The sequence below is a fragment of the Clostridium sp. 1001271st1 H5 genome, assembly GCF_005845215.1.
Lineage (GTDB): Bacteria > Bacillota > Clostridia > Lachnospirales > Lachnospiraceae > Enterocloster.
On the sequence record NZ_SPHO01000021.1, the window covers coordinates 57,672 to 109,917 of the forward strand.

Consider the following 52,246-nt stretch of genomic DNA (forward strand, 5'->3'; position numbering starts at 1 on the left):
ATGGCAGCAATGCTGGCAGCAGCTGCACTGGCCGGCTGCTCTGGCGGGGCAAAGGAAACAACGGCAGCCGCCACGGAAACGGAGACAACGGCAGCAGAAACTACTGCGGCAAAGAAAGATGCAGAGACAGCTGACGGGGAAACCACAGCGGCCCAGGCAGGCGAATCCACGGAGATACTGGTTGCAGCGGCAGCCAGCCTTAAGAACGCCTATGAGGATGAGCTGATTCCCATGTTCCAGGAGCAGTATCCGGGCGTGGTTGTAAAGGGCACCTATGACAGCTCAGGAAAGCTTCAGACACAGATTGAGGAAGGTCTGGAGGCAGACGTGTTCATGTCGGCCGCAACCAAGCAGATGACAGCCCTGGACGAGGAAGGCATGATTGATTCCGGCACCGTCACCAACCTGCTGGAGAACAAGATTGTGCTTATCGTTCCCACCGGCAGCAGCGCGGGCATTGAGAAGTTTGAGGATATTGAGAAGGCGGAGAGCATTGCCCTTGGCGACCCTGCCAGCGTACCGGCCGGACAGTATGCACAAGAGGCCCTTACCAGCCTGGGCATCTGGGATAAGATTCAGGACAAGGTAAGCTTTGGAACCAACGTGACAGAGGTGCTTAACCAGGTTGCCGCATCCAGTGCTGACGCAGGTATCGTATATGCAACCGATGCAGCCAGCATGGCTGACCAGGTGGAAGTGGTAGCCGAGGCTCCTGAGGGAAGCCTTGCCAAGAAGGTCATCTATCCTGTGGCAGTGGTGAAGAACACGGCTCACGGGGAAGAGGCCGGGAACTTTGTGGAATTTCTTAAGACAGACGAAGCCATGAAGGTATTTGAGGCATACGGATTCACAAAAGGCGAGTAAGGAAAAGGGGAGGAACCATCCATGGACTGGTCACCAATACTGATATCAATGAAGACAGCCGGCCTGTCGATTCTCATCACGTTTTTTCTGGGAATCTTTGCGGCGTGGGCTGTGGTGAGCATGAAAAATGAGACATGGAAGCTGATATGGGACGGCGTGCTTACGCTGCCCCTTGTCCTTCCCCCCACGGTGGCCGGTTTTTTCCTTCTCTACATTTTTGGGGTTAAACGGCCGGTAGGGCAGTTTTTTATTGAGTATTTCAGCGTTAAGATAGCATTTTCATGGACAGCTACGGTGATTGCGGCCGTGGTCATGTCCTTTCCTTTAATGTACCGCTCTGCCAGGGGAGCATTTGAACAGGTGGACCAGAACCTGGTGGCGGCAGCCAGGACCCTGGGCATGAGTGAGTGGAGCATCTTCTGGAAGGTGCTTATGACCGGAGGCCTGCCCGGAGTAGTCAGCGGCGGCGTGCTGGCCTTTGCCAGGGGCCTGGGAGAATTTGGGGCCACTGCCATGATAGCGGGAAACATAGCGGGCAGGACAAGGACCCTTCCCATGGCAGTCTATTCAGAGGTGGCCGCAGGCAATATGGATACGGCGTACCGTTATGTGGCGGTTATTGTGGTCATTGCATTCCTGTCCATCCTATTGATGAACTGGGCAGCGTTAAGGCCCGTGAACCGGAAGGGATGAAAGGGGAACAGCCGTGAACTCAGAATACAATCTTCATTTGGAAGTTAATATAAGAAAAAAATTAAAGGATTTCAGTCTGGACATAAACTTTGAAGCGGGCCGGGGATGTCTGGGTATCCTGGGACCATCGGGCTGCGGGAAGAGTATGACCCTGAAATCCATTGCAGGCATCATCCGGCCGGACGGGGGAAGGATTGCCCTGCGATATGCCCAGGGGGAGGCGGCGGGAGGCCGGGTCCTCTATGATTCCGCCCTGAAGGTCAATGAGAGGCCCCAGGTAAGGCGGGTGGGCTATCTGTTCCAGAACTACGCCCTGTTTCCCGGCATGACCGTGGAACAGAACATCATGGTGGGGTTAAAGGGAGGCCGGGGAAACGTGGGGCTTAGAAAACGCCGGCCCATGTCCCAGGAGGCCAGGGAACAGAAGGTGGCTGAGATGGTGGAGCGGTTCAGGCTCCATGGGCTGGAAAAACGTTATCCCGGCCAGCTGTCAGGCGGCCAGCAGCAAAGAGTGGCCCTGGCCAGGAGCCTGGCCTATGAGCCGGAGGCGCTGCTGCTGGACGAGCCTTTTTCCGCCATGGATACATATCTGAGGGAGGGATTGCGCCTGGAGCTGGCGGATGCCCTTAAGGATTATGACGGGGTGACCATTATGGTGACCCATGACAGGGATGAGGCATACCAGCTTTGCGGCAATCTTCTGCTTATGGACAGAGGATGTGTGCTGGCGGCGGGCAGGACAAGGGATATTTTCCAGAATCCCATTACATGCCAGGCAGCCAGGCTTACGGGATGTAAGAACATTTCCAGGATTGAGCGGCTGGGAGAACGCAGGATACGGGCAGTGGACTGGAACGGCCTGGAGCTGGTCACGGACCGCCCTGTGGATGACACCATAACATCGGTGGGAATCAGGGCCCATGATTTCGAACCTCTGTCAGACAGCGGTGCACAGGCCTATATGGAGAGGGAGGATGCAAATCTTATAAAAGTATATGCTCCATCTATTTCCGAAATGCCGTTTGAGTGGTATATTACATTACAGAACGGTCTGTGGTGGAAGAAGGGGAAGGATATCCACACACACGAAACCGCGGGCCTGGTGCCGGATTGGCTCAGGGTGGAGCCGTCCGCTCTCTTGCTTTTGACCGGAGAGCTTTAAGGGGCGGATATCAGGCTATCATATTACAGAGAAAGGCGGAACAGACCTATGAGGACAGGGGCTGTTATTATCGCAGCAGGTCACAAGAGCACAATCAGCCGTTTCCAGCCCATGCTTCCCATTGGGGACAGCACGGTCATACGGAGAATTATCATTACCCTTAAGCGGGCGGGCATTGAGCCCGTGGTAGTGGTTACCGGGCAGAAGGCGGACGAGGTGGAAAAACACATTGCAGGACTCCGGGTCATCTGTCTGCGCAATCAGGATTATGAGCAGATCCAGATGTATTACAGTATCTGTATGGGGTTAAATTATATAGAGGATTTATGCGACAGGGTATTTATCCTGCCGGCCAAATTCCCTATGTTCCTTCCGGATACCATACAGAGGATGATGGGGTCCCGGGCCATGGCTGCCTGTCCTGTGTTTGACGGAAGGCGGGGCCATCCGGTCCTGGTATCCAAGGCAGCCATTGGCCCCCTTTTAAACTATGAGGGGGGAAAAGGATTGAGAGGCGCCCTGCGCCAGCCGGAAATCGATGCCTATCTGGAGGAGATACCGGTGGAGGACGAGGGAATCATCATGGCAGTGGAATCGGACGAGGACTGCGCCCGGGGCAGTCTTGGACGGGAAAAGCTGGCTGTGTATCCCCAGGTGCAGCTGACACTGGAGCGCAATGAAGGATTTTTTGGTCCCCAGGCAGCCCAGTTCCTGAGCCTGATTGACCATACAGGCTCTATGCAGACAGCCTGCAGGCAGATGCATATGTCCTATACCAAGGGATGGAAGATTTTAAAGGAGGCAGAGCGGCAGCTGGGCTATCCTCTCCTGATTACGCAGTCAGGAGGGGCGGAAGGCGGTTTTTCCCAGCTCACACCCAAGTCCAAGGAGTTTCTGGACCGTTATCTGCGGATGGAGAAGGAATTGCGCATGGAAGGCGAACGGCTTTATAAAAAATATTTTTCTGCGGAGGAAGAGGCGGGGTCATGAAAGCATTATTTACAGAGTTAAGACAATTATTGGAGCAGGGGGAGGAGGCTGTTCTGGTGACTATTATTGCCAGTTCCGGTTCCACCCCCAGGGGAACCGGTTCCCGGATGCTGGTGAGGAAGGACGGGTCCATAGAAGGGACCGTGGGCGGCGGCGCTGTGGAGTACCAGGCCATCCAGGCAGCCATCCAGGCTATGAAGGACAAGGCTTCCTTTGCCAGGGGATTCACCCTCACCAGAAACCAGGTGGCTGATATCGGCATGGTGTGCGGGGGAAATGTGGTGGTATATTTCCAGTACATTTGTCCGGGGGACCAGGCGCTGTATGGTTTCTGCGGCCGGGTTCTGGAGGCCTTGGCAAAGGATGAGGACAGCTGGCTCATTCTGGATATCACCGACGAGACATGCTGGCAGATGGGCCTGTACAGCCACAGCCTGGGTCTGGCCGGTATGAAAGGGCTGGGGCAGTCTTGTCTGGGGCCGGGAGAGACTGGGGAAATCAGCGGCGCCGGCTCATGGAGCGGGCTGGAAAAAGAACTCTTTGGCAGCAAGGCCCGGCAGAAATCAGTGGACGGCCGGAATTATTATATAGAGCCTCTGGTACAGGCCGGGACCGTCTATATATTCGGAGGCGGCCATGTGGCCCAGGAGCTGGTTCCTGTGCTGGCCCATGTGGGATTCCGCTGCGTGGTCATGGACGACAGGGAGGTATTTGCCAATCCCCGGGTATTTCCCCAGGCAGACAGGACTGTGGTGGGAGACATGGAACACATCAGCGAGTATGTGGATATCAGTTCCAGGGACTATGTGTGCGTCATGACCAGGGGGCACCAGTTTGATTATTATGTGCAGAAGCAGGCCATGGCCCTGCATCCTTATTATATCGGCATCATGGGCAGCAGGAACAAGATACGGGTGGTGACGGATAAGCTGCTGGCAGACGGCTTCACATTGGAGGAAATCCAGAAATGCCACATGCCCATCGGCACGGACATTGGAGCCGAGACACCGGCGGAGATTGCCATCAGCATTACGGGAGAACTGATAGCGCAGAGAGCAGCCAGGACGGATGCCCGGCAGTGATGCCGCCGGGATATACAAAAAATTTTAGGTTATCTAAAATATTTTGCATTCATGCACAAAAAACAGAGAGGTGTTCACCAAAAGATTAGATATAATGCGGATTGCTAAACAGGTATGCCTGACATATAATGAATCTATCACAGTGATGGAAAACATATTAGAAGGAAGGAATCGATAATGGCAGTCATCGGAGTTATACTAGTGTTTGGTATCCTGAGTTTTGATTTGTATGGTGTAATCAGGAATAATATCCAGAAATAGGGACGCAACAGGATAAGATAGTCAGCTGAGACAAAACACTGAAATAGAACAGCAGCCGGAAGCAGAGGGGATTCCCCTTGTTTCCGGCTGTTTTTAACTGCCCTTAAAGGGCAGAAAATTATCTTTCCCTATCTTCTGTTTTATGATAGAATAGTCAGAGTATCACAGTAAAGTGCTGCATTAATCTATGTCAACTATAAAATGGAGATTATGCCATGAAGGTCTATTTTTACGAGTGCGGCATATGGACCGGAACCAACAGCCTGTGGCACGGCCTGGGGCTTGAGGGACGGATGAAGCAGGCACGGTCAGAGAAAGGACCGGGCCCTTTTGTGGTGTCTCTTGCAGGCGCGGGTGGCAAGACATCCGCCATACGCAGACTGGCCTGGGAGGCCCTGGACCGGGGGCTTAAAGTTTTGGTGGCAACCACCACCCATATGGCTTGTCCGGATGCATTCGGATGCCTTGAGGGCAATGTGGAAGAAATCAGGGCTGGTCTGGAACAGCGCGGCCTGGCAGTGGCCGGAAGGCCGGCGGAGAATGGGAAGATTGCATTTACAGGCCGGGAGTTGTATGAGGAAGCCTGTTCCCTGGCGGATTTGGTGCTGGTGGAGGCTGACGGTTCCAGACGCCTGCCTTTGAAGGTGCCAAGGGCCGGGGAGCCGGTGATTCCGGAGAATACAGATATGATTCTGTGCCTCAATGGCCTGACATCCCTTGGGAAACAGGCCGGGGAATGCTGCCTGAGACTGGAGGAAGCCCTGGACCTGATGAGCCGCCACGGCCGGAAATTGTATGGGCATGAGTGTGTTTTTTCCGGCAAAGAACCGGATGGACCGGACCGGAATAGGGAATATAAGAGCGACTGGGTCATACAAAAGGAAGACATGATGACGCTGATGAAGCATGGATACCTGGTCCCCCTGCGGGAAGCCCATCCGTATATGGAGGTGCTGCCTGTATTCAACCAGGCCGACACTGCGCAGAAAGCAGCGCTGGCCAAGGAAATGCTGGACGGAATGGGTGAGACAGCAGGGATTGCAAGCGGACAGCTGGACCAGGATGGGTCCGCCCGGTTATTTTAAAGGATGGTTATGAGGGATGAAGATATCATTTATCTATATGGCTTCCGGATTTGGAAGCCGTTTTGGCTCTAATAAGCTGCTGGTGCCCTTTAAGGGAAAGGAGCTTTACCGCCATGGGCTTGACTGCATCTGCCGGGCGGCAGGGGAGCTGGAGAAAGATGGGCACCAGACAGAGATTCTGGTGGTCAGCCAGTATGAGGAGATTTTAGAGCAGGCCGTAAGCCAGGGGCTTGCGGCAGTCCACAACGGATTCAGCGGGGAGGGAATCACTGCGTCCCTCAGGCTGGGAACTGCTTCGGCTGCTCCTGGGACAGAGGCTCTTTTGTTCTCAGTGGCAGACCAGCCCTATATGAGTCCCTTCACCCTGAAGAGGTTTATTGAGGGGTACTGGCTGTCCAAAAAGGGGATGGGCTGTGTGTGCCATCAGGGAAAGCGGGGGAATCCCGCCATATTCAGCCGCACCTACAGGCAGGAGCTTATGGGGCTTCGCGGGGACAGGGGGGGAAGCGTAATCATGAAGGCCCACCCTGAGGATGTGTGGACCATGGAGGTGCCGGAGGAGGAGCTTAGGGATATAGACAGGGCAGAGGATTTGTAAGGAAAAGTGGTGGAAACATGAAACAGTCGGATACTCAGTTGGCTAAACAGCCGGATACTCAATTGGATAATCAGAAGAAAAACGATTTTTCCAAAGGCAGCGTGGTGGGCAATATCATGAAGCTGGCGGTCCCCATGACCCTGGCACAGCTCATCAATGTGCTGTATAATATTGTGGACCGCATTTACATAGGAATGATACCGGAGAATGCCACCCTGTCCCTTACGGGGCTGGGGCTTTGCCTGCCCATCATATCCATTGTCATTGCCTTTGCCAACCTCTTCGGCATGGGTGGCGCTCCCCTGTGTTCCATTGAACGGGGCAGGGGGAATGAGAAGGAGGCAGAGGCCATCATGGGCAATTCCTTTGTGATGATGGTGGCGGTGGGAATCCTGCTGACGGTCCTGGGCCTGATTTTTAAGCGGCCCATGCTGTACCTTTTCGGCGCCAGCGACGCCACCATTTCCTACGCAGACGCCTATGTGACCATCTATCTCCTGGGCAATATTTTTGTGATGACAGGCCTGGGCATGAACAGCTTCATCAACTCCCAGGGCTTTGGGACCGTGGGCATGATGACCGTGCTGCTGGGGGCGGTTGCCAATATTGTCCTGGACCCCATTTTCATCTTTGTATTCCACATGGGGGTACGGGGCGCGGCCCTGGCCACCATTCTTTCGCAGATGCTGTCAGCCATATGGATTCTGGCCTTCCTGACCGGCAGGCGGACCATCCTGAAGCTGCGGCCCGCGGCCATGAGGCCGGACGGCGGCAGGCTGCTCCGCATTGTGGGCCTGGGCATGTCCGGGTTTACCATGTCCATCACCAACAGTCTTGTACAAATCATGTATAATTCCATGCTCCAGAAATTCGGCGGCGACCTGTATGTGGGAATCATGACCGTCATCAACTCAGTCAGGGAGGTCATTTCCATGCCTGTAAACGGTCTGACCAACAGTGCCCAGCCTGTACTGGGATTTAACTACGGGGCCAGGGAGTATAAACGGGTACAGAAGGCCATTGTATTCATGTCAGTGGTCTGTATCCTGTATACAGTGGTGGCCTGGGGATTCGTGGACTGGTTTCCGGAGTTCTTCATCCGTATTTTCAACCGGGAGGGGGACATGGTGGAGGCGGGAATTCCGGCTATACGCATGTATTTCTTCGGGTTTTTCATGATGTCCCTCCAGTTCGCGGGCCAGTCCGTGTTCGTAGGCCTGGGAAAATCCAGGAATGCGGTATTTTTTTCCATTTTCAGGAAGGTTATCATCGTTATACCGCTTATTATCATACTGCCCACTGTATTTGGATTGGGGACCCAGGGCATACTGATGGCGGAGCCCATATCCAATTTCATCGGAGGAGCCGCCTGTTTCGGGACCATGCTGCTGACAGTATGGCCTGAGCTAAAGCGGGGCGGGGAAAAGAACCAGCGCTAAAGGAGAAAAACCAATGAAAAGACCTTATATAAAGGCCGCAATGATACTGGGGGCGGCAGCGTTCCTGTTCACAACCGGGTTTGCCAGGGCAGAGGAACATGCTGCGGGAACAGCAGGCTGCCTTAAATCAGCCACCTACTATTCCGATGACTGGGTCATCAATTTCTGGAACAGTGAGAGCCGCCATATGGACCAGGAGCTGGCCCGCATTGCGGAGGATGGATTTAACAATATTATCCTGGTGGTTCCGTGGAGGGAATTCCAGCCCGGTATGTCGCCCTGTACATACAGCCAATATGCCTGGGACAAGCTGGACCGCGTCATGGATGCCGCTGGGGCCCAAGGACTGAGCGTGATGCTGCGTGTGGGATATACCTGGGATTACTGCGGGGCAGGCAATGTGATGGACCGGTACCAGGGGCTGATGCAGAAGGGGACGGAACGGTCTGCCTGGATGGAATATGTGGGCCGCCTCTATAAGGCGGCATCCTCCCATGAAAACTTCTGCGGAGGATTCCTGACCTGGGAGGATTTCTGGAACTTCACGGATTCCAGTGCGTCCCTGGGAAACGGGGTAAAGGGACGCAGTATGGCCAAGGCCTGCGGATATGTGGATTATGCCAGGGAGAATTATGAGCTGGAAGAGCTGGAGGAAATGTATGGTCACAAGCTGTCCGGGTATGATGATTTGTATTTTCCTGCAAAGGATTCACAGGCCAGAAGCGTGTTTTACGGATTTTACGACCATTTTTTAAATGAACTCCTGGCCGACAGCCAGACCGTGTTTCCGGGCCTGTCCATGGAAGTGCGCCTGGATGTGGACCCGGTGGAGCACCAGGACGGAAGCCAGGAGGGCTTTATGCATTCCTCCACCTTCCCCAGCGGAAGCGCTGCCTATACCAGCGCAATGTACGGCATTCCCATGGGCTTTATGAATGAACATGAACGCGTAACAGCCCAGGAGGCGCTGGAAAAGGTGCCTGTGTTCCTGAACCGTCTTCACGTGTACAGCGGAGGCAAGCCGGTGTACCTGGACCAGTTCCTGTTTACGGACAATACGGTTGGATACGAGCATAACGCCCAGCTGCGGGACGATGAAAAGGCGCTGTATCTGGAAGGCGTTGCGCCCATCCTTAAAAATTCCACCATGGGATATGGTATTTGGACCTACCGGGATTACGGGGACAATAAGCTGTTCAATGCCCAGTTTGCCCTGGGCATGGACGGATGGCGTTTTTCAGGAGGAAGCTATATTGCGGAGGATGCAACCGGAAAATCAGCCATGCTTCCCTCCGGCGGAACTATTTACCAGAACCTGGGCAACCGGATGACAGGCAATACAGGAAAGGATACCTATGTAAAGCTGCGCACCGGGGCAGAGGAAGCATGCAGGCTGACCATACGCATGGGTTCCCAGACAAGGACCGTGGACGTGAAGGAGGAACGGAAGGTGGAGCTTAAATTCAGCAACTGCCAGCCGTCGGATTTCACCATCAGCGTAAGCGGCGGCAAAGGCGCTTTTGTGGACGACATCCAGGTATATACCTTTGTGACCCAGGGCGAGCTTTACAATATGGACGGCAGCGAAGGAAAATGCATTGAAGCCCTGCGCCTCATGAATCAAAAATTATAATCCGTACATACTATCCTTGTCATTGGTAAGAATGGTACCGCACATAAGAAACCGGGCTTCGGCTTCTTATGTGCTCATAACAAGGAGGTAGGGATGATGACCAAGCTGGAATGTAGTGTAAAGAACTGTGTGCACAACGCTGACAACTGCTGCTGTAAGGCTGCTATTGCAGTGGATGGGAACAAGGCCGGGACTGCGGAGCAGACCTGCTGCGCAAGCTTTGACGAGAACAAGGGCGGTAAGTTCACCAACCTGTTCAAGACCCCTGAGACAAGGCTGGAGATTGCCTGCGACGCGGTAAAATGCGTCTACAATGAAGAACACCGCTGCTCCGCGGAACGTATTGACATAAGCGGTGACGGAGCCTGTGAATGTACGGAGACAAGGTGCAGTACCTTTAAGGCCAGATAAATTCAGAATCAGGACAGGATGGGTGCAGGGACGTCTTCCGGGAACCGGGAGGCGTTCCTGCTGTATTTGGATGAATCATATCGAGGAAACGTATCCGGAAGAAAAGTTTGAAATTATGGTTGACAAATACGTTCAAATGTAGTAGATTAATATAAGTTGTGAGAACGACTGACAGGAAAGCAGGTATCCGCCTCACCCTGGCACAAGTAAGTGACCCGGGTTCATAGATGAAACAATGTGCTGTAGTATCTCCTTGGATTTCCGGTGAGACAGGGCAGCAGATGGTTTTATGTGAGGAAGTGGATAGCCAGGCTGTCCGCTTTATTTTTTGCCCTACAGGGAAAGAACGGGGCATGCTGATTCCAGAACAACATGACTTATTTGGAGGTGTACGACTATTAGCGAATTAATGATTAACGAGCAAATCAGAGACAAGGAAGTACGGCTGATTGGCGAGGACGGGGAGCAGTTAGGCATCGTGCCGGGGAAAGAGGCACTGAGAATGGCTCAGGAAGCAGAGCTTGACCTGGTGAAGATTGCACCTACGGCAAAGCCGCCGGTATGTAAGATTATCGACTATGGCAAGTACCGTTATGAACTGGCACGCAAGGAAAAAGAAGCCAAGAAGAAACAGAAGGTAATCGAGATAAAGGAAGTTCGTTTGTCACCCAACATTGACACCAACGACCTGAACACCAAGGTGGGAGCAGCCAGAAAATTTTTGGAGAAGGGCGATAAGGTGAAGGTGACACTTCGTTTCCGCGGTCGCGAGATGGCCCATATGTTCAAGTCCAAATACATCCTGGATGATTTCGCTGAGAGTTTAAAGGATATCGCAGTTATCGATAAGCCCTCCAAGGTTGAAGGAAGAAGCATGGTTATGTTTTTAACTGCAAAACGTTAAAATAGAAAGTTTTAAGGAGGAAATTTACAATGCCAAAGTTAAAAACCAGCAGAGCAGCAGCAAAGCGCTTTAAAAAGACAGGAACCGGTAAGTTAGTTCGCAATAAAGCTTACAAGTCTCACATCTTAACTAAGAAGTCCACTAAGAGGAAGAGAAATCTTAGAAAAGATATTGTTACCGATGCAACTAACGCACAGGTAATGAAGAAGATTTTACCATATCTGTAAGTTTGAATTGTAGAAGGAGGAATTACCGATGGCAAGAATAAAAGGCGGTTTAAATGCTAAGAAGAAGCACAATAGAGTATTAAAGATGGCTAAGGGCTACAGAGGCGCCCGTTCCAAGCAGTACAGGATTGCAAAGCAGTCCGTAATGCGCGCCCTGACAAGCTCCTATGCAGGCAGAAAAGAGAGAAAGAGACAGTTCAGACAGCTGTGGATTGCACGTATCAACGCTGCAGCACGTATCAACGGCCTGTCCTACAGCAAGTTCATGTACGGCTTAAAGTTAGCTGAGGTTGACTTAAACCGTAAGGTTCTGTCCGAAATGGCTATCAATGACGCAGAGGGATTCGCAAAATTAGCTGAACTGGCTAAGTCCAAAATTGCTTAATTGAGAATTGATATAAGATTACCAGAGGGTATTGCAGGACAAGCTGCAGTGCCCTCTTTTTGAGACAGCCGGTAAAGGCCTGAGGAAGAGAGGGGGCGGATGAATTGAAAAAAGCGCTTATATACGGGATTCTAGCATCCTTTTTCTTTGCATTTACCTTTATCCTGAACAGGAGCATGAATCTGGCCGGAGGATACTGGATGTGGTCGGCCAGCCTCAGGTACCTGTTCACATTTCCTGTATTGTGGCTTATGCTGGCACGAAGCCGTTCGGCAGGTAAGGTGTGGAAGGCTGTAAAGGAAGCGCCTGTTCCCTGGCTGGTATGGAGCACGGTGGGATTCGGGCTGTTTTACGCGCCTCTCACCTTCGGCTCCGTATTGGGTGAATCATGGCTGGCCGCAGCAACCTGGCAGCTGACCATAGCGGCGGGCGTGCTTCTGACGCCTCTGTTTGGAAAACAGATACCAATCAGAAACCTGGGATGGTCTATTCTCATACTGGCAGGCATATTCATGATGCAGGTGCCTCATCTGGAACGGATGGAAGTGAGGACCGTGGTCCTGACGCTGGTGCCTATATTGGCGGCGGCATTTTCCTATCCCCTGGGGAACCGTAAGATGATGGCCCTTTGTGCGGAGACCATGACCACCCTTGAACGGGTATACGGCATGACACTGTGCAGCATGCCGTTCTGGATTGTTATGTCGGTATGGGCCTGGGTAAAGTCCGGACCGGCGCAAGGCGGACAGATATTCCAGTCTCTGTGCGTGGCGCTGTTTTCAGGCGTTATTGCCACGGTCCTGTTTTTTAAGGCCACAGACATGGTAAAGGACAATCCGCGCCATCTGGCCGTCATAGAGGCCACCCAGTGCGGCGAGGTGCTGTTTACCCTGCTGGGAGGCATCCTGCTGCTGAAGGACAGGATTCCGGAGCCGGTGGGACTGGCCGGTATCGCTGTGATTGTGGCCGGTATGGTGGGAAACAGCCTGTCGGCAGGAGAGTAGCCCGGAGTCCCCGGGGCTGGTCCGCCGGATTGCAGGAAGGAAATAAGGGAAAAAGCAGCCTCCAAACGTTATAATAACCAAAGGAGGTTGTGGGCAATGATTAAGGATGCATATGTACAATACCAGTCGCCAAAAGCGGCAAAGGACCTGTTTGATGCAATGGAACTGCTGCCGGGGCGGGTGAAGATGGAGCAGGATGTCCACTATATTGACGATGAGACGGCTGCCATGAATCTGCATCTGGCTCTGATGATGGCGGCCCTGGAGGACGGGCTGTGGCAGTAAGGCTGTTTAGGTGACGGTATATGAGGCAGGTTACCGGAATGAAAGGAAGAATGAGAGGGACCATGAATAAGGCGGACAACAGGGATAAGAACCGGAATGAAAATCTTTTATGGAAAGTACTGGATGAAACCACTGTCATCAAGGATGCATGGATTGATATGCGCGCCAGCACCTGCAGGCTGCCGGGCGGCATGGTCATTGCCCCCTTTTATGTCAATCATCTGCCGGATTTTGCGGTGGTGGTGGCTGTAACGCCGGAACACAAGGTGATTTTGGTGCGCCAGTACCGCCACGGTGTGGAGAAGGTGCTTCTGGAGCTGCCCGCAGGATGTATCGAGCCGGGGGAGGACCCGGAGGCAGGGGCTGCCAGGGAGCTTTTGGAGGAAACGGGATACAAGGCGGGGAGTATGGAATTTCTCTTTAAAATTGCCCCCAATGCCAGCAACTGCACCAGCTACGCCCAGTGCTACCTGGCCAGGGATGTATTTTCGGCTGCGGCCCAGCAGCTGGATGATACAGAGGCACTGGAAGTGGTGGAGATGGAGGGGGAGGAAGTAAAACGGTTCCTGAGAGAGGGAAGGTTTGAACAGGCCGTGCATGTGGCGGCCCTGTACAGGGCCGCGGAGTTAGGGGCACTGGGATAAATGGATGACTGTAAATGTGATGTGTGATGCCCTTCCTGGGTGAGCGTCCCATCAATTGTTTGCGGTCATTTTTTGTTTGTACGCCATTACAGGGACAATCAGTGAAAAATCTCTACGGTTTCAATTATCACCGGTTTTGTAATCATCCCTTGCCCAGTTGGGCGCATTGACGGGACCGGCTTTGGCGTTGCCGTTTTTGGCGGCTCCCTGGATTTCGGGAACCTGGGCCTGCTCATTTTTGGGATGGTTCATTTTATGGTGATTTTCAGTTCCATGATTATCTGCGCCGTAAGGGCTGGGTCTTCTCATTCCTGCTTTTGCCATTATCATACCTCCTTTCCATAGTAGTTTTTGAACCATTGGCTGAAAATATTCGGAAAAGTAGAAGGAAAATATCAACTGAACCTATAGGTATTTTTGGTAATCACTGGACATTGATAGTTTCATATTGATAGTTAGTATTTTTTCGTGTATCCTATTTTTAGTAAATCGGTATCTGTAAAGGAGTGTTTAATATTGGATTATAAGAAAAAAGCAATTGATTGTGTTAAGGACACGGTTTTACCCATTCAACGTGCCCAATTTGAAGAATGTGGATGCAGCTTAGATGAGCAGTATAAAAAATACGGCAACACAGAAATGCTTATAGCGAGAATAATTGACCCGGGGCATATCTATGAAATAGGCTATCCTAAATGCGTTTGTGATGAGGTGCTGTCTGGCAAAGTAACAGAAGTGTCCCATTGCGAATGCTCAAGGAACAGCATTTTATATATTTTACAAGATTTATTACCGGACAAGGATATACAAGTTGAAATAATACATACGGTATTAGGTGGAGCTAATGATTGCCGATTTAAGGTAACTATTTGCTGAAACAGATTATATTAGTAATGGTCAATTTGGAGCCGCTAACCATCGAAATGTTGGCAGCCAAAAACAAGTCTCCCCTTAAGGCTGAAATACCTAAAGGGGAGAATGACAATGAGCTATGATGGATGATAAGGAACTCCATTCGCCGCATAAGGTGTGCCCTGCCAATTAAATGCGATAATTGCTTGCCAGGTAGGGGGAACAGCGGCGAGCGCTGCGGTGAGAGCCGCATCACCGGCAGTCTTATAAAAATCTTCCTGGGTACGGCTATTTCCATCAGCATAACTTCATGCTATATTCTACCTATATATATTACTCTATCAGACATGGTAAAGTCACAAACATGCAAAAAAACAACGTAAAAACGTACTTTTTGACCCCGCAATATTAAGGAATCGTTAATAATTATTATTTTGCATTCCCACCCAATATATGGTACACTGAGTCCTGTATCATAGATTGTTTTACAGGAGTGGTTGCAGGAATGCTGGAAATATCAGGAATTTATAAATCCTTTCACAGACAGAGTATTTTAGCGGGAGTGGACCTGACGGTGGCTCCGGGAGAATGTGTGGGTATAGTGGGGTATAACGGCTGCGGCAAGACCACTCTTTTATCGATTCTGGCAGGCGCCCAGAAAGCGGACAAGGGCAGTATCCTCTACAACGGCAGGCAGGCGTCAGGCCATCCCCGGGTATTTGCGGAGGAGGCAGCTTATGTGCCCCAGGAGAATCCGCTTATGGAGGAACTGACCGTAAGGGATAACCTGCTTTTGTGGTACAGGGGAAGCAGGAAGCAGATGGAATCGGATTTAAAGGGCGGAGCAGCTTCCATGCTGGGCGTGGACCAAATGCTTGAACGCACAGTGGGAAAGATTTCCGGGGGTATGAAGAAGCGGCTCAGCATAGCCTGTGCCCTGTCCAACCACGCACCGGTCCTTATCATGGATGAGCCTGGGGCGGCACTGGATTTGGAGTGTAAGGAAATCATCCGGCACTACCTCAGGGAATATATGGCTTCAGGCGGGGCTGTCATACTGACATCCCATGAACTGGCAGAGCTGGCGCTGTGTACGAAGATGTGCATATTAAAAGGCGGAGTTTTAAGTGAAATCGATTGTGGTCTGTCAGCGAATGAGCTGATTGGCCAGTTTCGATAGATACATAATAAAGGGCAGCCGGTGCGGTATGATGCAGGGCAGCGGAAAGGTCCTTTTACAAGGGAGGAGAGAGAAATATGAAATGCACCAAGTGTGGAGCAGAGCAGGAAGCAGATGTAAAATTCTGTACCCAGTGCGGAGCTCCGATGGAACATGACAATCAGGCGCCGGAAGACGGCGGCTCTGAGCCGTTAAAAGAAGAGGCGGCAGCTGAGTCCGGGTCTGCAAAAGAAGAGGCGCCGGCAGCTGTCTGTGCGCCGGAAGAGCCTCAGCCGAATAAGAAGTTCGTCAAGGTACTGGCTGCTGTGGTGGCCATTGCGGCTGTCATTGCCATCGCGGCCCTGGCTTATATGAAGATGAACACAAAGGACCCCAAGCAGGTGGTTATTGATGCCTTTGAAAATGTGTTTCCGGAAGGCCAGGTATATCCTTCTGAGGAGCTGTTCGGGCTGAAGGATTTTGCTGAGACAGTGAAGACAGCCGACAGCCAGGGCGGGCTGACCCTCAAGATGGACAGCTGTTCGGATGAGACAGTCAATACCTATGCGGGAAGCGGCCTTCGCTTTGAGACAAAGGATGACAAGACCAATGGAAAAAGCTTCTTTAACATGGGCGTAATCTATAACGGCATGGACCTTGCCAATCTGAATGCATATTATGGGGACGATACCCTGATGCTTGCGGTTCCGGAGCTTTCCGGCAAGGTGTTTACCGTGGACCTGGGAGAAGGACTGGCGGACCGCATTAAGAATTCGCCTACCGTAGGTCCGCTGCTGGAGCAGAACGGCGTGGATGTAGAAGGCATGGCGGCTTATTTCACGGAGCTGGTAGATGAGGCTGAAAAAGCCCAGTCAGAAGGCAAGCAGCCCTTTGATGTGGAAGCGCTGATTACCCGTTACAAAGAGGGATGTAAGGCCCAGGAGAATTTCAAGGCAGCCCTGACCGTTGAAAAAGCCGGTAAGGGAACCTATACCATGGACGGCGCACAGGTGAGCTGTCAGGGATACAATGTAACTGTCAGCAAGGATTCCATGATTGAATTCCTTCGCCTTTCCACTGATTTCTTCCTGCAGGATGAGACTCTGAAAGCAGATTTCATGCGCCAGCTGGAGACTACTGTGAAGATGAGTGAGCTTATGGGCGGAACCATGTCAGGCACAGGAAACCTGTCCGCGGAGGAGATGCAGCAGCAGTCCTACGAGGAGGCCAAGGAAATGGCGGACCAGATGATAGAATATCTGGATAAGGCGCTGACCGATGTGAATATGACGGTTTATGTGGATAAAAAGGGACGTCTGGCAGCAGTGGAGGGCTCTACCAATCTCCATGTGGATGATTCGGATGTTTCCGAAGAGGGCTTTGTGGCAGTGACCTTTAGCTGCCAGCTTCAGGGCGGTTCTTACCTGACACAGAATGCACTGGCCAACATTACCCTGGAAGATGCCACGGATACAGTGAGCATTGATATGGTAAAGCAGGGAACCTATGACGGAAGCGTACTGACCAGTGACCTTTCACTGGACCTGGCTGTGCCGGATGATGAGGCTTATAATTTTACATATACAAGCACCTATGATTCCAAGGACGGAAGCTACCACCTGTCCGGCGAGGTAGGCGGAAACGGTTCGCAGCTTGTGAAGATATCCGCAACCGGCGCAGTGGACCAGCTGGAAAAGGGCAAATCTGTGCATGTGAACATTGATTCCCTGGAGACATCGGTTCTGGATGATTCCGTGAATGTGGTTCTCAGCGGCGAATACTATTACCAGCCTCTGTCAGGAGAAATCACTCCTTTAGAGGGCGAGGCCATGGATATGCTGTCTGCCACGGAAGAGGATTGGACCAATGTGGGAATGGAAATGCTGTTTGGCGTCATGGGATTAGGCAGCCAGCTGGGAGTATCCATGTATTAATAAGATAAAAAGGAATGGGAAGATATGTCTGCACGTCTGGTTTATCTCAGGCTTGAGTTAAAACGAGCATGTAAAAAGCTTCCCCACATCTTTGCAGGGGCAATCGTGCTGTTACTTTTAGCGGGTACGATTGCCCTTTTGTCAGCCAGGATGCTGTATGGGGAAAAGTCAGCAGGAAGGATTGCCGTAGGGGTAGTGCTTCCGGAAGGCGATGCCGTTGCGAAGAAGGCACTGGCCATGGTCAGTTCGCTGGAAAGCGTCAAGAGCATCTGCGATTTTGAATATATGAATAAAGAGGAATGCCTGGATAAGCTGAAAGCAGGGAAATTGTATGCGGTGATGGAAGTGCCGGAGGGATTTGTGCAGGACATCATGAACGGAACCAATACGCCGGTGAAAATTCTGCTGCCCAGGGGGGCGGGCCTGGAAAGCCGCATCTTCAAGGAATTGACAGATGCAGGCGCCTCGACCCTGGGAGCAAGCCAGGCGGGTATCTATGCAGGGGATGAACTGCTGTACCTTTATGGCATGGCGGATTCCGTAAGCAGCCTGGAGGCGGACCTGAACCGGATATACATGGGCTACAGCCTGCCCCGAATGGATTATTTTAAGAATGTCAAGGTCAGTGCAACAGGAGATGTGGATACGATTCATTTTTACGGTATCAGCACAGCGGTGCTGTTTCTGCTGCTCTGCGCCATTCCGGTGTCCGCCTATCTGGCTTCAGGCTCTGTGTCCATGAAGCGGAAGCTGGCGCTTATGGGAGTGGGAAAGGGGACCCTGATGGCAGCCAGGATATTGGGAGTGGGAATGCTGTTTCTGGCAGTGGCTCTGTGTACGGCCCTGGGAGCCTCCTTCATGGGACTCATAAAGCTAAGCCTGCCCGGACTGGCAGCCCTTGTGATGGTCTGCCTGGGGGCGGCGTCCATGGTGGTATTCCTTTATCAGGCAGCCGGAAGCCTTATGGGCGGCGTTATGCTGCTGTTTCTGGCAGTGACTGCCATGCACTTTTTGGCAGGCGGATTCCTTCCTCTGGTATTCCTCCCCACCACGTTCCGGGCTGCGGCCCCGTTTCTTCCCTCCTACGTGCTGATGGAGGGGATGAAGCTTGTGGTCACATCGTCCTTTAGTCTGGCGGTATTCATAAAGCTGGCAGTACTGGCCCTGGCCGGTTTCCTGTTCAGCGTGGGAGTGGAGGTGGTCAGGGAATGAAACGGGTTGCTATGTGGTTTTTGCTGTCGTGCAAACGATATATGAGAAAATGGTCCTTTCTGTTCATCCTGCTGCTCCTTCCTGCCGGGGTTCTGGCAGCGGGCCAGGCCCAGAAACAGGGCAGCCAGGAAGTGAACATCGCCATCAGTGTGGAGGAGAGCGGTGAGAATGCGCTGGGAGACGCCCTGGCGGACAGTCTTCTGAACCGGCCGAGGGGAGAGGAGGCAGGCATGTTCCGCTTCTATCTGTGCAGTGACGAGGAGGAGGTCAGGGCGGAGGTGGCATCCAGGCGGGCTGAATGCGGTTACGTGGTCTACGGCGGACTGAGAGAGAAGCTGGATTCCAAATCCTATAAGCGCTCCATTGGCGTTTATTCGGCGCCGTCCACAGTGGCAGCCGCCCTTTCCACGGAAACTGTGTTTGCAGCCCTCATGAAAATATATGACGGGGAACTGCTGGCGGATTACGTGGCTGAAAATGAGCTGTTCGGCCCGGTGGGAGCCGCAGGCAGCGAAGCCAGGGAAGCCGCTGCCGCACAGGCCGGAGAGCTATACACAAAATGGCTGGACAATGGCTCCACATTCCGGTTTCAGTACCAGTTCCAGGGGCAGGAAGGGGAGGCGGCGGCCTTTGGGGACAGCCGGACAGATGTATTTCCTGTCAGGGGTCTGGTGGCTGTGTACGTGTTCATCACAGGTCTGTACGGGGCTGTGGTTATGTGCAGCGATGAGGAACGCGGCTTGTTTCTGCCCCTTTCATACGGATACAGGATTCCCTGCCGTCTGGCCTCCATGGCGGCGCCTGCCGTGATGGTCTCTGTATCGGGTCTGCTGGCCCTGAAGGCAGGAGGCGTGATGACATCCCTGCCAGGGGAAACACTGGCCATGGCAGGTTACTGCTGCGCTGTCATAGCGTCAGCCTGGGTCCTGCGCCTGGTATGCCGCAGGCCCCAGGTCCTCTGCTGCATCATTCCATTCCTGGTTATTGGGAGTCTTGTGTTCTGCCCGGTTTTTGTGGATGCAGGAAGATTTTTCCCCGGGCTGGACCAGGTGGGGAGGCTGTTTCCGCCGTGGTATTATTTGCAGGTGTTCAGGTAAAAGAATGGGATAAGAAGAGGGATGAGAAAGCTGATATTGTTTTCTCGTCCTTTTTTCATGACCCATTTTATATTTTACCTATATATAAAGTGCGGAGAATGGTGTTATGCTTTTAATAAACTAAAATGATTTTGTGATAATTGCACAAATAGCAGATGGAAATGTGTTTATAATTGACAAAAAGAAGAAAAGCTGCAATATCTGATTGCTTTTTTGTTTAAAAGCGGCTATACTCTTCAATAAGAGGTAGGACCAGTTTTAAAGACTAATAAAATAAATCTTTTTTTTAGATAAAGTGGTCCTACCAATCAGAGAGGAGGGAGGAAAAATTGAAGTTTTCAAAGTTTATTGAGACCATTGATACCCATACATTTGGCGAGCCCACCAGAAGCATCATTGCAGGTGTACCAAGGTTAAAGGGTGATACAATGACACGTAAACAGGAGTACTTTAAAGAACACTGCGATTGGATACGCACCATGACTATGCTGGAACCCCGGGGCGGGAATGTAATGTCAGGCGCGGTAATCACGGAGCCCTGTATGGAAGAAGCGGATGTGGGCGTTATTTTCATTGATTCCGGCGGATATTTTCCCATGTGCGGTCACAGTACCATCGGTGTGACAACCATGCTGGTGGAAACAGGAATGGTTCCGGTAATAGAACCATGTACGACTGTAAAACTGGAAACACCGGCAGGTTTAGTTACGGCTGTGGCCCAGGTGGAAGGAGGACGCGTCAAAAGTGTAACATTTGAAAACATTCCTTGTTTCCTTTATGAAAGTAAAACACTTTTCTTTGAGGGAGCCGGAGCTGTTTCCGTTGATGTGGCCTATGGAGGCGGAAGTTTTGCCCTGGTACCGGCGCAGGCATTTGGGATAAAGCTGGTGGCTGGGAATCTTCCGGAGATTCTGCGCTGGTCAAAAATCATACAGGACAGAGTCAATGAGGATATAGGGTTCCGACACCCTGAAAAGCCGGAGATTTGCGGTGTTTCCCAGGTTCATTGGTATTCTCCGCCTGTGGAGCGGGAGGATGTGGATGCCCGCAGCGTGAATGTTTTTCTTCCGGGGGTAGACCGTTCTCCCTGTGGTACAGGGACATCTGCCCGGGCAGTGACATTATTTGTCCAGGGAAAACTGGGACTGGGCGAAGAATTTTCCCAGGAGAGTCTGACCGGAGGAAAATTTACCGCAAAAATCAAGCAGTCAGTAAGTGTAGGCGGATATCCCGGAGCTGTGCCCACATTAACCGGTGCGGCGCATATTACCGGATTCCATAAATTCGTAGTTGATTCAGAGGATTCTCTTGCATTTGGATTTCCTTTCTGAATCCATTAACGCCATCATAACAAAATATAGGAAGGGAGGTGAAACATATGATAGAGAGATACGGAGGAAACGGAAGATACCATAATGCAGTCATTTGTAATGGCGTTCTCTATTTGTCAGGTCAGACAGCCACGGAAGCCGGTGATGACATTGCATTGCAATCGGAAGGGACCTTAAAAAAAATCAGCAGAATTCTGGAAGAGTATGGTTCAGATAAAGACCATATTCTTCATGCAGATGTCTATGTCCGCAATCAGACAGATGTGCAGGCATTCAATGCTGCCTGGGATGCCTGGATTAATCCGGATACTGCACCGTCGCGGGCTTGCATGGTGACGGCCCTGGGACGTCCGCCGATTCTGGTAGAGGTGGTAGTTACCGCATCCGTTAAGTAAAACACGGGGTAACAAATTCTGGTTGCATTTTTCTCATGAATCATTATAATCAAGAGATAGAAGTAAGTTGATTAGGAGAGAACGATGCAGAGTCAGAACAGTGTGATATTCAAAGAAAATAAGAATGTTCAGAAATTGATGGCCTTTATCACGGACAAGGGATTCTGCCTGGATGAACGGCTGCCGTCAGAAAGGGAGATGGTTTCGCTCCTGGGAATCGGGCGCAATTCATTGCGGGAGGCACTGAAGGTTTTGGAAGCAATGGGGGTCGTGGAGATTAAGCATGGAAGCGGTATTTTTCTGCGCAAGACGGATGTGTCCCCCAATGGAGACTCGGCTGTGTGGCTTCTGATACATAAAAATGAGATATTCAATATGATTACGGTCCGTGAGGCTCTGGATTTAAAGGCTATTGATTTGATTCCCGAGGACAATTATTCAGGGATACGCGACCAGCTGAAGGCCTGTATCACTGCTGTGAGAAAGACAGGTCTGAGCAATGGAGAGCTTCTGCAGCACGATTTAGAGTTTCACAATATCATCCGCAGGGCATCCGGCAATGACATTCTGCTAAATATCTGCGTAGCGCTGACGGGCAATATTTATGACGAGCGCAAGGTACTGTTCAGCCAAAACCAGCGTATAGAACAGTCGCTGTGGGAGCACAACCAGATTGCCAATGCTTTTGGCTCCAATGATATCAATCAGATTAAACAGGCATATGTAGCCCATATGGCCAGTACAAGGGCCAGTATCGAAAACGCACAGCCTACCAATATATAGGCACGGCTGTTTAGAAGGCGGAGAACTTGGTATTGTGCCTAAAGTCATCCTACCAATTTTTGAAAAAACTAAAAAAGAAACTATGTCATCCTGCCAATTTTGCCGGAAATAGTGTGCCGGCTAAATTCAGCACAACCAAAACAAAGTCGTAAAGGAGAACGTATATGCAGGAAATAACCAATTTACAACGCGAAATGTTAAAAAAGTATGAACTGGATGCAATGGTCACCATGACGCCGGAGAATATCACCTATGTTACCGGAGCTTATATCCCGACGCAGGTAACGGTCAGAAGCCGTAAGGTCATCCACATTATCACGGCCCAGCATAATCCGGTTGTCATTGTGGTGAATATTGAGGAACCCATTATGCGCATGCAGAGCTGGATGCCTGGAGATAAAATCATCAGCTATAATGAATTTACTGAAAATCCCGTACTCATAGCCATTGAGAAGCTGAAGGAATTTGGTATGGAGAATAAAAGGATTGGCATGGAATTGTCCTATCTGTCCGCCATAGACAGCGATTTGGTTCGCCGGGAGCTGCCTCATGCGATGATTGTGAATGCCGACCCTGCCTTTGAGGAGATGCGATTCCTTAAGCTTCAGTTTGAGATTGACCGTATTGTGGAGTTCGGTTCCCACATTGAGGATGTGATTTACAATGCATTTGCCAATGTGTCTGCCGGCATGACGGAAAAAGACATCTATCGTTTTATTGCCAATGGGTTTAACGATATCGCCAAGGGCGACAAGATGTCCATGCCCATGGTTGGCTCCGGTGTCAGAAGCTGCCTCTTAAACGGTGAGCCTACGGATAAGGTATTGGAAAAGGGCGATATAGTGCGGGTGGACGTGATGGGAACCAAGCAGAATTATTACTGCGACTGCTGCCGTACAGCGGTGGTTGGGCAGCCGGAGGCACGTCATGTAAATATCTGGGAAAAGATGGTCAAGGCCCATGATGATGCCATTGCCCAGATTAAGCCTGGCGTGAGCACTAAGACAATATATGACAATTTTGCAAAGCAGTTTAGCGGATGGGGATTTGAGCCTGTTGCATTCATTGGCCATGGACTGGGGCTGACCCTGCATGAGGAGCCTTATATCAATACATATAAGGATACTATACTGCAGAAGAATATGGTGCTTTGTGTAGAGCCTATCCATGTAATTGACGGCCAGTGCGGGTACCAGCTGGAGAACGAGGTGCTGGTGACAGCAGATGGACACCAGATGATTACCGGCACCAGACATCCATATCAGCAGCTCCCTGTCATCAAGGCGGATTAAGGAGGAAGGTATGAAAGTAGCGGTACTGGGCGGTGGACACGGAGGATATGCAGCAGCAGCAGATTTAACCATAAGGGGGTTTGATGTGAGCCTGTTTACTTTTTCAGCGGACAGAGCCGCAGCATTCCGCAAGCAGGACAACCAGCTTATGTATGAGGGCGTCTGGGGAAATGGACAATGCCGTATCGGATGTGTCACCAACCACATAGGGGAGGCGGTAGACGGAGCAGACCTGGTGGTCATGAATGTTCCGGGAACCGGTCACGAAACATATCTTGAGGCGTTGCAGCCGTATCTGAATGAGGATACGGTCCTGTACATGAATCCGGGCCACAGCGGAGGCGCACTTCGGGCAGCCGGAATATTGAGGAGAGGAAGGATTGCAGAATCCAACACCCTTAGCTATATTGCAAGAAAAACCAGCGAAACAAGCGTTCGTGTCAGCAGCAGCGATAAACCGGTTACGGTAGGTGTCTTTCCGGCAGACCAGACAGAGGATGTGCTGTCGGTAATCCGCAGGGCGTATCCTCATGTTGTGGCTGCCAGAAATGTGCTGGAGTCATCTCTCTGTAATGTCAATGCCATGTTCCATCCCCCGGGAATGCTGCTGAATGCCGGCTGGATTGAGCACACCAAGGGGAATTTCCGGTTCTACTACGATGGCATTACGCCTGCTGTGGGAAACGTCATACGGAAGCTGGATGAGGAACGGCTGTCAGTTTCCAATGCCTTTGGCCTGGGTCTGGATGATTTCTGCACGGTTTTATACCATGCCGGTTCCACGACCAGGGAAGCAGCAGAGAGCGGGGACCCCTACCGGGCATGCCAGGAGAGCAGAGCGAACCAGTTCATATTGGCTCCTCCGGGTCTGGACCATCGCTATATGCATGAGGATATTGGCTCCGGTCTGGTTCCTATTTCAGAACTGGGACGGCTGGCAGAGGTTGGGACGCCTCTGACCGATGCGCTGATATCTGCGGCAGAAGCGCTGATGGGTAGGAATTATCGCAGGGAAGGTGTTAATCTGGAGAAGATGGGAATAGAAGGAATGTCTGTACAGGAAGCTATTAACTATGTAAAAAGGGGAATGGAGTTCTAACTATGGAAGAAAAAAAGATTACCGCACAGGAGGAAAACGTCCTGGCAGCTAGTGAATATGCATATGAAGCAATTCCCGACGGGGCGAAGAAGAGCGCATGGAGTATGGTTATTGTTCTGGCAGGTTATCTGATTGCAATGTCAAATTTTGTTACCGGCGCAGCCGTCGGATACAAAATGACCTTTGGAGACGCTGTGAAGGCGCTCTGTGTATCTGATATTTATCTGGTATTCATCTGTATCGCCATGGGGCTGATTGCTTTTAAGTTCGGCATCACCACCACTGTAATGTCCAGAAAGGTCCTGGGGAAGAAGGGCTCTCTGGTGTTGTCTGTAATTTTGTCGCTGTCTGTTGTCTGCTGGCTGGGAACCAATGGGGATACGTTTGCTAAAATGATTGTTGCAGCCTTTCCCATATGGCCCATACCCGTTGGCATTACTGCCGTGATTCTGATGTTTGTATGGCTGCAGTCTGCCTCCCGGGGATACAAAGGACTGGAGGTGGTAAGTATGCTGGGGGTACCTGCTGCAATCCTGCTCTGTATCTGGGTTGTCATGGCGGCATATAAGGCAACCAATAATTTTGAATCCGTCCTCGCCTATGTGCCGGAGGGAAATTATTCCTTTACGCAGGCCACCACAGCCGGTGTGGGGTCATGGATTTTCGGCGCTATCTCATCCATGGATGTAATCCGGTTTGCCAAGAAAAAGTCTCATTTTGTGGTTGGAGGCATTGTTTCTTTCTTTATTTGCCTGCTGGCCCTGCAGCTGACCGGGGTTATCTGCGCCCAGGCTACGGGTAAGAGCGATTTTGTCAGTTCGGCAGCCGGTCTTGGCATAGCGCTTCCTACTCTCATTTGTTCTTTTTTTGCCCTGTGGACGACTCAGGACAATAATATTTACAGTGCTACCTTAAGTATACAGAATATCCTTGGCCAGACTTCCCTCAAAGGCAGGTTCAAACACAAAAGCATTGCGTATGCCCTGGCAATCCTGGCCGCAGCCTTTAGTCTGACTGGAGCCCTGAACCACGTGCTGACCTTTGTGTCCACGCTGTCTGTTTTATTGGCACCCATACCCGGTCTGTATCTGTCGGAGGTATATATTATTAAGAATTCTTCAGAGGCAAGGTCCTTCAGTTCCTGGGGATTCATCTCCTGGATTGCAGCCGGGGCAGCCGGATATTACTGCAATGCAAATAATGTCCTGGTGCCGCCTGTAATTAGTTTCCTGGTAGCATTCACGCTCTATACCGTGCTGGGCAAGCTGTTGGGAAAGGAGTCATCTCAATGACACATATTCTTATTATTAACGGAAGTTCCAGGAAAGAAGGCAATTGTCAGATTCTGGCCGGCCAGGCATCTGCTGGGGCAGCCCTGGTTAAGGATACGGAAATACGTCAGTTTACATTCGCCGGAAAGGCTTTTGCAGGATGCAGGGCAGAATGTTCAGCCTATTGTATGAAAAACGGCGACTGCTCCATTAAAGACGGACTGCAGGAACTGTGGGAAGATTTTATATGGGCAGATGGAATTGTCTGGGTGGTTCCTGTTTACCATGTAGGGGTTCCGGGGCAGGTTAAATGTGCAATGGACCGTCTGTGCAATATGCAGTACAGCTACTTCCAGGGAAAATACCCGCGCTGGAATAAGGCGTGGGGCTCCATTGTACAGGGGTCAAGCAGGTGGGGCGGTCAGGAATATACCATTCAGTGGCTGATTGAATCCGCATTGCTGATGAAGTGTATTCCTCTTGCAGCGGATGCCCCCGGAAGTTATTTTGGGGTGGCAGGCTACGCGCCCACCTGGGAAAAGGACAGTATACGCGGGGATACCGCGGCTATGGAGCTCTCGGTCAACATGGGCAGAAGGACAGCGGAACTGGCCCGTATCATCCAGGCCGGTCTGGGATGCCTGGGGGATGAGCTGGAACAACGGTATTTTCCGGCTAAGTGTATGGAAGCCAGAAGTAAGACAGAACTGGAAATCTCTGATTCATGGCAGACCAATCATCAGAAAGGAGTATCAGAATGAAGATTACGGGATATAAAATATTTGAAGTGAGCATACCAACCAGACGCAAGCACACATGGGCAAGCAGCACGGCAGACGTGGGGCAGGGCTGGGTTATTCTTCAGCTTACAGCGGACAATGGTATTATTGGCTATGGCGAGGCCACTGCCATGCCGGAGTGGGGGGGAGACTTTGGCCGCTATTTCGGTGAGTCGGCAGGAACAACCCGCGTGGTAATGGAAGAAAATCTGTTCCCGGCCATTGAAGGCATGGACCCGTTTGACATTGACTTAATTCACCATAAAATGGATTTAGCAATCCGCGGCTATAACTATGCAAAGGCTGCTATTGATATTGCATTGTATGATATGATGGGAAAGGCGGTGGAAAAACCTGTCTACCAGCTATTGGGCGGACAGCACAGAAAAGCGATTCCCATTGCCCACAGCCTGGGGGTCGTGATGGATATTGACGCGGCAGTGGAGGAAGCTGTGGCAGCCTGTAAGGAAGGGATAAAGAACATTAAGATGAAGGGTGGACTGAATCTTGTCCGCGATGTGGAACTGATGCAAAAACTCCGGGAAGCTCTCGGCCCTGACATCAATATCCTGGTGGATGCCAACCAGGGATATCCTTCTGCCAAGGAGGCTGTAAAGTGGGGTAAACGGATGGACCAGTATAATCTGCAATATCTGGAACAGCCTGTGGAAGGCCTGTATCAGCTGCAGGAGGTCACGCGCATGCTGGAGGTGCCTGTATGCGCTGATGAGAGCTGCTGGACGGTTCCTGATGCGCTGGACATTGTGGCTAACCGAGCAGCGGATTACATTTCCATCTATACGACAAAAGCAGGCGGTTTGTATCCTGCCCGCACCATTGCAAAGATTTCCGAATGTGCAGGCATACGCTGTAATGTGAATGGGTCAGGAGAGTTTGGGGTCGGCAATGCGGCTAATTTACATATGGCCTGCTGCGGAAAAAATATCAATCTTGCGTCCGTGTTCCCTATAACCCATGTGGAAGGCTGCCCGGAACAGACAAAGGTGGCTGCGCGCTGGTACATGGATGATATCATTACAAAGCCTTTCCTGTATGAGGACGGCTGCCTGATTGTTCCGGACGGTCCGGGTCTGGGAATTGAAATCGACATGGAAAAACTAATGAAATATACTGTGAAGTAGTCCTTAGATATGACAGAACAGCGATAGCGTACCGGTCCGGCCGATACGCTATCATTGTCAATTATAAAAACAAAAAAACCGCAGAGCCTTTTCAATCAAGGTCCCACGGACTTCTAAATGAATGCGGGAGATGGGACTTGAACCCACACGAGCATACACCCACAAGATCCTTAGTCTTGCCTGTCTGCCAATTCCAGCACTCCCGCAACACGAATGGTAGTATATCATAGATTTTCCAACTTGGCAACTATTTTTGACAATTTTTTTTAATTTTTTCTAATTATCAAATTTGGTAAAAAATTTGAAAAATAATGTTGACAAATTGGCATTCCTCATTTATAATAACCTTCGTTGCTTGAGACAAGCAGCAACACAAAATAAAATGCAGAAGTGGCGGAATTGGCAGACGCGCACGGTTCAGGTCCGTGTGGTAGTAATACCTTGTGGGTTCGACTCCCATCTTCTGCAGCTGGAACAGGAATCTCTTAAGTGGGACTCCTGTTTTTTTGTTCCGGTTTGTAATACTCATTTCCTCATATCGTTGCACAATTCCCCCCAACCTGCTATAATTTAAACAATATGTTATACTTTTTTCGCAAATTTCATCTGACAGCGGTTTCTGTGACCAGAACCGGAATGAGGAGGACTTCCATGGATTTAAATACGATACTTGAACTGCAGAGGGCGGGAGTGGATACAGAGGGCGCTTTAAGGCGCTTCAGCGGGAACTCCGCACTGTACGAACGGTTCCTTAAGAAGTTTCTGGAGGACGGTACATTTTCAAAGATTACAAAGGCGTTTGAGGAAGAGAGCAGGGAGGATGCCCTGATGGCAACCCACACCCTGAAGGGAGTGACAGCTAATCTGGGCATGGATAAGCTCTTTAATATATCATCTTCCATGGTGGACTGCATCAGGGCGGACCGCTTTGAGGATGCTGCCGGCGCATATCCGCAGTTGAAAGAGGCTTATGAGGAGATATGCGGAATTCTTGCAAATGACTAGCGGCAGCACGGGTCTGAAGGCTGCGGAGAGGAAGTGACGATATGCGTCAGCGGGATACCATACTGATTGTGGATGATATGGAGATAAACCGCGTGATTCTGGACGGATTGTTTCAGGAGGAATACCATCTGCTGGAGGCTGAGAACGGGGAGCAGGCGCTGCTTCTGCTGCGGCAGTATCATGAGAATATTGCAATCATGCTGCTGGATGTGGTGATGCCTGTGATGGACGGATACAGGGTGCTGCAGGAGATGGGGGCCAATGGGCTTCTGGACGAGGTGCCTGTGGTGGTAATCACGGCGGATAATTCCCTGGAAGGAGAGCTGAGGGCCTTTGATTTGGGGGCTTCCGACATCATTGTCAAGCCCTTTGAGCCCCATGTGGTCAAACGGCGGGTACATAATATTATTGAACTCTATCTTCACAAACATAATCTGGAAGACATGGTGGGCCAGCAGGCCCGAAAACTGAGGGAATCCAATGATGTGCTGGTGGATGCCCTGTCGTCTGTCATTGAGTACAGAAGCCTGGAATCGGGACAGCACATCAAGCGTATCCGCCTGCTTACGCGGGTGCTTTTGGAGGAGGTGTGCAGGAACTGTCCTGAGTACGGGCTGGATAAGAAAAAGATAGAGGTCATTGCTTCTGCCTCGGCCCTTCACGATATCGGCAAGATTGCCATTGAGGATAAGATTCTTAACAAGCCGGGACGTCTTACAAAGGAAGAGTTTGAAATCATGAAGACCCATACGGTCAAGGGATGCCAGATTCTGGAGGGCCTGGGACGTATGAGCGATAAGGAATACCTGGAGTATGCCTATAACATCTGCCGCTACCATCATGAGCGCTGGGACGGCAGGGGGTATCCGGACGGGCTGTGCGGGGATGCCATTCCCATCTGCGCCCAGGCCGTATCGATTGTGGATGCGTACGACGCCCTTACATCGGACCGGGTGTATAAGAAAGCCATTCCCCATGAACAGGCCTTCAACATGATTCTGAACGGCGAGTGCGGATGCTTTTCCTCCAGACTGCTGGACTGCTTTAAGAATGTGGAGCCGGAGCTGGCTGAACTGTGTAAGCGGTACCGGGACGGCAATGTCCCTGCGCCAGCGGAGCTTTCCCGCCACAGCGGAATCCCCGGGATGGGGGACGGCAGCCTGAGCGCCCTGCAGCTGGAGCAGATGAAGTATTTTGCCATGCTGCGGTATGTGGACACCACGGTGGCGGAGGTGGATTTTTCCACGGGAAGCTATCATGTGGTATATGCGCCGGATGAACGGATTAAGAAGCTGTTTCAGGGAGAATGCCTGGAGGCTGTGGTGGACTGCTATATAAATGATTTGGTGGCGACTGAGGAAAAGGACTATGTGCGGCGTATATGGAAATTAGAGATACCGCGGTTCTTTGAGGAGGGAATGCTGAAACAGAGCTGGAAATACCGGCTGAAGGATGAGAGAGGGTCTGAGGAAGCGTGTTATGAACTGACACTTCTGCGGGTGGACATTGAGCATCCGCGCCGCCGCAAGGCACTTCTGCTGTGGCGGCTTTTGGAAAACCTGCAGCCGGAGGCCAATCCCGACGAGAAGAGGCTCCGAGAGGACCGGCGGGTCCTCCACCAAATATTGAAGGGAATCATACGCTGCCGCAATGACCGGTGGTTCACCATGATGGATGTGGATGACGGCTTTCTCGGGTACACCAGGAAGGAAATAAGGAAGCGGTTCAATGACCGCTACATGGAAATGATACATCCGGATGACCGGGAGAGGATGCGCAGGGAACTGACGGAGCAGATAAACCGGGGCGGGGATTATGAAGTGGAATACCGGGTTCAGGACCGCAGCGGACGCATCAACTGGGTGCTGGACAAGGGGCGCCTGATGTACGATGCCGGGGGCAAGGAGTATTTTTACAGTGTAATCATTGATATTGACCAGACCAAGCATGCCCAGGAGGAACTGCGCCTGGGACTGGAACGGTATAAGATTGTTATGGAGCAGACCAATGACATTTTCTTTGAATGGGACATAAGCACGGACACCGTGGTGTACTCCACCAACTGGAAGAGCAAGTTCGGATACGACCCCATCTCGGAGCAGGCGTCGGTCCGCATACCTAAGATATCCCATCTGTATCCGGAGGACATGGCTCCTTTTGGGCATCTCATAAAAGAGATACGGGACGGCAGGCGATATGGGGAGCTGGAATTCCGGGTGTCTGATTCCAAGGGCCGCTATCAGTGGTGCAAGCTGAGAGCCACCACCCAGTTTGACGACCAGGGAGTTCCCTGCAAGGCAGTGGGAATTGTCATTGACATAAATGATGAGAAACTGGCGGCCCAGGAACTGAAGGCGCGGGCGGAGCGCGATACCCTGACCAGACTGTACAACAAGGCGTCTGCCAGACAGAGAATTGAGCATCTGCTGGCGAACCGGGAGGACGGGGAAGGGGCTGCCCTGTTTGTCATTGACATAGATAACTTTAAGATGGTCAATGACCAGTACGGTCATATGTTTGGGGATGCAGTGCTGACAAAGATTGCAGGACAGCTTTCAGGACTGTTCCGGAGCAGCGACATTGTCTCCAGGATTGGAGGGGACGAGTTCATGGCCCTTTTGCAGGGGGTGGTCAATGATGAACGGGTGAAGGCTGTGGCCGGACGGCTCATTGAGTGCTTTGAACGGGTGCTGGAGGAGCTGCCGAAGGATTGTTATATTACATGCAGCATCGGTATAGCCGTATGCCCAAGGGATGGGGAGGATTTCCAGACCCTGTTCCGGCGGGCCGACGTGGCGCTGTACCAGGCTAAGGCCTGCGGTAAAAAGCAGTACCAGATTTACGACCAGTCCATGGAGAACAAGGCCTTCAGCCAGGGCGCAGGGCGGGGGGCAACGGTGAATACTGCCATTGAATCGGAGCAGAACGGCGGTCTGGTATTAAATGACCTGCTGCCCAGGGCGTTTAACATTCTGGCCAAATCAGAACAGATGGATAAGGCTGTGGAAAGCGTGCTGGAGCTTCTGGGGGAACGGCTTCAGGTGAGCCGCGCCTACGTATTTGAGAATTCAGAGGATGGGACCTGCTACAGCAATACCTTTGAGTGGTGCAAGGAAGGAATCCGGCCCCAGAAGGACATGATGCAGGGGTGTTCCTACGCAGAGCTTAAGACGGATTATAAGAGCTGTTTTAATGAGCGGGGCATTCTGTACTGCGATGATATAGGGCAGCTTCCCGAAGATATCCGGAAACGGCTGAAGATAAGGGGGGTTAAGTCCATGCTCCAGTGCGCCATCAAGGATAACGGCGTGTTTAAGGGTTGGGTTGGATTTGATGACTGCACCTCCCACTGTCTGTGGACCATAAGCCAGATTGAGATTCTTTCCTTTGTGTCCGAGCTGCTGTCGCTGTTTCTTTTAAAGCAGAGGGCCCAGGACAGTGCCGTGGATTTGGCGGAGGACCTGAGGACCATACTGGACCATCAGAATTCATGGATTTATGTGGTGGACATGGAGAGCCATGAACTGCTGTTTATCAACAACAAGACCTATAAGATAGCGCCGGATTCAAGGCTGGGCATGAGCTGCCACGAGGCATTTTTCAACAGGGATAAGCCCTGTGAACGGTGTCCCATGAAAGAGGTGGAAGATAAGGTCAATTACACCATGGAGGTATATAATCCTGTCCTTAAGGTCTGGTCATCCGCTGACGCTTCCAGGATTCACTGGGGCGGCAAGGAGGCATGCCTTTTGTGCTGTCATGATATCACCTGCTATAAGACAGCGGAAGAAAATGGAGGGAATCAATCAAATGGGTGAGCAGAACGTGGAAACTGGAATATTCTGACAGTAGAGACTGTTGTGAAGAAGGAGTTCCATATGAAACGTTGTGTACCGTTAGAGCCGGCGGCAGAGGAGGTCTGTCAGGCCAATTCCAAACCGCCCCTTATATTTGAGCTGCCGCCGGCCGAGGGAAGGCTGGTTCTGGAAAAAGCCCAGGATACCCCTGTGTACAAATATCCGGCCCGCACCAGCAAGGTGCGGGTCAATACAGGAAGATGGGGGACCATTCCCGTGTGGCTGGTGGACCCGGGTGTTTCCTGCCAGCCTGCCAATGTCATCTTTTTTATCCACGGAGCCGGCTGGGTGTTCGGAAGCTTCCACACCCATGAAAAGCTGGTAAGGGAGCTGGCTGCCAGAACCGGCTGCCTGTTGATTTTCCCGGAGTATTCACGTTCCCCGGAGGCGCGTTATCCCACCGCCATTGAGCAGTGCTACAGCGTCATGTGTACGGTTCCGGACCTTGTGAAGTCCATGGGATATACCATGAATCCGGGAACCTTCACCGTGGCAGGGGACAGCGTGGGAGGCAACATGGCCACAATCATGACCCTTATGTCCAAGTACAGGAAGGGGCCCTTCATCCAGAAACAGCTTCTGTATTATCCGGTTGCCAATGCCTGCTTTGATACCTGCTCCTACAATGAATTCGCAGCGGGCTATTACCTGTACCGGGCAGGCATGGAGTGGTTCTGGAACCAGTATGCCCCATGCCAGAGAGACAGGGGACAGATTACGGCCTCTCCTCTCCGGGCTTCCAGGGAACAGCTGCGGGGCCTGCCGGACGCCATGATACTGAACGGCGAGGCAGATGTGCTCAGGGATGAGGGGGAGGCCTATGCCAGGAAGCTGCGCGACGCCGGGGTGGATGTGACCGCCCTGCGGTTCCAGGCCATTATCCACGATTTTGTCATGCTTAATTCCCTGGACCAGACAAGGGCCTGCCGTGCAGCTATGGATGTGTCCACGGAATGGATTAACCGGAAGAACCGGGAAAAGCAATAAACCAGCAAACCGGAACAAAGGCGGAGACAGTACGGAGGTCTCTGCTTTTTTGTTTCCCAAGGAAAAATGGAGGGTAAGGCATGGGCTGGAAGAGGGGCCGCAAGAAGGGAAGGGATGAAAAAAGGGGAAAAATAGGCACAAAGAGGTAAAAAGACGGACCGGAATTACCTTGAAAATGAACGTGTTATATTTTATACTGAAAGACAGCAATTGGAAGGTGTGGAAAAAAATACATAAGAGGGGGGACTGGATTATGATAAAGGTTTTTCTTGTGGAAGATGAGATTGTCATGCGGAACGGCATTAAAAACAACATCCCATGGGAGAAAGAAGGGCTGGAATTCGCAGGGGAAGCCAGTGACGGTGAACTGGCCTATCCGCTTATCAGGAAGACGCAGCCGGACATTCTCATCACGGATATCCGTATGCCCTTTATGGACGGACTGGAACTCTCGGAACTGGTGAAAAAGGAATTTCCCAGAATCAAAATCATCATACTCAGCGGGTATAATGAATTTGACTACGCCAAGCAGGCCATACACATCGGGGTGACGGACTACCTTTTGAAGCCTATCACAGCAGCCAAGCTTCTGGAGGCAGTGAAGAAGGTGGCGGATGTAATTGAGAAGGAGAGGGAGGACGCCCGCCTCATGGACAAGTACCGACTGGAGATGGCGGAGAATACAGTGCTGGAACGCCAGCGCCTGCTGCGGGACCTGGTGACAGGACGGGTCAATTTTAAAGAGGCCCTGGAACGGGGCGCGCAGGTGGGCATGGAGCTGTCCGCCTCCTTTTACCAGCTTATGCTGTTTAAACTCATGCCAATGGGTTCTGCTGTCGCCTATTCCGATCGGGTGGTATCCTGCCAGGAGGCCATTGAGGAGCGGATGGAGGGCCGGGAACACATACTGGTATTTGACCGCGGGGACGAGGGTTGGGCTTTCATACTGACAGGGGAGTCTGAGCAGGAGGTGGAGCGCAGGATGAGTGAGTGCGCCGTCAGCCTGGGGGAACTGGCCGGGGCCTATAAGGACATACAGTATTTCGGAGGAATCGGAAGCTGCGTAAACCGTCTGGGAGATTTGCAGATGTCCTATCTGCAGGCGGGACGGGCGTTTGCAGCCAGGTTTTTCATGGAAATGAACCGGGTTATCAGCTACAGCCAGATGGACGGCATGGTCCACGGCTCCGGGGAAGCCATTGATATCCACTCCGTGGATGCGTCAAAGGTGAACAGGAAGACTCTGGAGAATTTTCTGAAACAGGGAACCGTTGGGGAGGCTGCCGGATTTGTGGAGGAGTATTTCCAGAATGTGGGAGAAAAAAACTGCCAGTCCTTTATGTTCCGCCAGTACATTGTCATGGATTGCTATCTCTGCGTCAGCACCTTCCTGGAGCAGCTGGGCCTGGACATGGCGCGCCTTCCGCGGGAACTGTCGGACATGGAAAAGGTCCTTAAGGACAATTGTGCCCTGGACATGCTGAAGGATAAGCTGGTGCGGCTCTTTGAGGAGGTCATGACCTTAAGGGACAGCCAGACAGCCAGCAAGTACAGCCAGGTCCTGGACGAGGCTAAGGCGTTTATCCATGAGAATTACGCCAAGGAGGAGATATCCCTCAATACAGTGGCGGCCAGGGTCAATATAAGCCCCAGCTATTTCAGCTCTATCTTCAGCCAGGAGATGGGGGTGACCTTTGTGGAGTATCTTACCGGGGTGCGCATGGATAAGGCAAAGGAGCTTTTGATGTGCTCCAACCTTAAAACTTCTGAAATCGGGTACGAGGTGGGATATAAGGATTCCCACTATTTCGGCTATCTGTTCAAAAAGACCGTGGGATGCACGCCCAAGGAGTACAGGGCCGGAAGCAGGGAGGGTTCATGAAAGGAAAATGGAGGACCGGGGCCGGCAGGAAGGAGTGGGACGGAAACCGCATCCTGGAGCGCCTGCCTCTGGAAAAGCGCCTGAATCTGATGACATTCATCATCATCATACCCCTGGCAGTGCTGGTCATCTATCTCATGGCCACAGTGGCCAAGTTCTGCAATGCTTATACCCAGAGCATCACCAACATTACCCAGGCCAACAGCGTCACGGCCAATCTGCGGGAGGATGTGGATTACAGCATGTACCGCATTGTCATAGGCATGCGGACCTACCAGACCATCCATGACCTGATGGAAGAGGAACGGCCCTATGGATGGGAGCAGATTAAGGACCCCCATCAGGTCGTAAGCGATGCCAGGAAGACCTACCGGCAGCTGTTAAAACGGACGCCGGAGGGCGCCAACCGGACCAGGATTAACTGGCTGCTTCATTGCCTGGACCAGCTGGAACAGAGAGTGGATGAGATAGAAGACAACCTGCCCCACGGTATGTATGATAAGAACATGGAAATCCTGGATTACGGCGTCCGGGTGCTGACAGCGGACATAGAAAAGCAGGGCAGGGAGTATGTATACTACGAGACTCTGCATGTCCAGGAGATACAGAAGGAGCTGGAGAGCCAGGAGCACACGGCCATAGTGGTCAGCCTGACCCTGCTGGTATCCATCCTTCTCATCAGCCTGATTCTCAGCCGCAGGATAACCAAGAGCGTCACTGAGCCCATTCAGAAGCTCTGCAATGAGACGGAGAGGGTTGCAAAGGGAGATTTCACTTCCGGGCCCAAGATTGAGGCGGGGGATGAGCTGGCAATCCTTACGGGAAGCTTTGACCATATGAAGGAAGAAATCGGACGGCTCATAGAGGACATACGGCAGGAGCAGAACCAGCGCCGCGTCATGGAGCTGCAGCTTCTCCAGGAACAGATTAACCCCCACTTCCTCTATAACACCCTGGATACCATTGTGTGGCTGGCGGAGGGGGGACAGAACCGGGCCGTGGTGGACATGGTCACCTCCCTGTCGGAATTTTTCCGCACAACCCTCAGCGGCGGAAAGGATTTCATTACCATGCGCGAGGAAATCGGCCACATTGAAAGCTATCTCCAAATCCAGAAAATCCGCTACCAGGATATAATGGACTATGAGGTCACGCTGGAAAAAAACCTGGAGGAGTGCAGAATCCTGAAGCTTACCCTGCAGCCGCTGGTGGAGAATGCCCTCTATCACGGCATCAAGAATAAGAGGGGGAAGGGACACATCTGGGTCCGGGGGTATGCCAGGGAGGACATGGCCGTGCTGGAGGTGGAGGACGACGGCGCCGGCATGACACAGGAGGAGATGGAGGCCGTAAGGCGAAAGCTCAGAGGGGAAAAAGACCGGCCTTTACGGGAAGGACCGGCTCCCAAGGGCGGTTTCGGACTGTTTAACGTGGCGGAGCGCCTGCGGCTGAACTACGGTTCCCGGTGCAGCCTGGAATTTCACAGCGTCCTGGGCAGGGGCACAAGGGCCGTGGTGACCATTCCTCTGGAGGCCAGAGACAGCGGGCCGGAGATAATGGGGGAAGGGGAGAATTGAAAAATATCCCACCATAATCGTAAAAAAACACCCAAATGTATGAACAAACTATGAAAATTCTAAAAATCGTGTACAAAACAACGGAGAAATTCCGTTGTTTTTGTTATTAACAACTGCTATGATTATACCAACAAGGGGAAACAAAATACAAATCAAGGAGGTTTACGTATTATGAGGAAAAAAGGATTAAGCGTTATGTTATGTGCAGCAATGGCAGCATCCCTGCTGGCAGGGTGCGGCGGAAACAAGCCTGCAGAGACAACAGCTGCTCCGGCAGCAGAGACAACCGCAGCCGCAGCCGACACAACGGCAGCTCCTGAGAAGTCAGAGGCTGAGACAGAGGCAGAGGCAAAGGATGAAGCAGCATCCGGCGATTTGATTGTAGTGGGATATGCACAGGTTGGCGCTGAGTCTGACTGGAGAACCGCTAATACAGAGTCCTTTAAGTCAACCTTTACAGAAGAAAACGGCTACAAGCTGATTTTTGACGACGCACAGCAGAAGCAGGAGAACCAGATTAAGGCCATCAGAAGCTTTATCCAGCAGGATGTTGACTACATAGTAGTTGCCCCCGTGGTTGAGACCGGATGGGAAGCAGTTCTCCAGGAAGCACAGGAAGCAGGAATTCCGGTTATCCTGTCCGACCGTCAGATGGACGTGGATGAAAGCCTGTATGAGTGCTGGGTAGGCGGCAACTTCATCAAGGAAGGCGAGACAGCAGGAAACTGGCTGGCTGATTACTTAAAGGCACAGGGAAGGGACGGCGAGGACATCAACATCGTTACCCTTCAGGGAACCATCGGAGCATCCGCACAGGTTGGCCGTACAGAAGGTTTCGGAAACATCTTAAAGCAGCATGACAACTGGAAAATGTTAGATATGCAGACCGGTGAATTCACACAGGCTAAAGGCCAGGAAGTTATGGAGTCCTTCCTTAAGTCCTATGATAACATTGATGTGGTAGTTGCAGAGAATGACAACATGGCATTCGGAGCTATCGATGCAATCAAGGCGGCCGGCAAGACCTGCGGACCCGACGGCGACATCATCATCTTCTCCTTTGACGCAGTTAAGGCAGCATTTGACGCTATGATAGCAGGCGACTTAAACGCAGCATTTGAGTGCAACCCGCTGCACGGACCGCGTGTAGATGAAATCATCAAGAAGCTGGAGAAGGGCGAGACCGTTGAGAAGATTCAGTATGTAGACGAGGCTTACTTCGATACATCCATGGATTTGGAATCCATCAAGGCTGAGCGCGCTTATTAATCAACATTTTCGTTACAGTTCAGGAAAGGCGGTGGGGAGAGTCGTTGCACGGCTCTCCCCACTTTTCAAGCCCGGGACTGGATGTATTCTGGCAACTGAGCCCTGGAAATGGGGCGAATTACGGTAGAAAGGCGGAAATCGCATGGAGCAGAACGTTGTTTTGGAAATGCGGGGAATCAGCAAAAATTTCCCCGGTGTAAAGGCACTGCAGGATGTGGATTTTACTTTAAGAAAAGGCGAAATCCACGCCCTTATGGGTGAGAATGGTGCCGGGAAGTCTACATTAATCAAGGTGCTGACCGGCGTGGAGGAGTTTGAGACCGGTACAATCCGAATGGAAGGTTCATCCGATACCATCGTCAACCGGTCGCCCCAGGAAGCGCAGGAGAATGGCATCAGCACGGTTTACCAGGAGGTGAACCTGTGCCCCAACCTGTCCGTGGCTGAGAATCTCTACATTGGCAGGGAACCGAAAAAGGGGCCCATGATAGACTGGAGGTCCATGAAGGAAAATGCCAGGAAACTGCTGGAAGGCCTGGACATCCGCATTGACGTGACCATGGCGGTGGAGAACTATTCCCTGGCCATACAGCAGATGATTGCCATTGCCAGGGCGGTGGATATGTCGGCCAAGGTTTTGATTCTGGATGAGCCCACATCCTCCCTGGACGACGGTGAGGTGGAGAAGCTGTTTGTGCTGATGCGGCAGCTTAAGGCCAAGGGAATCGGAATCATTTTCGTTACCCACTTCCTGGAGCAGGTATATGCTGTCTGCGACCGGATTACGGTTCTCAGAAACGGCGCCCTGGTAGGGGAATTTAAGGTGGAGGAGCTGCCGAGGGTGCAGCTGGTGGCCAGGATGATGGGCAAGGATTTCGATGATTTGGCAGCCATCAAGAAGGAAGGCGTGTCCACGGTCAAGGAGGATGTCATCATAAGCGCCAAAGGGCTGGGGCACAAGGGTACCATCAAACCCTTCAGCCTGGATATCCATAAAGGCGAGGTCATCGGCCTTACAGGGCTTCTGGGCTCAGGCCGTTCTGAGCTGGTCCGCGCCATATACGGCGCCGATAAGCCGGACAGCGGCGAGCTGGAGGTAAAGGGAAAGATGCTAAAGGTCAATGCGCCCATTGACGCCATGATGGAAGGCATGGCTTACCTGCCTGAAAACCGCAAGGAGGAGGGCATCATCGCAGACCTGTCCGTGAGGGAGAACATCATCATTGCCCTCCAGGCCAAGAAGGGCATGTTCAAGCTTATGAGCAGGAAGGAACAGGAGGAATTCACGGACAAATACATCGACATCCTTCAAATCAAAACAGCGGACAGGGAAACTCCCATCAAACAGCTCTCCGGCGGCAACCAGCAGAAGGTGATTCTGGGGCGCTGGTTGCTGACTAATCCGGATTTCCTGATACTGGATGAGCCCACAAGGGGAATCGATATCGGTACCAAGACAGAGATTCAGAAGCTGGTGCTGAAGCTTGCAGAGGACGGCATGTCCGTGGTGTTTATTTCATCGGAGATTGAGGAGATGCTGCGCACCTGCAGCCGCATGGCGGTCATGCGTGACGGCGAGAAGGTGGGAGAACTTAAGGAAACCGAGCTGAGCCAGGATTCCATCATGAAAGCAATTGCGGGAGGAGGGGAAGAATAATGGGAAAACTTAAAAAACTGACAGGTTACAGGCTGTTTCTCCCGCTGTCCTGTCTTATCATAGTACTGTTAATCAATCTGATTACCACACCCACGTTTTTTAGAATAACCATCAATAACGGCGTCCTCTACGGGTATATCATCGATGTCATCAACCGGGCCAGCGAGCTGGTGGTGCTGGCCGTGGGCATGACTCTGGTGGTGTCCGCCTCCGCCGGAACCGATATTTCCGTGGGCGCTGTCATGGCAGTGGCTGCCGCAGTGTGCACCAGGGTCCTGGCAGGCGGCGAGGTGTCTGTCAATGAATATGCCAATCCCTACATCCTGGCCGTGCTGGCAGCCCTGGCAGTGGCGGTGGTGTGCGGCGGCTTTAACGGGCTGCTGGTTGCCAAGCTTAAGATACAGCCCATGGTGGCAACCCTGATTCTGTTTACCGCAGGCAGGGGCATCTCCCAGCTGGTGACAAACGGTCAGATTACCTACATCCGCGTGGACGGATATAAGCTGCTGGGCAACAACATACCGGGAATACCCATTCCCACCCCCATCTTTGTGGCTGTAATTGTGGTGGTCCTCACCTATGTGCTGCTGAAGAAAACAGCCATGGGCATGTACATCCAGTCCGTGGGCATCAATGAGAGGGCGTCCCGCCTGGTGGGCCTTAAATCAGTGAAAATTATCTGGCTGGCCTATGCATTCTGCGGACTGTGCGCGGGAATCGCCGGACTGGTGGCGTCTTCCCGTATCTATTCCGCGGACGCCAACAACATCGGCCTCAACATGGAGCTGGATGCCATTGCGGCAGTGGCCTTAGGCGGCAACTCCCTGGGCGGCGGCCGGTTCTCCCTGCTGGGCTCTGTAATTGGCGCCTATACCATCCAGGCACTGACCACAACCCTCTATGCCATGAGCGTGCCTGCGGACCAGATTCCGGTATACAAGGCCATTGTGGTTATCCTGATTGTAGCTGTACAGTCGGATGAGCTTAAGAAGTTCAGAAAGCGTTTGGCTGCCAGACACACATCCAAAAACGTGGAAGGAGGAGTGGCATAATGAAAAACAGAAGTGAAAAGAAAAAGCTGGACGGCAACTCCTTCCTGCTGGCTGTCACCATCATATTATTCTTTGTGATGTACATAGTGGGCATCATCATGTTCGGCGGAAGGGGATTTGCAAAGGTACAGAACTTCCTGAACCTGTTTATATCCAACGCCGGCCTGATTGTGGTGGCAACGGGCATGACCATTGTCATGATTACAGGCGGCATCGACATTTCCGTTGGCTCCGTGGTGGCCATGGTGTGCATGATGCTGGCCTGGATGATGGAAAGGGGAAACATCGGCGCATTTCCCGCCATCTTTATCGTGCTGGTTACCGGGTGCATATTTGGTCTGGTACAGGGATTTCTGGTGTCTTACCTTAAGATACAGCCCTTTATCGTGACCCTGGCAGGCATGTTTTTTGCGAGAGGCATGACATCCATTATCAGCCAGGAGATGATTAGCATTACCAACAAGACATTTACCGGTATTGCCACCTTTAAGATGTACCTGCCCTTTGGCGGCTATCTGAATAAAAAGGGGGTCATGATTTACCCTTACGTATACCCAAGCGTTATCATTGCCCTTGTGGTTCTGGCCGTTATTTTCGTGGTCCTTAAGTATACCAAGTTCGGCCGTTCTATTTACGCCATCGGCGGAAACGAGCAGTCTGCCCTGCTGCTGGGTCTGAATGTAAGGCGAATCAAGCTTCAGGCGTATGTGCTGGACGGATTCCTGGCAGGGCTGGGCGGACTTTTGTTCTGCATGAACACATGCTCCGGCTTCGTGGAGCAGGCCAAAGGATTTGAGATGGACGCCATCGCTTCCTCCGTTATCGGCGGAACCCTTCTGACAGGCGGCGTGGGAAATGTCATCGGAAGCCTTTTCGGCGTTCTGATTAAGGGCACCATTGAATCCTTCATCACCTTCCAGGGCACGCTGTCCTCCTGGTGGGTGAGAATCACCATTGCAGCCCTTCTGTGCTTCTTTATCGTACTTCAGAGCCTGATAGCAGCCCTGAAGAGAAAGAATAAGTAATGACGGCTGAAAATGTAACAAATCATTGAATGTAACAAATCATCGTGCCAGCAAGCGGGCCGTCGGCTTGCTGGCATTTTTTTGCATTGGGGGTTGGTATTTCGGATATATTCACATGGGAGAAAGAAGGTTTCTGGTCGAAAATGGGTAAAATGTTGCATAAGTTGTACGTACAAGAATAAAAAATATAAAAAAGTAATAAATACCTATTGACAAATGAAGAACAAAAATGTATAGTGTATTTAAAGAAAAACGTAAGAAAAATTGACGAAACCCACAACACAAACTGGATAAAAACTGCGAAACTGCAAATTAATCCAAAATGACCGGATGAAACAGGACAAGGCTTAGCTGAATTAACGAAAGTACAAGCTTGCAAACATGTATGCAAGTTGTATGTATAAATTAAACCATGGGAGGTAACATATGAAACGAAAAATTTTAAGCATGATTCTGGGGACGGCAATCGCGGCTTCACTGTTAACAGGATGCGGCGGCTCACAGCAGACATCAGTAACCACAGCGGCAGGGGACACCACCGCGGCAGCGGCAGATTCCACCGCAGCAGCTGATGCGGCTACCGAGGCAGCCAAGGCAGCAACCGGCGAGGGCCAGAAGGTAGGCGTGGCCATGCCGACACAGTCATCCGAGCGCTGGATTAACGATGGCGCCAATATGAAGAAGCAGCTGGAAGCCCTTGGATACGAAGTAGACCTTCAGTATGCAGAGGACGATGTACAGATGCAGGTTTCCCAGATTGAGAACATGATTGCATCCGGCGTCAACTGCCTGGTAATCGCATCCATCGATTCCTCCGCACTTGTAAACGTTGAGGAGCAGGCCAAGAGCGCAGGCATCCCAATCATTGCTTATGACCGTCTTCTGATGGACACCGACGCGGTTTCCTACTATGCAACCTTTGACAACAAGGGCGTTGGTACCGCAATCGGCAACTACATAAAGGAAGCCAAGGACTTAGATGCAGCCAAGGCAGCCGGAGAGTCCTACACCATCGAGTTCTTTATGGGCTCACCGGATGACAACAACGCGCTGTTCCTGTACAACGGACTGATGGAAGTCCTTCAGCCATACCTGGATGACGGAACACTGGTATGCAAGTCCGGACGTACATCCTTCGAGGATACATGTATCCTGAGATGGTCCCAGGAAACAGCCCAGCAGAACTGTGAGAACTATCTGACCGGATTCTATGCAGACGAGAAGCTGGACATCTGCGCAAGCGCATTTGACGGTTTCGCATACGGCTGCAAGGCAGCGCTGGAAGGCGCCGGCTACAAGGTTGGCGAGGACTGGCCTCTGATTACAGGACAGGATGCAGAGCTGATGGCAGTTAAGAACATCATTTCCGGTTACCAGACAGCAACCATCTACAAAGATACACGTCTTCTGGCTGAGAAGTGCGTAACCATGGTACAGGCTGTTCTGGAAGGCGCTGAGCCTGAAATCAACGATACCGAACAGTACAACAACGGCAAGGTTGTGGTTCCTGCTTACCTGTGCACACCGGTGGCAGTAGACAAGGACAACTATAAGGAAATTATCGTGGACGGCGGCTACTACACAGAGGAGCAGCTGGCACAGTAAAGATGATTCGGGCGGCGGCATGGGTGCCGCCGTCCGATTGCGCTTTTACAGAGTATCTTTCAAGAAAAGGAGTTGAAAAGATGTCCGATTATATTTTGGAGATGAACCACATCACGAAGGAATTCTCGGGCGTGAAAGCCTTGGACGATGTCAATATCAAGGTAAAACGCGGTGAGATTCATGCGCTGTGCGGTGAGAACGGGGCTGGAAAGTCCACCCTGATGAATGTGCTGTCCGGCGTTTACCCCTTTGGTTCATACAGCGGGGATATCGTGTATAACGGCAATGTGTGTCAGTTCCACAGCATCAAGCAGTCTGAGGCCAAGGGCATTGTTATCATTCACCAGGAGCTGGCCTTAAGCCCATACATGTCGGTGGCTGAGAACGTGTTCCTGGGAAATGAGCAGAAGGCGGCCAAGGGAATCATCGACTGGACCCTGACCCATAAAAAGGCCCAGGAAATGCTTGAAAAGGTTGGACTGGGCGGAGAAAACCTGAATGCGCCCATCAGCAGCCTGGGCGTTGGAAAGCAGCAGCTGATTGAGATTGCCAAGGCCATGGCCAAGAAGGTGGAGCTGCTGATTCTGGATGAGCCAACGGCCGCACTCAACGATGAGGAGAGCCGCCGGCTTCTGGACATCATGCTGGACCTCAAATCACATGGAATCACCAGTATCATCATCTCCCATAAGCTGAACGAAATCAGTTACGTGGCAGATTCCATTACGGTTATCCGGGATGGAAAGACCATTGAGACTCTGGAGAAGGGCAGGGATGATTTTACGGAAGACCGCATCATAAAAGGCATGGTGGGCCGTGAGCTGACCAACCGTTACCCGGAACGGCACTGTGAAATTGGTGATACGATTTTCGAGATAAAAAACTGGAATGTGTACCATCCCGACGATGCCCAGAGACAGATTATCAAGGACGTTTCCCTTCATGTGCGCAAAGGCGAGGTAGTTGGCCTGGCAGGACTGATGGGCGCGGGCCGTACCGAACTGGCCATGAGCGTATTCGGCAGGTCCTACGGACAGAAAATCAGCGGCACCATTAAGATAAACGGAAGAGAAGTACATATTAAGGATGTTAAGGACGCCATCAACAATAAGCTGGCGTACGTGTCCGAGGACAGGAAGAATTACGGACTTGTTCTTATCAAGGATATCAAGTGGAACATGACCCTGTCCGCCATGCGGAATTTCTTTTCCAAAAACGGCGTTCTCAATGAAAATGATGAAATTCTGGCTGCAGAGGATTACAAGAAGAAAATCAACATCAAGTCTAATTCCATTAACCAGACCGTGGGCTCCCTTTCAGGCGGCAACCAGCAGAAGGTGGTTCTTGCCAAGTGGATGCTGACACAGCCGGATGTGCTGATTCTGGATGAGCCTACCAGAGGTATCGACGTAGGCGCCAAGTATGAGATTTACTGCGTTATCAATGACCTGGCAAAGGCGGGCAAGGCAGTAATCGTCATCTCCTCTGAGATGCAGGAGGTAATCGGTACCTGTGACCGCGTATACGTTATCAACGAGGGACGGATTGCAGGAGAACTGACCAGGGAAGAGGTCACCCAGGAACGAATCATGAAGTGTATTATGGCGGATAATGGAAAGGAAGCGTAGAGATGGATAAGAAGAAAACAGTTAATATTGATATGAAGCAGTATGGCATGGTGCTTGCTTTAATCGCAGTGTTCTTGATTTTCGCAGTCATGACCGGCGGAAAGAACATGTCGCCGGCCAACATCAACAACCTAATCATGCAGAACGGATACGTGGTTATCCTGGCAGTCGGTATGCTGTTATGCTGTCTGACCGGCAACATTGACCTGGGCGTCGGCTCCATCGTGGCCCTGTGCGGCGCAACCGTGGGTATCCTGATGATTGACTACCACACCAACATGTGGGTGGCTATCCTGGCTGCCCTGGCAGTAGGCGCCCTGGCCGGTATGTTCGTAGGCCTGTTCGTATCCAAGCTGAGCATCCCGCCTTTCATCGTGACCCTGGCAACCATGCTTATGGGACGCGGACTTACATACACCCTGTTAAAGGCGCAGACAAAGGGACCTCTTCCCACCAATTATACCTATATCGGCGCAGGCTTCCTGCCCACCATGAAGATTCCCTTTGGAAACGGCACTCTGGACCTGATTTCCATTATTGTGGCAGGCGTAGCCACGGTTCTGGTGGTCATGGCGGAGCTTAAGAGCCTCAACACCAAGAAGAAATACGGTTTTCCAACCAATCCGTTATGGCAGACCATTGTAAAGGAAGCTGTCATACTGATGATTGTATGGTTCTTCTTCTACAAGCTGTCACGCTACAACGGCATCCCCTTTGTATTGGTTATCATGGGCGTACTGGTGGGCCTGTATCATTTCATCACCAGCAAGACCGTTGCAGGACGCCAGATTTACGCCCTGGGCGGCAATGCCAAGGCGGCAAAGCTTTCCGGTATCAACACAGAGAAGGTATTCTTCTGGGTTTACACCAACATGGGTATCCTGAGCGCCATTGCAGGTATTGTGCTTTCCGCACGTAATGCGTCCGCAACCCCCAAGGCCGGCGACGGTTTCGAGATGGATGCCATTGCCTCCTGCTACATCGGCGGCGCAGCTACCAGCGGCGGTATCGGTACGATTATCGGAGCCGTAGTAGGTGCTTTCATTATGGGTATCCTGAACAACGGTATGTCCCTCTACGGATGGTCCACCGACATCCAGAAAATCGTAAAAGGCGCTGTACTTTTAGGCGCTGTTACGGTAGACTTATTATCAAAGAGGAAAAAAGGATAGGTTTTGATTATGAGTACACAGGAGCTGAAATATAGAGCAGTTTATAACTGGGTGTTGGACAACATTAACAGCGGAGCTTTGAAGGTAGGCGAAAAGCTGCCTTCGGAGAATGAACTCAGCGAGCGTTTCGGGCTGAGCCGCCAGACGGTACGCCATGCCGTGGATATCCTGGAGCAGCAGAAGCTGGTATTAAGGGTTCGGGGCAGCGGTACCTATGTGGGCGGCAACGGCAAGGCGGAACGCCAGGAACGTTACATGAACATCGCTGTAATCAGTACCTATGTGGACAGCTATATTTTCCCTCCTGTGGTGAGAGGAATCGAGAGAGTGCTCTCCAGAAAAGGTTATACCACCCAGATTGCCTTTACCGGCAACCGGGTGAGCAGGGAACAGGACATACTGAATAATCTTATTGATAAAGACATCATAGACGGACTGATTGTGGAGCCGGCCAAAAGCGCTCTTCCCAATCCAAACCTGCATTACTACCAGGAACTCAAGGAACGGGGGATTCCGATTCTGTTCTTTAACAGCCGGTACCCGGAGCTGGAGCTGCCATGCGTGTCCATGAACGATGAGCAGGTGGGAAAAAAGGCAGTGGAATATCTGATTAAGAACGGCCACAGGAGCATCGGAGGCGTGTTTAAAAGCGACGACGGACAGGGCCATTTGAGGTACAAGGGGTTCCTGTCCGGTATGCTGGAGGCAGGCATCAAGGTTAAGGATGCCAATGTGGTATGGCTGGACACGGAAGATTTCCTGGACCTGGACCAGTGGTCGGATTATCTGTTCCGCAGGCTGGAAAGCTGCACGGGCGTGGTATGCTACAACGATGAAGTGGCATACGTGCTGTCCGGGCTCTGCGAGAAGCGGGGCATTGCCATCCCGGACCAGCTGTCCATTGTCAGCATTGACAACTCGGACCTGGCAACCCTGGCCGGCGTGAAGCTGACCTCCTTCCCCCACCCCATGGAGGCGCTGGGCAGAAAAGCAGCAGAGAACATGATAGGTATGATTGAGAATCCCTACTTTGACGGTAATTATCTGTTTGACTCGGATATCATTGAGCGGGATTCGGTAAAGGTCCTGGAGGGGCCCCATAAGGAGGAATTATAATGGGTGCAAAGAAAGACAAAAATGCCGAAAAACCGGCTCAGATAACCGTAATACTGCGTCTGGCTGCAGGAGGCTACCTGGTATACCTGGCCTTTGGTCTGCTGCAGGAGTATTTGAAGCCTGCCGGCGGAGGCAGGATGGTACAGATTGGCTGTGCGGTATTCTTTGGCATAGCAGGCGCATTCCTGGCCGGCTGGTCCCTTAAGAAATTCATAAAAGGCGAGTATGTTAAATACGGCGAGATTCCGGATGATGACGAGGAAGAGCAGACGGATGATATTTAGCAGCATTTAAGGAGGATGAGAGATATGATAGCAGTAAAGAATTATAAGTTCTGGTTCTGTACAGGTTCACAGGACCTCTACGGAGATGAGTGTCTGGCACATGTGGCGGAGCATTCCAGAATCATTGTGGACAGTCTTAATAAATCAGGCATCCTGCCCTATGAGGTGGTGTGGAAACCCACGCTGATTACCAATGAGCTGATACGCAGGACCTTCAATGAGGCCAATGCGGATGACGCGTGCGCAGGCGTTATCACCTGGATGCATACATTTTCCCCTGCCAAGTCCTGGATTCTGGGACTGCAGGAATACAGAAAGCCTCTTATGCATTTCCATACACAGTTTAACCAGGAGATTCCCTACGATACCATTGACATGGATTTCATGAATGAGAACCAGTCCGCTCACGGGGACAGGGAATACGGCCACATGGTGACCCGCATGGGCATTGAGAGAAAGGTCATAGTGGGACACTGGAGCGATGAAAAAGTAGTGGGCCGCATTGCTGGCTGGATGCGCACCGCGGTGGGCATCATGGAGAGCAGCCATGTACGGGTGGCAAGATTCGCGGACAACATGAGGAATGTGGCTGTCACCGAGGGAGACAAGGTGGAGGCCCAGATGAAATTTGGCTGGGAAGTGGACGCTTATCCGGTCAATGAGCTGGCTGAGTATGTGAAGGCTGTGCCCAAGGGAGATATTACGGCCCTGGTGGACGAATACTACAGCAGGTACACCATCCTGACAGAGGGCAGGGACCCGGAGGAGTTTAAGCGCCATGTGGCGGTACAGGCCCAGATTGAGGCTGGCCTTGAGAAGTTCCTGCTGGACAAGGATTACCACGCCATTGTTACCCATTTTGGGGATTTGGGAGAGCTGCAGCAGCTGCCCGGCCTGGCTATCCAGCGCCTCATGGAAAAGGGATACGGATTCGGGGCAGAGGGAGACTGGAAGACGGCAGCCATGGTAAGACTGATGAAAATCATGACCCAGGGCGTGAAGGATGCCAAAGGAACCTCGTTTATGGAAGATTATACATATAACCTGGTGCCGGGCAGGGAGGGAATCCTGGAAGCCCACATGCTGGAGGTGTGCCCCACCATTGCAGACGGGGAAATCAGCATCAAGGCATGCCCGCTGTCCATGGGCGACAGGGAAGACCCGGCCAGGCTGGTATTCACATCCAAGACAGGCCATGGAATCGCCACATCCTTAGTGGACCTGGGCACAAGATTCCGTCTGATTATCAACGATGTGGAGTGCAGGAAAACAGAAAAGCCTATGCCTAAGCTTCCTGTGGCAACTGCATTCTGGACACCGGAACCCAATCTGGCAACCGGGGCAGAGGCGTGGATTCTGGCAGGCGGCGCGCACCACACCGCATTCTCCTATGACCTGACGGCAGAGCAGATGGGAGACTGGGCGGACGCCATGGGCATAGAGACAGTCTATATTGACAAGGATACCAGCATCCGCGGGCTTAAGAACGAGCTTCGCTGGAACGCGGCTGCTTACAGGTAGGATTAGGAACAGGATATATGGGGCGGACCCTGGGGGCATGTGTTCAACGTGTTCTTAACGGCCCGCTCCTTAATGAGCAAGTGGAGGGGAATTCATGAGTTTAGATATAAATAGCATAAGAGAACAAATTGAGCATGGAAATACTTCCCTGGGCATAGAGCTGGGCTCCACCAGGATTAAGGCGGTCCTCATCGGCGGGGACCACACACCCATTGCCTCCGGCAGCCATGACTGGGAAAACAGGTACGTGGACCATATCTGGACCTATACCCTGGAGGACATCTGGAACGGCATCCGGGACTGCTACGGTAAGATGGCTGAGGATGTACAGAAAACATACGGCATTACCCTGACCACCATTGGTTCCATTGGTTTTTCAGCCATGATGCACGGCTATATGGCATTTGACAAGAACGGAGAGCTTCTGGTGCCCTTCCGCACCTGGAGAAATACCATTACAGGACCTGCCGCTGAAAAGCTGACAGAGGTATTCCGGTACAATATACCCCAGAGATGGAGCATTGCCCACCTGTACCAGGCCATTCTCAATAAGGAAGAGCATGTGAAGGATATAGATTATCTTATCACGCTGGAGGGCTATGTGCACTGGAAACTGACCGGCAGACGCGTCCTCGGCATCGGCGACGTGGCAGGCATGTTTCCGGTGGATATCCATGCCAGGGATTTTGACCAGAAGCGTGTGGAGCAGTTTGATGAACTGGTGGCAGGGGAGAATTTCCCGTGGAAGCTGCGGGATATCCTGCCCAAGGCCCTGGTGGCGGGAGAGGATGCAGGCGTCCTGACCGAAGAAGGCGCAAAGCTGCTGGATGTGTCCGGAAACCTGAAAGCAGGCATTCCCATGTGTCCGCCTGAGGGCGACGCGGGCACCGGCATGGCGGCCACCAACAGCGTGGCTGTCCGCACCGGCAATGTGTCCGCGGGTACCAGCGTGTTTGCCATGGTGGTACTGGAGAAGGAGCTGGAGCATGTGTATCCGGAGATTGACCTGGTGACCACTCCGGCAGGCGACATGGTTGCCATGGTGCACTGCAACAACTGTACATCGGACCTGAATGCATGGGTGAACCTGTTTAAGGAGTTTACAGAGGCAATGGGCGTGAAGGCGGACATGAACCAGCTTTACGGTACCCTTTACAACAAGGCCCTGGAGGGCGACCCTGACTGCGGCGGTCTGCTGGCCTACAATTATTTCTCAGGGGAGCACATTACCCACTTTGAGGAAGGCCGTCCCCTGTTTGTGCGCACGCCGGACAGCCGGTTTAGCCTGGCGAATTTCATGAGGGTGCACCTGTACACCTCCTTAGGCGCCCTTAAGACAGGCATGGATATCCTGCTTAAGCAGGAGCATGTGAAGGTGGACAGCCTTCTGGGCCATGGCGGCCTCTTTAAGACAAAGGGCGTGGGCCAGAGAATCCTGGCGGGAGCCATGAACGCGCCGGTTTCTGTCATGGAGACAGCCGGGGAAGGAGGAGCCTGGGGCATTGCCCTGCTGGCCGCCTATATGAGGTGCAGGGAAGAGGGCGAAACCCTGGACGCTTACCTGGCAGACAAGGTCTTTGCAGGAGACAAGGGAACCAGAATGGAGCCTGTGAAGGAGGATGTGGAAGGATTCGAGGCATTCATGAAGCGGTATGCAGAGGGCCTTGCCATTGAGAAGGCTGCTGTGGAGCATATGAAGGATTAAGCTGTGAGCATAGAAGGATTAACAGGAACGGGAGCGGATACAGACTATGTTAGAAGAACTGAAACAAAAGGTATATGAAGCCAATATGGAGCTGCCCTGCAGGGGCCTCATCACCTACACATGGGGTAATGTCAGCGGCATTGACCGGGAAACGGGATTGTTTGTCATAAAACCCAGCGGCGTGGATTACGATGTATTGAAGCCATCTGATATGGTGGTTATGGATCTGGAGGGCAATAAGGTGGAGGGGGAGATGAATCCTTCCTCTGACACAGCCACCCATGTGGAGCTGTACAATGCATTTAAGGAGATAGGCGGTATTGTCCATACCCATTCCCCTCATGCAACGGCCTGGGCGCAGGCGGGCAGGGCCCTTCCCTGCTATGGCACCACCCATGCAGACTATTTTTACGGTGAGATTCCCTGTGCCAGAAACCTGACGGCAGAGGAAATCGAGGATGGCTATGAGAAAAATACGGGAAGGGTCATCATAGAGACATTCCAGGGTAAAAATCCGGTTTATATTCCGGCTGTTCTGTGCAAGAACCACGGTCCCTTTACCTGGGGAAAGGATGCGGCTGAGGCTGTCCACAATGCGGTTGTGCTGGAGGAGATTGCCAGGATGAATTTCATGACGGAACTTATCAATCCCCAGGCAGGGCCAGCTCCCCAGTGTATGCAGGATAAGCATTTCATGCGCAAGCATGGGCCGAATGCTTATTATGGACAGGGAAAGTAAATGATACCGGCTGACGCCTGGCTGTTTAGCAGGCAGATGAATGTGCGAAATATAGTAAGAAGGCCCGCAGAGGCAGTCCCCGGGTTCCGGGGATTTGGTTACTGTTCAGAGGCTAACTTGTAAAGAAAGAACCCATGGTGTAGACTGGAAGC

47 protein-coding genes and 2 tRNA genes (1 of these 49 running past the window's edge) are annotated in these 52,246 nt (G+C 51.8%); 47 read left to right on the forward strand and 2 right to left on the reverse strand.

The genetic code is table 11. The annotated features are described in order from the left end of the window. The 16 genes from modA to FGS84_RS24535 all read left to right on the forward strand — a co-directional run. Nucleotides 1-864, forward strand: the 3' portion of a protein-coding gene (gene modA / locus FGS84_RS24460; protein WP_138310906.1) for a molybdate ABC transporter substrate-binding protein. It extends 24 nt beyond the left edge of the window; the window shows 864 of its 888 coding nt (coding positions 25-888); its start codon lies off the left edge, out of view; the stop codon is at nucleotides 862-864. Nucleotides 865-885: 21 nt separating this feature from the next. Beyond that, nucleotides 886-1,557, forward strand: coding sequence for a molybdate ABC transporter permease subunit (modB, locus tag FGS84_RS24465; protein WP_138310907.1), 672 nt, complete (start codon nucleotides 886-888; stop codon nucleotides 1,555-1,557). A gap of 37 nt (nucleotides 1,558-1,594) precedes the next feature. After that, the gene (locus tag FGS84_RS24470) at nucleotides 1,595-2,719 is read left to right on the forward strand and encodes an ATP-binding cassette domain-containing protein (RefSeq protein WP_207740001.1); all 1,125 of its coding nucleotides are present in this window, start codon (nucleotides 1,595-1,597) and stop codon (nucleotides 2,717-2,719) included. A gap of 48 nt (nucleotides 2,720-2,767) precedes the next feature. Then, nucleotides 2,768-3,709: an NTP transferase domain-containing protein gene (locus FGS84_RS24475; RefSeq protein WP_138310909.1), complete on the forward strand. Its 942-nt coding sequence runs from the start codon at nucleotides 2,768-2,770 to the stop codon at nucleotides 3,707-3,709. Then, on the forward strand, nucleotides 3,706-4,791 hold the full coding sequence (locus FGS84_RS24480) for an XdhC/CoxI family protein (RefSeq protein WP_138310910.1): 1,086 nt from the start codon (nucleotides 3,706-3,708) through the stop codon (nucleotides 4,789-4,791). Before FGS84_RS24475 ends, FGS84_RS24480 begins: the two co-directional genes overlap by 4 nt. A gap of 476 nt (nucleotides 4,792-5,267) precedes the next feature. Continuing rightward, nucleotides 5,268-6,137, forward strand: a complete 870-nt coding sequence (gene yqeC / locus FGS84_RS24485; RefSeq protein ID WP_138310911.1) for a selenium cofactor biosynthesis protein YqeC — start codon at nucleotides 5,268-5,270, stop codon at nucleotides 6,135-6,137. A 16-nt stretch (nucleotides 6,138-6,153) separates the two neighbouring features. Then, nucleotides 6,154-6,735: a nucleotidyltransferase family protein gene (locus FGS84_RS24490; RefSeq protein WP_138310912.1), complete on the forward strand. Its 582-nt coding sequence runs from the start codon at nucleotides 6,154-6,156 to the stop codon at nucleotides 6,733-6,735. A 116-nt stretch (nucleotides 6,736-6,851) separates the two neighbouring features. Next, nucleotides 6,852-8,174, forward strand: a complete 1,323-nt coding sequence (locus tag FGS84_RS24495; RefSeq protein WP_347563885.1) for an MATE family efflux transporter — start codon at nucleotides 6,852-6,854, stop codon at nucleotides 8,172-8,174. A gap of 13 nt (nucleotides 8,175-8,187) precedes the next feature. Further along, nucleotides 8,188-9,807, forward strand: coding sequence for a hypothetical protein (locus FGS84_RS24500; protein ID WP_138310914.1), 1,620 nt, complete (start codon nucleotides 8,188-8,190; stop codon nucleotides 9,805-9,807). Between the two features lie 96 nt (nucleotides 9,808-9,903). Beyond that, nucleotides 9,904-10,218, forward strand: coding sequence for a DUF1540 domain-containing protein (locus tag FGS84_RS24505; RefSeq protein ID WP_138310949.1), 315 nt, complete (start codon nucleotides 9,904-9,906; stop codon nucleotides 10,216-10,218). Nucleotides 10,219-10,627: 409 nt separating this feature from the next. Further along, nucleotides 10,628-11,122: a translation initiation factor IF-3 gene (gene infC / locus FGS84_RS24510; protein WP_002565217.1), complete on the forward strand. Its 495-nt coding sequence runs from the start codon at nucleotides 10,628-10,630 to the stop codon at nucleotides 11,120-11,122. A 29-nt stretch (nucleotides 11,123-11,151) separates the two neighbouring features. After that, entirely contained in the window at nucleotides 11,152-11,349 is a 198-nt protein-coding gene (rpmI, locus tag FGS84_RS24515; protein WP_007713120.1) for a 50S ribosomal protein L35, read from the forward strand. A gap of 28 nt (nucleotides 11,350-11,377) precedes the next feature. After that, the gene (gene rplT, locus FGS84_RS24520; RefSeq protein ID WP_002565215.1) at nucleotides 11,378-11,734 is read left to right on the forward strand and encodes a 50S ribosomal protein L20; all 357 of its coding nucleotides are present in this window, start codon (nucleotides 11,378-11,380) and stop codon (nucleotides 11,732-11,734) included. A gap of 104 nt (nucleotides 11,735-11,838) precedes the next feature. Then, nucleotides 11,839-12,738 carry a multidrug resistance efflux transporter family protein gene (locus FGS84_RS24525; protein ID WP_138310915.1) on the forward strand — a complete coding sequence of 300 codons (900 nt, stop codon included), beginning with the start codon at nucleotides 11,839-11,841 and terminating at the stop codon, nucleotides 12,736-12,738. A gap of 96 nt (nucleotides 12,739-12,834) precedes the next feature. Beyond that, nucleotides 12,835-13,023, forward strand: coding sequence for a hypothetical protein (locus FGS84_RS24530; protein ID WP_138310916.1), 189 nt, complete (start codon nucleotides 12,835-12,837; stop codon nucleotides 13,021-13,023). A gap of 38 nt (nucleotides 13,024-13,061) precedes the next feature. Further along, complete coding sequence (locus FGS84_RS24535; RefSeq protein ID WP_227146061.1) at nucleotides 13,062-13,667, forward strand: NUDIX hydrolase; 606 nt, start codon at nucleotides 13,062-13,064, stop codon at nucleotides 13,665-13,667. 120 nt (nucleotides 13,668-13,787) lie between these two features. On the opposite strand, the gene FGS84_RS24540 is transcribed toward FGS84_RS24535, so the two are convergent. After that, a complete protein-coding gene (locus FGS84_RS24540; protein WP_138310917.1) occupies nucleotides 13,788-13,991 on the reverse strand; it encodes a hypothetical protein in 204 nt (67 codons plus the stop codon). A gap of 192 nt (nucleotides 13,992-14,183) precedes the next feature. Between FGS84_RS24540 and FGS84_RS24545 the strand changes: the two genes are divergently transcribed. From FGS84_RS24545 to FGS84_RS24605, 13 genes are all read left to right on the forward strand, one after another. Then, on the forward strand, nucleotides 14,184-14,543 hold the full coding sequence (locus FGS84_RS24545) for a hypothetical protein (RefSeq protein WP_138310918.1): 360 nt from the start codon (nucleotides 14,184-14,186) through the stop codon (nucleotides 14,541-14,543). 481 nt (nucleotides 14,544-15,024) lie between these two features. Next, nucleotides 15,025-15,699, forward strand: coding sequence for an ABC transporter ATP-binding protein (locus tag FGS84_RS24550; RefSeq protein WP_138310919.1), 675 nt, complete (start codon nucleotides 15,025-15,027; stop codon nucleotides 15,697-15,699). A gap of 77 nt (nucleotides 15,700-15,776) precedes the next feature. Continuing rightward, nucleotides 15,777-17,612 carry a zinc ribbon domain-containing protein gene (locus FGS84_RS24555; protein ID WP_138310920.1) on the forward strand — a complete coding sequence of 612 codons (1,836 nt, stop codon included), beginning with the start codon at nucleotides 15,777-15,779 and terminating at the stop codon, nucleotides 17,610-17,612. Between the two features lie 24 nt (nucleotides 17,613-17,636). After that, nucleotides 17,637-18,824 carry an ABC transporter permease gene (locus FGS84_RS24560; protein ID WP_138310921.1) on the forward strand — a complete coding sequence of 396 codons (1,188 nt, stop codon included), beginning with the start codon at nucleotides 17,637-17,639 and terminating at the stop codon, nucleotides 18,822-18,824. Then, complete coding sequence (locus tag FGS84_RS24565; protein ID WP_138310922.1) at nucleotides 18,821-19,921, forward strand: hypothetical protein; 1,101 nt, start codon at nucleotides 18,821-18,823, stop codon at nucleotides 19,919-19,921. The genes FGS84_RS24560 and FGS84_RS24565 overlap by 4 nt, the downstream gene beginning before the upstream one ends. Before the next feature lie 329 nt (nucleotides 19,922-20,250). After that, nucleotides 20,251-21,252, forward strand: coding sequence for a proline racemase family protein (locus FGS84_RS24570; protein ID WP_171042708.1), 1,002 nt, complete (start codon nucleotides 20,251-20,253; stop codon nucleotides 21,250-21,252). Between the two features lie 47 nt (nucleotides 21,253-21,299). After that, nucleotides 21,300-21,647 (forward strand): RidA family protein, encoded by a 348-nt coding sequence (locus tag FGS84_RS24575; protein ID WP_138310924.1) that lies wholly within the window; start codon nucleotides 21,300-21,302, stop codon nucleotides 21,645-21,647. An 84-nt stretch (nucleotides 21,648-21,731) separates the two neighbouring features. Beyond that, nucleotides 21,732-22,430: a GntR family transcriptional regulator gene (locus FGS84_RS24580; protein ID WP_138310925.1), complete on the forward strand. Its 699-nt coding sequence runs from the start codon at nucleotides 21,732-21,734 to the stop codon at nucleotides 22,428-22,430. A gap of 194 nt (nucleotides 22,431-22,624) precedes the next feature. Beyond that, on the forward strand, nucleotides 22,625-23,722 hold the full coding sequence (locus tag FGS84_RS24585) for a Xaa-Pro peptidase family protein (RefSeq protein ID WP_171042709.1): 1,098 nt from the start codon (nucleotides 22,625-22,627) through the stop codon (nucleotides 23,720-23,722). Between the two features lie 10 nt (nucleotides 23,723-23,732). Next, nucleotides 23,733-24,821: an NAD/NADP octopine/nopaline dehydrogenase family protein gene (locus FGS84_RS24590; RefSeq protein ID WP_138310927.1), complete on the forward strand. Its 1,089-nt coding sequence runs from the start codon at nucleotides 23,733-23,735 to the stop codon at nucleotides 24,819-24,821. Between the two features lie 2 nt (nucleotides 24,822-24,823). Continuing rightward, entirely contained in the window at nucleotides 24,824-26,113 is a 1,290-nt protein-coding gene (locus FGS84_RS24595; protein ID WP_138310928.1) for a cytosine permease, read from the forward strand. Then, the gene (locus FGS84_RS24600; protein ID WP_138310929.1) at nucleotides 26,110-26,853 is read left to right on the forward strand and encodes a flavodoxin family protein; all 744 of its coding nucleotides are present in this window, start codon (nucleotides 26,110-26,112) and stop codon (nucleotides 26,851-26,853) included. The genes FGS84_RS24595 and FGS84_RS24600 overlap by 4 nt, the downstream gene beginning before the upstream one ends. After that, nucleotides 26,850-28,013, forward strand: coding sequence for an enolase C-terminal domain-like protein (locus FGS84_RS24605; protein ID WP_171042710.1), 1,164 nt, complete (start codon nucleotides 26,850-26,852; stop codon nucleotides 28,011-28,013). Before FGS84_RS24600 ends, FGS84_RS24605 begins: the two co-directional genes overlap by 4 nt. A 122-nt stretch (nucleotides 28,014-28,135) precedes the next feature. Here FGS84_RS24605 and FGS84_RS24610 read toward each other — a convergent pair. Further along, nucleotides 28,136-28,219: transfer RNA gene (locus FGS84_RS24610), tRNA-Leu, on the reverse strand. Between the two features lie 178 nt (nucleotides 28,220-28,397). On the opposite strand from FGS84_RS24610, the gene FGS84_RS24615 reads away from it, so the two are divergent. The 18 genes from FGS84_RS24615 (at nucleotide 28,398) to FGS84_RS24700 (ending at nucleotide 52,094) form a co-directional block, all read left to right on the forward strand. After that, a tRNA-Leu gene (locus tag FGS84_RS24615) sits at nucleotides 28,398-28,481 on the forward strand. Between the two features lie 183 nt (nucleotides 28,482-28,664). Continuing rightward, the gene (locus tag FGS84_RS24620) at nucleotides 28,665-29,018 is read left to right on the forward strand and encodes an Hpt domain-containing protein (protein WP_138310931.1); all 354 of its coding nucleotides are present in this window, start codon (nucleotides 28,665-28,667) and stop codon (nucleotides 29,016-29,018) included. Nucleotides 29,019-29,059: 41 nt separating this feature from the next. Further along, the gene (locus tag FGS84_RS24625) at nucleotides 29,060-32,836 is read left to right on the forward strand and encodes a diguanylate cyclase (RefSeq protein WP_138310932.1); all 3,777 of its coding nucleotides are present in this window, start codon (nucleotides 29,060-29,062) and stop codon (nucleotides 32,834-32,836) included. A gap of 60 nt (nucleotides 32,837-32,896) precedes the next feature. Further along, the gene (locus FGS84_RS24630; RefSeq protein WP_138310933.1) at nucleotides 32,897-33,862 is read left to right on the forward strand and encodes an alpha/beta hydrolase; all 966 of its coding nucleotides are present in this window, start codon (nucleotides 32,897-32,899) and stop codon (nucleotides 33,860-33,862) included. Nucleotides 33,863-34,115: 253 nt separating this feature from the next. Beyond that, a complete protein-coding gene (locus tag FGS84_RS24635) occupies nucleotides 34,116-35,744 on the forward strand; it encodes a response regulator transcription factor (protein ID WP_138310934.1) in 1,629 nt (542 codons plus the stop codon). Further along, the gene (locus FGS84_RS24640; protein WP_138310935.1) at nucleotides 35,741-37,321 is read left to right on the forward strand and encodes a sensor histidine kinase; all 1,581 of its coding nucleotides are present in this window, start codon (nucleotides 35,741-35,743) and stop codon (nucleotides 37,319-37,321) included. Before FGS84_RS24635 ends, FGS84_RS24640 begins: the two co-directional genes overlap by 4 nt. 171 nt (nucleotides 37,322-37,492) lie before the next feature. Then, on the forward strand, nucleotides 37,493-38,590 hold the full coding sequence (locus FGS84_RS24645; RefSeq protein ID WP_138310936.1) for an ABC transporter substrate-binding protein: 1,098 nt from the start codon (nucleotides 37,493-37,495) through the stop codon (nucleotides 38,588-38,590). Between the two features lie 142 nt (nucleotides 38,591-38,732). After that, nucleotides 38,733-40,247: a sugar ABC transporter ATP-binding protein gene (locus FGS84_RS24650; RefSeq protein ID WP_138310937.1), complete on the forward strand. Its 1,515-nt coding sequence runs from the start codon at nucleotides 38,733-38,735 to the stop codon at nucleotides 40,245-40,247. Beyond that, nucleotides 40,247-41,299, forward strand: a complete 1,053-nt coding sequence (locus tag FGS84_RS24655; protein WP_138310938.1) for an ABC transporter permease — start codon at nucleotides 40,247-40,249, stop codon at nucleotides 41,297-41,299. The genes FGS84_RS24650 and FGS84_RS24655 overlap by 1 nt, the downstream gene beginning before the upstream one ends. Continuing rightward, complete coding sequence (locus tag FGS84_RS24660; RefSeq protein WP_138310939.1) at nucleotides 41,299-42,324, forward strand: sugar ABC transporter permease YjfF; 1,026 nt, start codon at nucleotides 41,299-41,301, stop codon at nucleotides 42,322-42,324. Before FGS84_RS24655 ends, FGS84_RS24660 begins: the two co-directional genes overlap by 1 nt. Nucleotides 42,325-42,750: 426 nt before the next feature. Next, nucleotides 42,751-43,929 carry a multiple monosaccharide ABC transporter substrate-binding protein gene (gene chvE, locus FGS84_RS24665; RefSeq protein ID WP_138310940.1) on the forward strand — a complete coding sequence of 393 codons (1,179 nt, stop codon included), beginning with the start codon at nucleotides 42,751-42,753 and terminating at the stop codon, nucleotides 43,927-43,929. 80 nt (nucleotides 43,930-44,009) lie between these two features. Then, on the forward strand, nucleotides 44,010-45,557 hold the full coding sequence (mmsA, locus tag FGS84_RS24670) for a multiple monosaccharide ABC transporter ATP-binding protein (RefSeq protein ID WP_138310941.1): 1,548 nt from the start codon (nucleotides 44,010-44,012) through the stop codon (nucleotides 45,555-45,557). A 2-nt stretch (nucleotides 45,558-45,559) separates the two neighbouring features. Continuing rightward, complete coding sequence (gene mmsB, locus FGS84_RS24675) at nucleotides 45,560-46,729, forward strand: multiple monosaccharide ABC transporter permease (protein WP_138310942.1); 1,170 nt, start codon at nucleotides 45,560-45,562, stop codon at nucleotides 46,727-46,729. Nucleotides 46,730-46,738: 9 nt separating this feature from the next. Continuing rightward, complete coding sequence (locus tag FGS84_RS24680; protein WP_138310943.1) at nucleotides 46,739-47,845, forward strand: GntR family transcriptional regulator; 1,107 nt, start codon at nucleotides 46,739-46,741, stop codon at nucleotides 47,843-47,845. Further along, nucleotides 47,845-48,129, forward strand: a complete 285-nt coding sequence (locus tag FGS84_RS24685) for a hypothetical protein (RefSeq protein WP_138310944.1) — start codon at nucleotides 47,845-47,847, stop codon at nucleotides 48,127-48,129. Before FGS84_RS24680 ends, FGS84_RS24685 begins: the two co-directional genes overlap by 1 nt. 24 nt (nucleotides 48,130-48,153) lie before the next feature. Beyond that, nucleotides 48,154-49,650, forward strand: a complete 1,497-nt coding sequence (gene araA, locus FGS84_RS24690; protein ID WP_138310945.1) for an L-arabinose isomerase — start codon at nucleotides 48,154-48,156, stop codon at nucleotides 49,648-49,650. 94 nt (nucleotides 49,651-49,744) lie between these two features. Further along, nucleotides 49,745-51,355 carry an FGGY-family carbohydrate kinase gene (locus tag FGS84_RS24695; protein ID WP_138310946.1) on the forward strand — a complete coding sequence of 537 codons (1,611 nt, stop codon included), beginning with the start codon at nucleotides 49,745-49,747 and terminating at the stop codon, nucleotides 51,353-51,355. A 46-nt stretch (nucleotides 51,356-51,401) separates the two neighbouring features. Then, the gene (locus FGS84_RS24700; RefSeq protein WP_138310947.1) at nucleotides 51,402-52,094 is read left to right on the forward strand and encodes an L-ribulose-5-phosphate 4-epimerase; all 693 of its coding nucleotides are present in this window, start codon (nucleotides 51,402-51,404) and stop codon (nucleotides 52,092-52,094) included. The last annotated feature ends 152 nt before the right edge of the window (nucleotides 52,095-52,246 follow it).

What these genes read in the sequence shown, in the direction of transcription:
- FGS84_RS24580 (WP_138310925.1), top strand. Translation starts at nt 21,732, where the DNA reads ATGCAGAGTCAGAACAGTGTGATATTCAAAGAAAATAAGAATGTTCAG.
- FGS84_RS24490 (WP_138310912.1), top strand. Translation starts at nt 6,154, where the DNA reads ATGAAGATATCATTTATCTATATGGCTTCCGGATTTGGAAGCCGTTTT.
- FGS84_RS24605 (WP_171042710.1), top strand. Translation starts at nt 26,850, where the DNA reads ATGAAGATTACGGGATATAAAATATTTGAAGTGAGCATACCAACCAGA.
- FGS84_RS24585 (WP_171042709.1), top strand. Translation starts at nt 22,625, where the DNA reads ATGTTAAAAAAGTATGAACTGGATGCAATGGTCACCATGACGCCGGAG.
- FGS84_RS24495 (WP_347563885.1), top strand. Translation starts at nt 6,852, where the DNA reads ATGAAGCTGGCGGTCCCCATGACCCTGGCACAGCTCATCAATGTGCTG.
- FGS84_RS24505 (WP_138310949.1), top strand. Translation starts at nt 9,904, where the DNA reads ATGACCAAGCTGGAATGTAGTGTAAAGAACTGTGTGCACAACGCTGAC.
- FGS84_RS24560 (WP_138310921.1), top strand. Translation starts at nt 17,637, where the DNA reads ATGTCTGCACGTCTGGTTTATCTCAGGCTTGAGTTAAAACGAGCATGT.
- FGS84_RS24660 (WP_138310939.1), top strand. Translation starts at nt 41,299, where the DNA reads ATGAAAAACAGAAGTGAAAAGAAAAAGCTGGACGGCAACTCCTTCCTG.
- araA (WP_138310945.1), top strand. Translation starts at nt 48,154, where the DNA reads ATGATAGCAGTAAAGAATTATAAGTTCTGGTTCTGTACAGGTTCACAG.
- FGS84_RS24630 (WP_138310933.1), top strand. Translation starts at nt 32,897, where the DNA reads ATGAAACGTTGTGTACCGTTAGAGCCGGCGGCAGAGGAGGTCTGTCAG.
- modB (WP_138310907.1), top strand. Translation starts at nt 886, where the DNA reads ATGGACTGGTCACCAATACTGATATCAATGAAGACAGCCGGCCTGTCG.
- FGS84_RS24575 (WP_138310924.1), top strand. Translation starts at nt 21,300, where the DNA reads ATGATAGAGAGATACGGAGGAAACGGAAGATACCATAATGCAGTCATT.
- FGS84_RS24620 (WP_138310931.1), top strand. Translation starts at nt 28,665, where the DNA reads ATGGATTTAAATACGATACTTGAACTGCAGAGGGCGGGAGTGGATACA.
- FGS84_RS24685 (WP_138310944.1), top strand. Translation starts at nt 47,845, where the DNA reads ATGGGTGCAAAGAAAGACAAAAATGCCGAAAAACCGGCTCAGATAACC.
- FGS84_RS24540 (WP_138310917.1), bottom strand. Translation starts at nt 13,991, where the DNA reads ATGGCAAAAGCAGGAATGAGAAGACCCAGCCCTTACGGCGCAGATAAT.
- FGS84_RS24555 (WP_138310920.1), top strand. Translation starts at nt 15,777, where the DNA reads ATGAAATGCACCAAGTGTGGAGCAGAGCAGGAAGCAGATGTAAAATTC.
- FGS84_RS24600 (WP_138310929.1), top strand. Translation starts at nt 26,110, where the DNA reads ATGACACATATTCTTATTATTAACGGAAGTTCCAGGAAAGAAGGCAAT.
- rpmI (WP_007713120.1), top strand. Translation starts at nt 11,152, where the DNA reads ATGCCAAAGTTAAAAACCAGCAGAGCAGCAGCAAAGCGCTTTAAAAAG.
- mmsB (WP_138310942.1), top strand. Translation starts at nt 45,560, where the DNA reads ATGGATAAGAAGAAAACAGTTAATATTGATATGAAGCAGTATGGCATG.
- FGS84_RS24645 (WP_138310936.1), top strand. Translation starts at nt 37,493, where the DNA reads ATGAGGAAAAAAGGATTAAGCGTTATGTTATGTGCAGCAATGGCAGCA.
- FGS84_RS24625 (WP_138310932.1), top strand. Translation starts at nt 29,060, where the DNA reads ATGCGTCAGCGGGATACCATACTGATTGTGGATGATATGGAGATAAAC.
- rplT (WP_002565215.1), top strand. Translation starts at nt 11,378, where the DNA reads ATGGCAAGAATAAAAGGCGGTTTAAATGCTAAGAAGAAGCACAATAGA.
- FGS84_RS24655 (WP_138310938.1), top strand. Translation starts at nt 40,247, where the DNA reads ATGGGAAAACTTAAAAAACTGACAGGTTACAGGCTGTTTCTCCCGCTG.
- FGS84_RS24550 (WP_138310919.1), top strand. Translation starts at nt 15,025, where the DNA reads ATGCTGGAAATATCAGGAATTTATAAATCCTTTCACAGACAGAGTATT.
- FGS84_RS24650 (WP_138310937.1), top strand. Translation starts at nt 38,733, where the DNA reads ATGGAGCAGAACGTTGTTTTGGAAATGCGGGGAATCAGCAAAAATTTC.
- FGS84_RS24530 (WP_138310916.1), top strand. Translation starts at nt 12,835, where the DNA reads ATGATTAAGGATGCATATGTACAATACCAGTCGCCAAAAGCGGCAAAG.
- mmsA (WP_138310941.1), top strand. Translation starts at nt 44,010, where the DNA reads ATGTCCGATTATATTTTGGAGATGAACCACATCACGAAGGAATTCTCG.
- FGS84_RS24500 (WP_138310914.1), top strand. Translation starts at nt 8,188, where the DNA reads ATGAAAAGACCTTATATAAAGGCCGCAATGATACTGGGGGCGGCAGCG.
- infC (WP_002565217.1), top strand. Translation starts at nt 10,628, where the DNA reads ATGATTAACGAGCAAATCAGAGACAAGGAAGTACGGCTGATTGGCGAG.
- FGS84_RS24475 (WP_138310909.1), top strand. Translation starts at nt 2,768, where the DNA reads ATGAGGACAGGGGCTGTTATTATCGCAGCAGGTCACAAGAGCACAATC.
- FGS84_RS24640 (WP_138310935.1), top strand. Translation starts at nt 35,741, where the DNA reads ATGAAAGGAAAATGGAGGACCGGGGCCGGCAGGAAGGAGTGGGACGGA.
- FGS84_RS24590 (WP_138310927.1), top strand. Translation starts at nt 23,733, where the DNA reads ATGAAAGTAGCGGTACTGGGCGGTGGACACGGAGGATATGCAGCAGCA.
- FGS84_RS24535 (WP_227146061.1), top strand. Translation starts at nt 13,062, where the DNA reads ATGAAAGGAAGAATGAGAGGGACCATGAATAAGGCGGACAACAGGGAT.
- FGS84_RS24595 (WP_138310928.1), top strand. Translation starts at nt 24,824, where the DNA reads ATGGAAGAAAAAAAGATTACCGCACAGGAGGAAAACGTCCTGGCAGCT.
- FGS84_RS24680 (WP_138310943.1), top strand. Translation starts at nt 46,739, where the DNA reads ATGAGTACACAGGAGCTGAAATATAGAGCAGTTTATAACTGGGTGTTG.
- chvE (WP_138310940.1), top strand. Translation starts at nt 42,751, where the DNA reads ATGAAACGAAAAATTTTAAGCATGATTCTGGGGACGGCAATCGCGGCT.
- FGS84_RS24480 (WP_138310910.1), top strand. Translation starts at nt 3,706, where the DNA reads ATGAAAGCATTATTTACAGAGTTAAGACAATTATTGGAGCAGGGGGAG.
- FGS84_RS24635 (WP_138310934.1), top strand. Translation starts at nt 34,116, where the DNA reads ATGATAAAGGTTTTTCTTGTGGAAGATGAGATTGTCATGCGGAACGGC.
- FGS84_RS24695 (WP_138310946.1), top strand. Translation starts at nt 49,745, where the DNA reads ATGAGTTTAGATATAAATAGCATAAGAGAACAAATTGAGCATGGAAAT.
- FGS84_RS24565 (WP_138310922.1), top strand. Translation starts at nt 18,821, where the DNA reads ATGAAACGGGTTGCTATGTGGTTTTTGCTGTCGTGCAAACGATATATG.
- FGS84_RS24700 (WP_138310947.1), top strand. Translation starts at nt 51,402, where the DNA reads ATGTTAGAAGAACTGAAACAAAAGGTATATGAAGCCAATATGGAGCTG.
- yqeC (WP_138310911.1), top strand. Translation starts at nt 5,268, where the DNA reads ATGAAGGTCTATTTTTACGAGTGCGGCATATGGACCGGAACCAACAGC.